Origin of the sequence: Azonexus sp., assembly GCF_030824335.1 — a bacterium.
In the GTDB taxonomy this organism is placed as follows: Bacteria; Pseudomonadota; Gammaproteobacteria; order Burkholderiales; family Rhodocyclaceae; genus Azonexus.
This window is the reverse complement of sequence record NZ_JAVBXX010000026.1, coordinates 1-46322: the sequence shown is the minus strand read 5'-3', so window position 1 is coordinate 46322 and position 46322 is coordinate 1. Positions and strand designations below refer to the sequence as shown.

Genomic DNA, 46322 nt, shown 5'->3' with positions numbered 1-46322 from the left:
GAGATGCTGGAAATGGCCAGCCTCGGCTCCAAGGTGCTGCAGATCCGCTCGGTCGAATTCGCCGGCAAGTACAAGGTCAAACTGCGCGTTCTTTCCAGCTTCCAGGACGAAGGGGAAGGCACGCTGATCACTGTTGAGGAAGACAAGAATATGGAACAACCGATCATTTCCGGTATCGCCTTCAATCGCGACGAAGCCAAGCTGACCATGCTCGGCGTTCCGGATACTCCGGGCATCGCCTACCAGATTCTCGGTGCCATTGCCGACGCCAACATCGACGTCGATATGATCATCCAGAACGTCGGCCACGACGGCACCACCGACTTCTCCTTCACCGTCAACCGTGGTGAATTTGCCAAGGCCAAGGAAATTCTCGAAGGCGTCAAGCAGAAGCTGGGCGCGCGTGAAATCACGGGTGACAACAAGATCTGCAAGGTTTCCGCCGTCGGTGTTGGCATGCGTTCGCATCCGGGCGTTGCCTCCAAGATGTTCAAGGCGTTGGCTGATGAAGGGATCAATATCCAGATGATTTCGACGTCTGAAATCAAGATTTCCGTCGTTCTTGACGAGAAATATCTGGAACTTGCCGTTCGTGTTTTGCATCGCACTTTCGATCTTGATCAGTAATATTTGACCAAACGGCGCGGAGTCGATATCATCCGCGCCTCGTTGCAGGACAGGAGACGTGGCCGAGAGGTCGAAGGCACTCCCCTGCTAAGGGAGCATCCGGGCAAAACCTGGATCGAGGGTTCGAATCCCTCCGTCTCCGCCAGACTACTGGCAGACTGCTTGCAACGGAAGAGAAGCCCTGAGAAATCAGGGTTTTTTTTCGCCTGTATTTTTGGGTTAAAAATGCCGCTTCTCCAGATTGCTCGCTCGATTTTCAAAAATCTGCTGCTTTCCTTGCAGTCATGTGGGGAATCCTCCTGTTTAGCAGGAAGGTGACATCTTGGGATTGATTTATTTTACTGATTTTTAACGATTGTTTTTTCTGGCGCTTTTATTGCTTACAGGCTTATCCGAATTGTTTTATTGGTTTTCGGGCAGGGAAGTCCCATTTTTTCGGGTTGTCAGTTTTCATTAAGTTTTCAGTCGGCTAAAATCCATGGCTTTGTACAATTCTGCAAAGATTTGGCGGCAAGGGCGGGGCGGTGTGCAGTTTGCGGAGCTTTTTTGCCGACCAGGCTCACCCTGTATTGTTGAAACTCTCTTCGGGTTAAGCGAATGATCAGAATTAAACGCGGTCTGGACTTGCCCATCACCGGGGCGCCTGAGCAGCGTATCGAGGCCGCCAGGCCGGTACGCAGCGTGGCTGTCATCGGCTTCGACTACCATGGTATGAAGCCGACGATGGCCGTTCAGGCGGGTGATCGGGTCAAGTTGGGTCAGGTGCTGTTTTCCGACAAGAAAACGCCTGGCGTACATTTCACGGCGCCGGGCGCTGGCGTTGTCAGCGCCATCCATCGCGGCGAGCAGCGGGTGCTGCAATCGGTGGTGATCGATCTGGATGGCGATGATGCCGTCGAGTTCGCTGCCTATTCCGATGGCCAGCTTGATGCGCTGACTGGCGAACAGGTGCGCGGGAATCTGCAGCAATCGGGTTTGTGGACGGCATTGCGCACGCGTCCGTTCAGCAAGGTTCCTGCGGTCGACGCGACGCCAGCGTCGATTTTCGTGACTGCCATCGATACGCATCCGCTGGCTGCCGATCCGGCCGTGGTCATCGCCGAAGCTGCCGAGGATTTCACCCGCGGCCTGCGTGTGCTGGCCCGTCTGGCCAAGGTTTTTGTCTGCGTTGGTGAAAACGCCAAGGTACCGGGCAGCGGTCTGAACAATGTGCAGGTCGAGCAGTTTGCCGGCCCGCATCCGGCCGGTCTCCCGGGTACCCACATTCATTTCCTCGATCCGGTCAATGCGCACAAGACGGTGTGGCAGGTCGGTTACCAGGACGTCATCGCCATCGGCAAGCTGTTCGTCACCGGCCGTTTGTCGGTCGAGCGCGTCGTCGCGCTGGCGGGCCCTATGGTCGACAAGCCGCGCCTTGTGCGTACGCGTCTGGGCGCCAACCTCGACGAACTGACGGCTGGCCAACTCAAGGTCGGCAAGCCGGTTCGCGTCATTTCCGGTTCGCTCTTCGGCGGCCGCTCGGCCCGTGGCGCCTGCGCCTGGCTGGGGCGTTACCACCAGCAGGTGTCCTGCCTGGAAGAGGGCACCGAGCGCGAGATGCTGCATTACCTGCGCGCTGGCGCGGAAAAGCATTCGGTGATGAATCTCTACATCTCCAAGTTGAACCCCGGCAAGTTGTTCAACTTCACCACCAGCACCAACGGCAGCCCGCGGGCGATGGTGCCGATCGGCAATTACGAAGAAATCATGCCGCTCGACATCCTGCCGACGCAGTTGCTGCGCTACCTGATCGTCGGCGATACCGACATGGCCCAGAAGCTGGGGTGTCTCGAACTTGACGAAGAGGATCTGGCGCTGTGCAGCTACGTCTGTGCCGGCAAGTACGAATACGGTCCCATTCTGCGTGACAACCTCACGCGCATCGAGAAGGAGGGTTGAGCATGGGTCTGCGCTCCTGGCTCGATAGCATCGAGCATCATTTTCATAAAGGTGGCAAGTACGAGAAGTTCTACGCTCTGTACGAAGCTGTCGATACCGGCCTGTACAAGCCGGCCAGCGTGACCAAGACGACCGCCCACGTGCGTGACGGCCTCGATCTGAAACGGATGATGATCACCGTCTGGCTGTGCACCTTCCCGGTGATGTTTGCCGGCATGTGGAACGTCGGTTTCCAGGCCAATACGGTATTTGCCGGCAACCCGGATTTGCTGGCTGCCCAGGACAACTGGCGGCTGGCCTTGATCGCGCTGTTTGCCGGCTTCGATCCGACCTGTCACTGGGACAACCTGGTGCATGGCGCGGCCTACTTCCTGCCGATCTACGCGGTGACTTTCATCGTCGGCGGTTTCTGTGAAGTGCTGTTCGCTTCGATCCGCAAGCATGAGGTCAACGAAGGTTTCTTCGTCACTTCGGTGCTGTTTGCGCTGACGCTGCCGCCCTCCATTCCCTTGTGGCAGGTGGCGCTCGGTATCAGCTTCGGTGTCGTCATCGCCAAGGAAGTCTTCGGCGGCACTGGCAAGAACTTCCTCAATCCGGCGCTGGCTGGCCGAGCCTTCCTGTTTTTCGCTTATCCGGCGCAAATTTCGGGTGATGCGGTGTGGACCGCAGTAGATGGCTTCACTGGTGCAACGCCGCTGGCGACAGCTGCCGCCGGCGGTATTCCGGCGGTGGTGGCGGGCGGTCTGACTTGGTGGAATGCTTTCCTGGGACAACTGCCCGGGTCGATCGGTGAAACCAGCACGCTGGCCATCCTGATCGGCGGTGCCGTTCTGCTGCTGATGAAGATCGCTTCATGGCGCATTGTCAGCGGTGTCATGCTCGGCATGATAGCCACCAGCCTGCTGCTCAACAGCATTGGTTCGACGACCAACCCGATGTTTGCGATGCCGTGGTATTGGCACCTGGTGGTCGGCGGCTTTGCCTTCGGCATGATGTTCATGGCGACCGACCCTGTCTCGGCGGCGATGACCAATACCGGCAAATGGATTTTCGGTGCGCTGATCGGCCTGATGGTCGTGCTGATCCGTGTCGTCAATCCGGCATTCCCCGAGGGCATGATGCTGGCGATTCTGTTCGCCAACCTCTGTGCCCCCTTGATCGACCACTTTGTGGTTACGGCCAATATCAAGCGGAGGGCAGCACGCCATGTCCAGTAAGAAAGAATCCACGGCACGCACGCTGCTGGTGGCGCTGACCGTCAGCCTGGTGGCATCGGTTTTCGTTGCCGGCTCGGCGGTTGCATTGAAGCCGGTGCAGGTTGAAAACCGCCTGCTCGACAAGCAGCGCAGCATCCTCGCCATCGCCGGCCTCGGCGACGACCTTTCGTCGGCCCAGGTCAAGGAACTGTTCAACAGCCGCATCAAGGCGCATGTGATCGATCTGAAGACCGGGGAGTACAACACCAGTCTCGATCCGGTGACTTTCGACCCGCTGAAGGCGTCAAAGGACCCGAAGCAGTCCGCCGCCCTGGCGGGGGCTGAGGATCTGGCGCTGATCAAGCGGCGTGAGCAATTCACGACGGTCTACATGGTCGAGCAGGACGGCAAGATGGAATCGCTGATCCTGCCGATCCGCGGCTACGGCCTGTGGTCCACGCTGCACGGCTTCCTTGCCATCAAGCCGGATTTCAATACCGTCGTTGGTCTCGGTTTCTATCAGCATGCTGAAACCCCGGGGCTTGGCGGCGAGGTCGACAATCCGAAATGGAAGAGCCTGTGGCCGGGCAAGACGCTGTTCGACGATGCCGGCAAGCCGATCGTCAAGATCGTCAAGGGCGGGGTCGATCCGGCCAGCCCGGATGCTGGTCACCAGGTCGATGCACTGGCCGGCGCCACGCTGACCAGTAACGGCGTCGATCGTTTGTTGCAATTCTGGCTCGGCGAGCAGGGCTTCGGTCCCTTCCTTGCCAAGCTGCGTCAGCAGGGGGCTTGAGCATGGCACAACAACCTACTGTTAAAGAAGTCCTGTTCAATCCGGTCTTCAACAACAACCCGATTGCGCTGCAGATCCTCGGTATCTGCTCGGCGCTGGCGGTCACCTCGAACCTGAAGACGGCACTGGTCATGGCTATCGCGCTGACGCTGGTGACGGCCTTCTCCAACCTGTTCATCTCGCTGATCCGGGCGCAGATTCCGGGTTCCATCCGGATGATCGTGCAGATGGTCATCATCGCCTCGCTGGTCATCGTGGTTGACCAGTTGCTGCGTGCCTTCGCCTTCAGCCTGGCCAAGCAGTTGTCGGTGTTCGTCGGTTTGATCATCACCAACTGTATCGTCATGGGCCGGGCGGAAGCCTTCGCCATGCAGAACCCGCCGATGCTGTCGTTCTGGGACGGGATCGGCAACGGTCTGGGCTACAGCGCGATGCTGGTGGCGCTGGGTATCGTTCGCGAACTGTTCGGTGCCGGCAAACTGCTGGGTATCGAAATCCTGCCGTTGATCAAGGATGGTGGCTGGTATTTGCCGAATGGCCTGTTGCTCCTGCCGCCGTCTGCTTTCTTCCTGATCGGCCTGTTCATCTGGGGCTTGCGTACCTGGAAGAAGACGCAGGTCGAGCCAGCAACTTTCCGCATGGCGCCTCAGGTCAGCAACAAGGAGGCCTACTGATATGGAACATCTACTGAGTCTATTAGTCCGCACCGTGTTCATCGAGAACATGGCGCTCTCCTTCTTTCTCGGGATGTGTTCCTTCATCGCCATCTCGAAAAAGGTTGAAACCGCCATCGGTCTCGGTATCGCTGTAGTTGTCGTCCAGGTCATCACGGTACCAGCCAACAATCTGGCCTATACCTATTTGTTGCGCGAAGGTGCGCTGGCCTGGGCTGGCATGCCGGATGTCGATCTGTCCTTCCTCGGCCTGCTCACCTACATCGGCGTCATTGCAGCAATCGTGCAGATTCTGGAAATGCTGCTCGACAAGTACGTGCCCAGTTTGTACAACGCGCTCGGTATCTTCCTGCCGCTGATTACGGTCAACTGCGTGATCATGGCCGGTTCGCTGTTCATGGTCGAGCGTGACTACAACTTCTCCGAAAGCGTGGTCTACGGCTTCGGTTCCGGTGCCTCCTGGGCGCTGGCGATTGCGCTGTTGGCAGGTATCCGCGAAAAACTGAAGTACAGCGATGTGCCGGATGGCCTGCAGGGCCTGGGCATCACCTTCATCACCATCGGCTTGATGTCGCTGGGCTTCATGTCCTTCTCGGGCATTCAACTCTAAGGGGGCGGGGATGAACATTCAGGAAATCCTGCTCGCTATCGGCATGTTCACCGGCATCGTGCTGGCGTTGGCGGTCTTCATCATTGCCGCCCGCGCCAAGCTGGTATCCAGCGGCGATGTCGATATCGAAATCAACGGCGAGCGCACCATCACCGTACCGGCTGGCGGCAAACTGCTGCAGACGCTGGCTTCCAACAACATCTTCCTGTCGTCGGCCTGCGGCGGCGGCGGTACTTGCGCCCAGTGCAAGTGTCAGGTGCATGAAGGTGGCGGCGAAATGCTGCCGACCGAAGAATCGCACTTCACCAAGCGCGAAGCAAAGGAAGGCTGGCGCCTGTCCTGCCAGACCCCGGTCAAGCAGAGCATGAAGATCGAAGTCCCGGAAGAGGTGTTCGGTGTCAAGAGGTGGGAATGCACGGTCGAGTCCAATCCGAACGTTGCCACCTTCATCAAGGAACTGACCCTGCGTCTGCCGGAGGGCGAAAGCGTCGACTTCCGTGCAGGCGGTTATGTCCAGCTTGAATGTCCGCCGCACGTTGCCAAGTATTCGGATTTCGACATCCAGGAGGAATACCGCGGCGACTGGGACAAGTTCAACATGTGGCGCTTCGTCTCCAAGGTCGACGAGCCGGTGATCCGCGCCTACTCGATGGCCAACTACCCGGATGAAAAGGGCGTCGTCAAGTTCAACATCCGTGTCGCTTCGCCACCGCCCAATCGTGACGACATCCCGCCGGGCAAGATGTCATCCTTCGTGTTCAACCTGAAACCGGGCGATAAAGTTACGGTCTACGGTCCGTTTGGCGAGTTTTTCGCCCGCGATACGGATAACGAGATGGTCTTCGTCGGTGGCGGTGCCGGCATGGCGCCGATGCGTTCGCACATCTTCGACCTGCTCAAGCGTCTGAAGTCGCAACGCAAGATCACTTTCTGGTACGGCGCGCGCTCGATGCGCGAGGCCTTCTATGTCGAGGAATTCGACAAGTTGGCCGCCGAGAACCCGAACTTCAAGTGGCACCTGGCGTTGTCCGATCCGTTGCCGGAAGACAACTGGACCGGCTACAAGGGCTTCATCCACAACGTGCTGTACGACAACTATCTGAAGGACCACCCGGCGCCCGAGGATTGCGAGTTCTACATGTGCGGACCACCGATGATGAACTCGGCCGTGATCAAGATGTTGCTGGATCTGGGTGTCGAGCGCGAGAACATCATGCTCGACGACTTCGGCGGTTAAGACAGGAAAGGTAGAAAGGGACCACCATGGAAATGTTTCTGGTCACCTTCGGGGCCATCGTCCTGCTGGTCCTGCTGATGGCGGTTGGCGTGCTCTTCGGACGCAAGCCGATCGCCGGCAGTTGCGGCGGCTACAAGGCAATCGACGTCGAGTGCGCCGCCGGCTGCAAGGACCCCTGTGAAAAGCGTCTGGCGCGCATGAAGGCGCAGGCAGAAGCTGAAGAAAAAAAGGAATAGGCATGCTGAAATCACTGCTCGTCAAGGATTACATGACGGCCGATCATCTGGCCTTCAATCCCGAGATGGACGTGCTGACCGCTGTTCACCAGTTGCTCGAACATCATCTGACCGGTGCGCCGGTGGTCGATGCGGCCGGTCATCTGGTCGGGTTTTTCTCGGAAAAGGACGGTTTGCGCGTTGCCCTCAATGCGTCGTACTACGAACAGCCGGGCGGCCCGGTTGGCCAGTACATGACGCGCGAGCTGAAGACGCTCGACGCCTCGTCGTCGATGGCCGATGCCATCGAATTGTTCGTTGCCAATCATTTTCACTGCTATCCGGTGCTCTCCGAAGGCAGGCTGGTTGGTCAGCTATCACGGCGCGACGCGCTGAAAGCGCTGGAAAAACTCTGGTAAGACGGTTTTTTGGTGGTCGCCGACGCCATTCTTCGGCGACAATTGCCGGATGAGCGGATATCACCAAAAAGCCTGCGCCGGCATGCGCATCATCGGCGCGGCCAGCGGTTTGGGCGCACAAGACCAGGCCTGTGAAGACGGGCCTGTTGCCTTTCATCATTCGCAAGCCTGGCATGAACTGGCCAAACATCCGCAACTCGATTGGGGGCGCACGTTGTACGCGCCGCCAGAGCGTAGCGGCGAAGCACCGGTACAACGGATCGCCGGGTTCTGTCGGCATCTGGCTGACGAAGTGGCACTGACGCTGGCTAACCAGCAGTTTCCTGTCGTCATCGGCGGCGATCACTCGGTCGCCATTGGTACCTGGAGCGGGGTGGCACGTTACCTCGCCGCACCGCCGGGGCTGCTCTGGATCGATGCGCATCTCGACAGCCATACCCCGGCAACAAGCTATTCAGGCGCCATTCATGGCATGCCGCTGGCTTGTCTGCTCGGTCGCGGTGACAAGCGCCTGCTCAACATCGGCTTGCCGGGGGGGCAGGTCAGTGCCGCGCATACCGTCGTGCTTGGCGCCCGCAGTCATGAGCCGGAGGAACTCGAGTTCCTGCGGCAGATGAGTGTGCGTATTATCGACAGCGAGGAAATTGCCCGGCGCGGTTTTGCCGCCTGTCTCGATGAAGCGATGGCCGTTGTTGCCGCAGCACCCGCCGGTTTCGGCGTTACCCTGGATCTCGATGCCATCGATCCACGCATGGCGCCCGGTGTAGGCAGCCCGGAGCCCGACGGGCTGCGCGCCGCCGATGTATTGACCGCCTTGCACTGGATCGCCGGCATGCCTGGCCTGAAAGCTGTCGAAATCGTCGAATACAACCCGGATCGTGACCGACACGGCAGTACGGCCGCCTTGCTTTCCGACCTGATCGGGGAAATCCTGCCGTCCGGAAAACACGCCTCATGATTCTCAAGGCCTGTACCGTTCTTGGCGTTTCGCCCGACGCCGGTCCGACCGAGTGGAAACGCGCTTACCGGCGGCTGGCCATGCGCTGGCATCCTGATCGCAACGATCACCCGGAAGCCACCGAGCGTTTCAAGGAAATTGGTGCCGCTTACGAAACCCTGCTTGCGGTCGACGCCCCGGAAAGCGAAAAAACCGCAGAAGCGCCGGAAGACACATCGGAAGAAGCACTTGTCCGTGCCCCCGATATCCGCCTCAATCTTGTCATCAGCCTTGAAGAGGCGGCCGCCGGTTGTCGCCAGACAATTACCTACGCGCGCGGCAAGGCTTGCCCGACCTGCGATGGTAGCGGCGAAGCCGGCATGTCACGGACGCGTTTCTGCGATGCTTGTCACGGTAGCGGCCGGACGCATGACGCGCAGCGCAAGCTGGTGGCATGTGGTGCCTGCGGCGGGCGTGGTTTCTTCACCGAGCGCATCTGCCCGGATTGTCAGGGAAGCGGCCGAGAAACGGCCGATGTTAACCTCGAAATCGTCGTTCCGCCCGGCATGCTGTCAGGTGATGAACTGCGCCTGGTCGGGCAGGGCGAACCCGGCCACGAACAGCTGCTTGCCGGCGATCTGTATCTGACCGTGGTGCTGGCGAGCCATCGCCTATACCGCCTGGACGGGCGTGATATCCACTATCGCATGCCGGTCGGCGCGCTGGCCTTGCTGGCCGGCGGCGACGTCGAACTGCCAACCCTGGCCGGCACCATCGGCCATACCCTGGCTGTCGGTAGCACGGAGTCCCGTGAAATCCGCATTCCCGGTAAAGGCTATCCCGGTCGTGGCAACAAGCCGGCTGGCGATCTGGTGGTCGTGCTGGACGCAGTCTTTCCGGCCAGCCTGACTTCGCGCCAGCGCAAACTGCTGCTCCAGGCGCACACTGACATGCTCGATCAGCGTGCGGACAGCCTGCCGGCAATCGAGGATTGGTGGCGCTTGAACGGGCCGGACTGATCTTGCCGCCCCGTTCACGGGGCTGATGGTTCCGGGTAGATGAAGGGCATCATCGCCGCAAGCACCTTCTCCGGGACACTGACGTGGGGCAAGTGCCCCTCGGCGTCGATTACCGCCAGATGGCTGTTCGGAATGTGTTGTTGCAGGTATTCGCCAATCGCCAAGGGAACGGCGTAGTCGCTTGCTGTCTGGACGATCAGTGTCGGAATTTCCAACTGATGCAGCGATTGCCGGTGGTCGGATTGAAGGATGGCGCAAAGGATGGTCAAGGCCCGATCTTTCGGTATTGCCTTGAGACTGTCAGAAAAGTGCCGGGTCAGTTGCGGTCTGTCGGCGTTCATCATCGCTAGCGGAGCAATGCTATCGACCCAGGCAGAATAGTCGGCCACGACGCTGTCGTAGACGTTGGCAATGTCCGCTTTGCTGAATCCTCCTTGGTAACCCGCTTCGTCGAGATAACGGGGAGATGAGCCGAGAAGGACGAGTTTGGCAAACAGCACCGGTGCTTCCAGCGCAGCCAGCAAAGCAATCATGCCGCCGACCGAATGACCGACCACAATTGCCTGCTCGATCTCCAAAGCCTGGCAAACCTCGATGAGATCCTTGGCATATTGTTGCAGATTCAGGTACCGATGCTGGACAAAGGCTTCCGGCGCCGATGCCCCTGCGCCGACGTTATCCAGCAGGACAATGCGAAAATCACAGGAGAATGCTTTTGCTACCGCTTCCCAGGCATGCTGGTCTGTACCAAAGCCATGGACGAAAACAATCGATTGACCAGCGGCCAGGTTACCGGAGACGGAAACGTTATTGCGCTTGATTGGGTCGATTGACATTTTCATATCCTCAAGAAGTTCTGGCGAGGAAACGCCAAGGCCAGAACCTTGGCGGAATATGTCATTTTTTCCGGCACTTCACAATCCATCTCAGGCACTGTAGGACGTCTGCTATGCGTCGTCTGGCTCGGCCGGGTCGGTCGTTCCGAGGACCCTTTCGCTGCGTAGCCAGGCCTTGTAGGCTTTCATCACCGGGCGTGAAATCATGGTCTCGGCGAGCAGGCGTTTCTCGTAGATGAACATCGTCATGGCCTCGTCCATGGCTTTCCGCGCTTCAGCGATCAGGCGATGGTATTCGTCGCCCATCTGCTTGCCGGGACGGTTTTTGGCGACAGCGTAAAGTGTGCCGATGACAAGCTTGTCGTGCTCGTTCATCTTGCACTTGCCGTCGAGGATCTTCAGCATGACGGTGGTTGTGCAGTCGATATGGACGGGATCGACGAGGTGGCTTGCGGCCCATTGGGCGATGGCGGATTGATTCATGGCGTGGTGCACTTTCCGACAGGAATTCGGGAGATTCCTGCTTTCAAGCAACAAGAACGCCAGGCTAGGGTGAAAACTGCCTGAATATTGCGGTCGACCGCAGAAATCAGCATTTTTTCCAAAAAATTGGGATATCTGATGTCTGTCATTGTCCTGCAAGGCTTTGCGCGGGATACTGGGCGCGTTTTCCTGACGAGCGATATGATCATGACCAATCAACAGATACGCACGGCAATCCGTTCCGGCTGGCCCTTCTTCGGTGTCACCAGCCAGGGCCAGGTGATGGCCCGCTATGTCCCATTCGGCCCGGTATTTCGCTGGAAACGTAACCAGATGATCCCAACCCCGCTGCAAGGCGAGGATTTGCTGTGGTGGCTACAGGCCAACGACGAGGATGGCAAGGAGGAGTAAGTGCTTCAAGCGCCTGGCTGTGCAATGAATTTGTAACGCGCCGGGACGTCGAGCGCAGCAATTGGCTGCAATGGCAGTTTCTGCCAGAACACCGCTACTGGCTCGCCAGCCAGTAGCGCAAGCAGCCTTGCCTCATCGGGCGCGGCGCCCTTGGCGTCGGTGCACGCCGCGAGAAAAGCCGGCAGGTCGCGGTCGTCGAGCAAGCCGATCCCCTGTGCGCTATCAAGCAGCACATTGCCGTACTCGTCGACATGAACCGCCCGCAAGTCGCTCACGGGCAGTCCGGTATGCGTCAGCAACCCCGTTGTCTCCATCCGGAATATCCAGGGCGTATAGTCGAGTTCGACGAAAACCTGCTGCGGCCCGTTCTGGACAAACCAGCGTCCCTGACTATCGGCGCTGTAGTGTTGGCTGAGAAAAGCAATCAGCCCAGGATGCGATACCCGTTCCCCCTGCAAACGCCAGTGGCCTCGCCGGTCGAGGCTCAACCAGCCGTAACAGGCGGGTACATCGGGCCATTTGCGTTGGGCCGGGGTCAATACAGGCGAGTCAGGGGGGCTGGTCAATCGAATTCTCCAGAGGTGTCGGGCAGTAATCAGGCAAGCAGATGGGGGCGATCATGGTTTTTTGCGCCCATCAAAACAGAAGCTGGCCCTTGGGGCGACTGCAAAATCGGCGGTAAGCAGCGTTGCGAGTAGTACGTGGCGTACTGTTGCTCATTCGATGTGGGTGAAAAATTTACAATTCGGCTTGCTGACTTGCCTGCTTTTCATACGGCTCTCAGCAAAGTCTCAAGGGTTCTGGCCCCGGAGGGAGATAACAACCAGCCGAGCGCGCCGCAGTTGACTGCGACAGTGAGCCAAAACATCATCAGGAACGAAGCCTTGGCCGACTTGTGCCGAATCAGCCGTTGTGCCGCCAGCGCACCGGGCCAGCCGCCGACCAGGGCGAACAAGTGCAAAGTTTTTTCCGAAATTCGCCATTGATTACGTAAAGCGGCAGATTTGTCGACCACGTAGGCGAAAAAGGCAACGAGGCTGGCAACGACATAAAGCACGAGAACGGCAATGGGCAGACGGCCAAGGACAACCGCAGCAAGCACCAGAAGCAGAAAACAAACCGCAAACAGCGGCGGCAATTTGCTGCTACCCGGCGCCTTGGCCGGAACGGGCCGTTCGCCAACAAACGCAACCGCATTTGCCTGCGCGCGCCCCTTGCCATCGACCGAGAGTTCGTACGTGACGAGTTCGTTTCCTGCGGGCCGCCGACGCCGGCTGGAAAAGGCATTGAAATGTACGAAGACTTGCTCTCCACCGCCGTTGGGCGTGATGAAGCCAAAGCCTTTGTCATCCTTCCAGGTGGTGATTCGACCTTGGTAGCGCATATTTTGATTTGAGGTGTGGGGATAGTTCAGCTTGAGGGGTGCGGAAACAAGTGGCGAAGCCGGCTGTTGACGCTAACAGTTTCCAGGCGCATTTTGTATCCACCACTAAAGCACAGCAACATACGCCAAGAGAATGTCAATGTCTAAGGTATATGGCGTGTTGCGACTGACTGGTCAGAAAAATCCAAAAATCCTGCGGTCGACCGCAGGATTTCAATAAAAAACGGCCTCATCGAGGCCGTTTTTGTTGGGCGCAGTGGTTCGCTCAGTCTTCGTAGGCTTCCATCGGCGGGCAGGCGCAGTTCAGGTTACGGTCGCCGTACACATCGTCGATGCGATTGACGCTCGGCCAGAACTTGTTGGCAGCTACCCAGGGCAGCGGGAAGACGGCTTGCTGGCGGCTGTACGGATGCTTCCATTCGTCGTCCATGACGTCCGCCTGCGAGTGCGGGGCGTTCTTCAGCGGGTTATTGTCCGCGCTCCATACGCCGTTTTCGATCTGGCGGATTTCTTCGCGGATGGCGATCATCGCGCCGATGAAGCGGTCCAGTTCGGCCTTCGATTCGGATTCCGTCGGTTCGACCATGATCGTGCCGGCGACCGGGAAGGACACCGTCGGCGCGTGGAAGCCGTAGTCCATCAGACGCTTGGCGATGTCGATTTCCGCAATCCCTGTCGCCGCCTTGATCGGGCGGATGTCGAGGATGCACTCGTGTGCCACGCGGCCGTTCTTGCCGACGTAAAGCACCGGGTAGTGCGCCTGCAACTGGGTGGCGACGTAGTTGGCGTTCAGGATGGCGACTTGGGTGGCCTTCTTGACGCCTTCGCCGCCGAGCATGGCGAGGTACATCCAGGAAATGCTGAGGATCGATGCCGAACCGAAGGGCGCGGCAGAGACGGCGCCCTGGCCCTTGTTTACCCGATCCGGCGCGCCGGTGGCGGTGACCGCGTGGTCGGCCATGAACGGTGCCAGATGGGCTTTCAGACCGATCGGGCCCATGCCCGGCCCGCCGCCGCCGTGCGGGATGGCGAAGGTCTTGTGCAGGTTCATGTGGCTGACGTCGGCACCGATGAAACCTGGCGAGGTCAGGCCAACCTGGGCGTTGAGGTTGGCACCGTCCATATACACCTGGCCGCCGTTGGCATGCACGATGGCGCAGATGTCCTTGACCGCTTCTTCGAACACGCCGTGCGTGGACGGGTAGGTGATCATCAGGCAGGCGAGGTCGTCCTTGTGTTCCTCGGCCTTGGCCTTGAGGTCGGCGACGTCCACATTGCCGTTGGCGTCACAATCGACGACGACGACCTTCATGTTGGCCATCTGGGCGGTGGCCGGGTTGGTGCCGTGGGCCGATTTGGGGATCAGGCAAACGTTACGGTGTTCCTCGCCACGGCTGGCGTGGTAACGGTCGATGGCGACCAGACCGGCGTATTCGCCCTGGGCACCGGAGTTCGGCTGCATGCAGATGGCGTCGAAACCGGTGACGGTTTTCAGCCATTCGGTCAGGCTGGCAATCATTTCCAGATAGCCGGTCGTCTGATCCTGCGGTGCAAAGGGATGGATGCCGCCGAGTTCCGGCCAGGTGACCGGGATCATTTCGCTGGTCGCATTCAGCTTCATGGTGCAGGAGCCGAGCGAGATCATCGAATGGTCGAGCGCCAAATCCTTGTTCTGCAGCGACTTCAGGTAGCGCAGCATCTCGTGTTCGGTGTGATGCGTGTTGAACACCGGGTGCGTCAGCACGGCGTCGGCGCGCAGCAAGTCCTTGAGCGGGCTATTCTCGGCAGCAGCAGCGTCGAGTGCGGCGAGGTCAAAGGACTGACCGGTGAGCGCTTGCAGCAACGTTGCTACATCGGCGGCGGTGCTCGTTTCGTCGAAGGAAATGCCCCGGGTTTGCGCGTCGACCGGGCGCAGGTTGTAGCCGGCAACGGTCTTGTCGGTCTTGATCTGCACGGTATCGAAGAATGTTGCGGTCGACATCGGAATTCCGGCTTTTTTCAGGCCTTCGACCAGCATGCCGGTCAGCCGGTGGATGCGCTGGGCGATGGTCTTCAAGCCTTGCGGGCCGTGATAGACGGCGTACATGCCGGCCATGTTGGCGAGCAGCACCTGCGAGGTGCAGATGTTGGAATTGGCTTTCTCGCGACGGATGTGCTGCTCGCGCGTCTGCAGCGTCATGCGGTAGGCGGTGTTGCCGCGCGCATCTTTCGACACGCCGATGATGCGGCCCGGCATCGAGCGGACGAAGGCTTCGCGGGTGGCGAAGAAGGCGGCGTGCGGACCGCCGAAGCCCATCGGAATGCCGAAGCGCTGGCTGGAGCCGAGGGCGATGTCGGCACCCATGGCGCCCGGCGAGTTGAGCAGCACCAGTGCCATCAGGTCGCTGGCGACGGCCACCGTGGCGCCCTTGGCCTTGAGGCCGGCGATGATGGCGCTCAGATCGCGGACTTCACCGTTGTCGTTCGGGTACTGGAGCAGGGCGCCGAAGAATTCTTCGTCTTTTACCGTGTCGACCGCAGCAATCACCAGTTCGAAGCCGAAGTAGCCGGCGCGCGTCCGGACCACGTCGATGGTCTGCGGAAAGCAGGCGGCGTCGACCAGGAAGCGGTTCGACTTCGACTTGGAGACGCGGCGGGCCATCGTCATCGCCTCGGCGGCGGCGGTGGCTTCGTCGAGCAGCGAAGCGTTGGCGATTTCCAGGCCGGTCAGGTCAACGACCATCTGCTGGAAATTCATCAGCGCTTCCAGGCGGCCTTGGGCGATTTCGGCCTGGTAGGGCGTATAGGCGGTGTACCAGCCGGGGTTTTCCATGACATTGCGCAGGATCACCTTGGGCGTCAGCGTGTCGTAATAACCCATGCCGATGCACGACTTCTGGATCACGTTCTTGCTGGCAATGGCTTTCAGGTTGGCGAGCGCTTCGTGTTCGCGACGCGGGGCCGGCAGCGGCAAATCGGCCGGCAGGCGGATGGCGGCGGGAACGGTCTGGTCGATCAGCTGATCAAGGCTGGCGGCGCCGATGGCGGCCAGCATGGCGGACATTTCGGTGGCGCAGGGGCCAATGTGGCGGCCGATGAACTCGTCGTGCTGTTCAAGGGCAGAAAGAGGGATATGGCTCATGTGGGGGTCGTCTCGTATGACGCAGTAAATCAGGCGGCGTCAGCGACGGCTTGATAGGCGGCGGCGTCGAGCAGGGCGTCAACGTCGGCCATGTTGTCCGGCGTCATCTTGAACAGCCAGGCAGCGTAGGCGTCGGCATTGACCGATTCCGGGGCGTCAGCGGCGGCCTGGTTCACTTCGGTCACGGTGCCGGCAATCGGGGCATAGACATCGGCAGCGGCCTTGACCGATTCGACGACGGCGATTTCCTTTTCCGCAGCGTAATGCGCGCCCACTTCCGGCAGTTCGACGAAAACGAGGTCGCCCAGCGCTTCCTGCGCGTGGTCGGAAATGCCGACGGTGACGCTGCCATCAGCGTTCTTCAGAACCCACTCGTGGGAGGCAGCGTATTTGAGGTTGGACGGGACGTTGGACATGGTTTTCTCCTGAATGGGCGAATTTATTGAAAAATGTTTACTGAACTGCTTTGCCGTTGCGGGCGAATACGGGTTTGGTGACCTTGGCCTTGAGCAGCTTGCCGCGAATGTCGACCTCGACTTCGTCACCGATGGCAACGCCGAGCGGCAGGCGGGCCAGCGCGATGGATTGCTGCAGCGTCGGCGAAAACGAGCCGGACGTGATTTCGCCGTTGCCCTGCTTGGTGACGACTTGCTGATGGCCGCGCAGTACGCCCTTGTCGAGCAGGATCAGGCCGAGAAACTGTTTTTGCTGGCCGTTTGCGGTCAACGCGGCTTTGCCGACGAAATCGCGTGCGTCTTTCATGGCGACCGTCCAGGCCAGCCCGGCGTCGAGCGGCGAGACGGTTTCGTCCATGTCCTGACCGTAGAGATTCATGCCGGCTTCCAGACGCAGCGTGTCGCGGGCGCCGAGGCCACAGGGGGCGACGCCGGCATCCTTCAGGGCATTCCACATGGCTTCGGCTTCATTGGCCGGCAGCATGATTTCGTAGCCGTCTTCGCCGGTGTAACCGGTGCTGGCAATGAAGTACTGGTCGACTTCGGCGGCGAAGAAGGGTTTCAGCTCGGCGATGGCCGCCTTGGCCTGTGGCAGCACCTGCCAGACCTTGGCGCGGGCATTCGGGCCTTGCACGGCGATGATGCCGAGGTTGTTGGCGCCATCGCGGCGCTGGGTGATGGTCACGTCCATCTTCCATTCGGCCGCCTTGGCCTGCATCCACGCCAGATCCTTTTCGGCGGTGCCGGCATTGACCACGATGCGGAATTTCGTGTCGGTCAGGAAATAGATGATCAGATCGTCAATGACGCCGCCAGCGTCGTTCAACATGGCGGCGTAGAGCGCCTTGCCGGCAACGGTCAGCTTGGCGACGTCGTTGGCCACCAGGCGGGACAGGAAAGGGCGGCAATCGGTGCCGGTGAGGTCGACCGGGCACATGTGCGACACGTCGAACATGCCGCAGTCCTTACGCACAGCATGGTGCTCTTCAATCTGCGAGCCGTAGTTGACCGGCATGTCCCAGCCGCCAAAGTCGACCATCCGGGCGTTCAGCGCACGATGGGCGTCGTTCAAAACCGTTTTCTTCAGCATATCAATCCTTTACAGGCGTTTATTAACGTCAGTTCTAGAAACGGAAAAGGGGTGAAACAAAAAGCACACGCTTTGTGTTTCACCCCTCTGTCCTCGATACCTGAGAGATTTGCCCCATCGGTGGATGTCGACCGCAACAGTCGCCATCGCTCTCCAGAGTTTTTTGGCTCACGCCGCAGCGTTTGCCATGTTCCGTGGTCCTTTTGCCTGAGCGTTTTCGGGTGGGTTTGCGCCTTCGGCGGCAGACTTGCATCTGCACTCTCCCACAGAACGGGTGGCACTATAACGGGATGCATCAGTCCAAGCAACATGCTGCGCTGCACAAGGTGGGCCGGTGGGCTTGCGCCTTCGTGATAATATCGCGGTCTATTTTTTCCCCGGATTTCCGTGAACCCAGCCAATTTCGATTTTCATTGTCACTCTTCCGTGTCCGACGGCTTGTTGCCGCCTGCGGAGGTGGCTCGGCGTGCGGCGGCGAATGGCGTGGATCTCTGGGCCTTGACCGATCACGACCATCTGGGCGGGCTGGACGAAGCCCGGACGGCGGCGGAAGAAGCCGGCATGCGTTTCGTCAATGGCGTGGAAATCTCCATCGAATGGCACGAAGTGCCGATTCACATTGTTGGTTTGGGGTTTGATGCTGCGCATCCCGATCTCACCGGTGGTTTGCATGCTTTGCGCAGCGGACGACTGGAGCGGGCGCGCAAGATGGGTGATGCGTTGGCAGCCATCGGCATTCCCGGTGTATTCGAAGGCGCTTTGCGCTACGTGACCAATCCCCAACTCATTTCGCGGGCTCATTTTGCCCGCTACCTGGTGTCCATCGGGATCGCCAAGGAAATGTCCGGGGTTTTTCAGTACTACTTGACGCCGGGCAAGCCGGGTTACGTCGATCATCGCTGGGCCGGTCTGCAGGAAGCGATTTCGTGGATTACCGCAGCCGGTGGCGTTGCGGTCGTTGCGCATCCCGGACGTTACAAGTTTTCCGGTGGCGAGATGCGCCGCTTTCTCGACGATTTCAAGGATCTCGGTGGTCAAGCCATCGAAGTGACGAGCGGCAGCCATTCACCCGATCACATCCTGCACTTTGCCCGATTGGCGCGGCATTACGGATTTCATGCGTCGCGCGGCTCGGACTTTCACGGGCCGGCCGAAAGCTATGTCGACCTCGGTCGTGTGCCGCAACTGCCAGAAGACCTCAAGCCGGTCTGGCGTTTGATTGATTGAAACCGAATTGACCCGAATTGACCTATGACCCGCGTCGTTAATATCCATCCTGATTCCCCGCAGCAACGGCTGCTTGTGCAGGCTGCCGAATTCATTCGTGACGGTGCCATCGTCGCCTTGCCAACCGATTCCTGCTACGCCCTGGCGTGTCATCTTGGCGATAGGGAGGCGCTGGATCGCATCCGCCTGATTCGTCAGATGGATGAGCGGCATCACCTGACGCTGATGGTGCGCGACCTCTCCGAGATCGCCAATTACGCCCGGGTCGACAATGCGCAATATCGCTTGCTCAAAGCGGCGACGCCGGGTAGTTACACCTTCATTCTCGAAGGCAGCAAGGAATTGCCGCGCCGGGTCATGCATCCGAAGCGCAAGACCATTGGTGTGCGGGTGCCCGATCATCCGGTAGCGTTGGCCTTGCTGGAAGAACTCAACGAGCCTTTGCTGACGACTACGTTGCAATTGCCGGGCGATGAAACACCGCTGACCGAAGGCTGGGAAATCCAGGATCGCCTCGATGAGCAGATCGAATTGATCCTCGACGCCGGCACCTGCGGTATAGAGCCGACGACGGTGATCGATCTGACCGGTTCCGCGCCCGAGCTGATTCGCGCCGGACGTGGGCCGCTCGCCTTGTTTGGCCTCGATTGACCATGCTCGATATCAACGCCCTGATCCAGACCATCGCAATTGCCGCCTTGCCGGTGATTTTTGCGATCACGCTGCACGAGGCTGCTCACGGTTACGCGGCGCGCCATTTCGGTGATCCGACGGCCTGGCAACTCGGACGTATCAGCATCAATCCGCTGCGTCACGTCGATCTGGTCGGCACCATCCTGATTCCGCTGGCCATTCTGTTGTTTTCGGCCGGCAATTTCCTGTTCGGCTACGCCAAACCGGTGCCGGTGGATTTCAGCCGCATGCGCAATCCAAAGAAAGACATGCTCTGGGTCGCTGCTGCCGGACCCGCAGCCAACCTCGCGATGGCCTGTTTCTGGGCGCTGATGTTCAAGCTGTCGTGGCTGGCCCCGCCGTTTTTCAGCGTGCCGCTGGCGCGCATGGCAGAGTTCGGCATCATCATCAATTGTGTGTTGATGGTGCTGAATTTGCTGCCTTTGCCGCCGCTCGATGGCGGACGTATTGCGGTCAGCCTGCTGCCGCATCGGCTGGCCTGGAAGTTTGCCCAGCTTGAGCGCTGGGGCTTTCCCATTTTGCTGGTCCTCCTGTTCACCGGTATCCTCGGCGAAATCATGAATCCGCTGGTCGCCTTCGCGGCGCGAGCCATCGAAACCCTTTTTGGTCTTTATTAAATTCCTATGTACGCAGAACGTGTCCTTTCCGGCATGCGCCCAACCGGGTCGCTGCATCTTGGTCATTACCATGGTGTGCTGAAAAACTGGGTCAAGCTTCAGCATGAATATCCCTGCCTGTTTTTCGTGGCCGACTGGCACGCCCTGACCACGCAGTACGACAGTCCGCAAGGGATCGAACAGTCGGCGATGGACATGGTCATCGACTGGCTGGCGGCCGGGGTCGACCCGAATCAGGCGACGCTGTTCATCCAGTCCAAGGTGCCGGAGCATGCCGAGTTGCATCTCTTGATGTCGATGATGACGCCGCTGAGCTGGCTGGAGCGCGTGCCGACCTACAAGGATCAGCAGGAAAAGCTGGCCGGCAAGGATCTGGCGACTTACGGGTTCCTCGGTTATCCCTTGCTGATGAGCGCCGACATTCTGATTTATCGCGCCGACAAGGTGCCGGTCGGCGAGGACCAGATCCCGCACGTCGAATTCACCCGCGAACTGGCCCGTCGCTTCAACCACATGTACGGTCGCGAGCCGGGTTTCGAGGACAAGGCGCGCGAAGCCGTCAAGAAACTGGGCAGCAAGAAGGCACGCCTGTACGACGAGTTGCGCACCCGTTTCCAGCAGGAGGGCGACAAGGAAGCGGTAGAGCAGGCGAAAGCCATGCTCAACGATATTCAGCATATGTCGGCCGTTGACCGCGAAAGACTGTTTGGTTTCCTCGAAGGCACCGGCAAGATGATCCTGGTCGAGCCGGGTTATCTGCTGACCGAAGCGTCGAAAATGCCGGGGCTGGACGGGCAGAAGATGTCCAAGTCGTACAACAATACGATCACCATGCGAGAGTCCGAGGAATCGGTGGCCAAGAAGGTGAAGAGCATGCCGACCGATACCAATCGGGTACGCCGCACCGATCCGGGCGATCCGGCGCGTTGCCCGGTCTGGCAGTTGCACGAGGTTTACTCGGGTGACGAGGTCAAGGCCTGGGTGCAGGAGGGCTGTCGCACGGCCGGTATCGGCTGTATCGAATGCAAGCAACCGGTGATCGAGAGCATTCTGAAAGAGCAGGCGCCGATGCGTGAGCGGGCACAGATGTATCTGGATGACCCATCGCTGGTCAAGAGCATCGTGGCCGATGGCTGCGAGAAGGCGCGCGAACTGGCCCGCGAAACAATGCGCGACGTGCGCGAATCGATGGGGCTGGAATACAACTGATGTCGCTGGCGCCGTTCCGTTTCCGCTGTCTGGCGGTCGGCGCATGAATATTGCGTCCATGGAAGCAGAGCCTGGCCGCACGGGCGACGTGGCGCAGGCCACACTTTTCGCGCCGGTGGCCCGCATCTATGGCGAGCCGATGGCGGCTTTGCCGCAGGATTTGTATATCCCGCCGGATGCGCTGGCGATCATGCTCGATGCCTTCGAAGGGCCGCTCGATCTGTTGCTCTACCTGATCCGCAAGGCCAACGTCGATATCCTGGATATCCCGATGGCGCCGTTGACCCGCCAGTACCTTGATTACATCGACAAGATGGAAGTCAGCAATCTTGAACTGGCTGCCGAATACCTCGTCATGGCAGCGATGCTGATCGAGATCAAGTCGCGCATGCTGCTGCCGCGGCCGAAGCTGGGTGATAGCGACGAGGCGGAAGATCCGCGGGCCGAGTTGGTGCGCCGGCTGATGGAATATGAGCAGATGAAGATTGCCGGCCAGAATCTGAACGCGTTGCCGCAGGCCGAGCGGGAGTTTTTCTGGGTCGAGACGCTGGTTGAGAAGTCGTTGTTCGTGCGTTTGCCGGAAGTTTCGGTGGAGGATCTGAAGGACGCCTGGATGGCGGTGGTGCGCCAGGCGGTGTTGAAGCGCAATCACAAGATCAGCCGTGAAGAGTTGTCGGTGCGCGAACACATGGGCATCATTCTGCGCATCCTGCAGGAGCGGGGCGGTTTTGTGCACTTTGAAACGTTGTTTGATGGCGCGATGGGCGTGCCTGGGCTGGTCGTGCATTTTCTCGCCATGCTTGAACTGGGGCGCGAGAAGTTGATCCGCATTACGCAGACCGAGGCCTTTGCGCCGATTTATGTAAATCTGCGCGGGGTGGATGACCTTGAGTTGGAAGCGGTGTCGGGCGTAGAACAGGAAGCGGTCATGGACGGGAGCGATGGAACCGACTCAGGTCAAGAAAATTCTTGAAGCTGCCTTGCTCGCGGCGCGCGAGCCGATGACGACGCATGAGCTGAAAAAGATGTTTGACGAAGATTTTTCGTCGGATACCTTGCGCAAGTTGCTCGATCAGTTGCGCGAAGACTGGGTTGAGCGGCCGGTGGAGTTGATCCAGCTGGCTTCCGGCTGGCGTTTTCGGACGCGGGCCGAGTATTTGCCGTATCTTGACCGGCTGAATCCGGAACGACCGCCGAAATATTCGCGGGCCGTACTTGAAACACTGGCCATCATCGCCTATCGTCAGCCGATAACGCGTGGCGGTATTGAGGAAATCCGTGGTGTTGCGGTCAACACCAATGTAATTAAAACTTTGGAAGAGCGCGGTTGGATCGATGTCGTCGGTCACCGCGATACGCCGGGACGCCCGGCATTGTTTGCCACGACGAAAAAATTTCTTGATGATCTGGGCCTGCGCAGCGTCAGCGAACTGCCGCCGCTTGAACAAATCAGCCAGACACTGGAGCTGAATGATGAAAACCAATAAAAGAACACCTTTCCGCGCAGCGGATAAACCCGGGACTTCCCGCGCAGCGGGAAAGCCAGGCGGTTTTGCTAGCGATTTTGCCAAGGATTCCCCCGTTGAAAAACGGTCTCGGCGCGGTGTTGACCGCAATATTTCGCCGCAACAGGCCCGTGGCCCCGCAGGGTCGCCCGATGAAGCACCGCTGGATGAAGTTGACGCCAAGCCGGCACCGCGTCGGCGTCAGGGCGTGCCGCAGACCGGCCGGGCCAATCGCGGCAATATCGGGCGCAACGGCAAGCCGCTGATCGAAGCCAAACCGGAACGTCTGCAGAAAGCGCTGGCGCAGGCTGGTGTGGGTTCGCGCCGCGAGATGGAAGAGTGGATTGCGGCCGGCAAGGTCAGCGTCAATGGGGTGGTTGCGACGATCGGCCAATCGGTCGTGCCGACCGACAAGGTCAAGATCGGCGGTCGCTTGATCAACATCCGTTTCACCGGCAGTAGTTCGCGTCCGCCGCGCGTGCTGATGTATCACAAGCCGGAAGGCGAAATCGTGTCGCGCGACGACCCGGATGGTCGTCCCTCGGTTTTTGCTGCGTTGCCGCGCATTCGTGGTGGGCGCTGGATCAATGTCGGGCGTCTGGATTTCAATACCTCGGGATTGCTGCTGTTTACGACTTCCGGTGAGCTGGCCAACAAGCTGATGCACCCAAGTTCCGAAATGGTTCGCGAGTACGCCGTACGGGTGCTTGGCGAACTGACGCTTGAGGCGCACCAGCAACTGCTCAGCGGTGTGCAGCTGGAGGATGGCCCGGCGAGTTTTTCCAGTCTGGTCGATGCGGGCGGCGAGGGGGCTAATCGCTGGTATCGCGTCAGCCTGTTCGAAGGGCGCAATCGGGAAGTGCGTCGGATGTTCGAGGCCGTTGGCTGCACAGTCAGTCGACTGATTCGTGTGCGTTACGGTCCGTTCAGTTTGCCGCCGCAGTTGAAGCGGGGTCGTTGCCGGGAACTGGACGAAACCGAAATGAAGTTGTTGATGCGTGAGATGGCCAGGGCGGAGAAGCTGCAGGAAGCTTGATTCAGGGCAGCAAAAAGCACGCTGTAGCACCGGTAGCGATTGTTAGGGAGGAATAAACTCGTTATAATTCACGGGTTTGTTTCTCCCGTGGTTTTTGCGGGCATCTTATTTTTCTGAGGTGGGCGTTTCGCCCATTTTTTATTTGTGGCTATGGATTTAAATTCGCTGCTTGAAACGACGGTCACTGGCTTGGGCTATGAACTGGTCGATGTCGAAATGTCGCCGCGTGGACGGACTATCCGCGTATTCATCGATGCGCCCGGCAGAGAAACCGGCATCGATGTGGAAGACTGCGCCAAGGTTTCCAATCAATTGACCCGTGTTTTCGAGGTGGAAAACTTCGATTTTGACCGGCTGGAAATTTCTTCGCCCGGCTTGGATCGCGTGGTGAAAAAGGAAGCTGACTTCGAACGTTTTGCTGGTCAGGAAATCCAGATCAAGCTGCGCATCCCGCACAATAATCGCCGGAACTTCCAGGGGCAACTGCTCGGCTGCAAGGACGGCAAGGTTGGTCTTCGCCTTGAAAAGGAAGACACGGAACTCGAATTCAACAATATCGAAAAGGCACGTCTGGTGCCGAAATTCGACTGAAGTACCTGGAGGTTTTAGCCCATGAGCCGTGAACTGTTGCTGTTGGTCGATGCACTGGCCCGCGAAAAGAATGTCGCCAAGGAAATCGTTTTTGGCGCGCTTGAGCTGGCGCTCGCATCTGCGACCAAGAAGCGTATCCACGACGAAGCCGAAGTGCGTGTGTCGATTGATCGCGCGACCGGTAATTTCGAGTCCTTCCGCCGCTGGCTGATCGTTCCGGAAAACGAATACGTTAACGAATACCTGGAGCGTCCGTTGCCCGAAGCGCAAAAGGATGATCCCGAGATCGAGGCTGGTGATTATCTGGAAGAGCCGCTGGAGCCGATTGATTTTGGGCGTATTGGCGCCCAGGCTGCCAAGCAGGTCATTCTGCAAAAAATTCGCGATGCCGAGCGTGAGCAAATTCTGGCCGACTTCCTTGAGCGCAAGGAACATATCGTTTTCGGCACGATCAAGCGTATGGAGCGCGGCAACGCCATCATCGAAGCGGGCAAGATCGAAGCCCTGCTGCCGCGTGACCAGATGATTCCCAAGGAAAATCTGCGTGTTGGCGACCGAGTCCGTGCCTATCTGCTGCGTATCGATCGCGGTGCACGTGGTCCGCAAATCATCCTGTCGCGTACGGCGCCGGAATTCGTTATCAAACTGTTCAATCTGGAAGTGCCGGAAATTGAAGATGGTTTGATGGAGTTGAAGGCCTGTGCCCGTGATCCGGGGATGCGTGCCAAGATTGCCGTCAAGTCGAACGATCCGCGTATCGATCCGATCGGTACCTGTGTCGGTTTGCGCGGTTCCCGCGTCACGGCAGTACGTAATGAAATCGGTGGCGAGAATATCGACATCGTGCTGTGGTCGGCTGATCCGGCCCAGTTCGTGATCGGCGCGTTGTCGCCGGCCGAAGTGTCGTCGATTGTGGTCGATGAAGAAAAGCACGCGATGGATGTTGTGGTTGACGAAGATAATCTGGCCATTGCGATTGGTCGCAGCGGTCAGAATGTTCGCCTCGCATCTGAATTGACTGGCTGGACGATCAACCTGATGACTCAGGACGAGTCGGCCAAGCGGACCGAGGCAGAATACGCCGTAACCCGCACCATGTTCATTGAAAAGCTGGATATTGATGAAGAACTGGCTGATCTGCTGATCGAGGAAGGTTTCTCGACACTGGAAGAGGTGGCCTACGTTCCGCTGGCTGAAATGTTGGAAATTGATGGTCTGGACGAAGATATCGTCAACGAGTTGCGTAATCGCTCGCGCAATGCGCTGCTCACCGAGGCGATTGCGACCGAAGAAAAACTTGAAAATGTTGCCGACGACCTGATTGGTCTCGAAGGCATGACCAAGGAATTGGCCGCCAAACTGGCCGAACATGATGTCAAGACGCGCGACGATCTCGCCGAACTGGCGGTTGATGAACTGACGGAAATGACCGGCATTGACGATGAGCGTGCCAAGGAAATCATTCTCAAGGCACGAGCTCACTGGTTCGAGTGAGCAGGAGGTAGTAACTATGTCCGCAACAACTGTTTCACAATTTGCCGTTGAACTGAAAATGCCCGTTGAGGCACTGCTTGAGCAATTGGGCCGTGCTGGTGTGGGAAAAAACGGGGGGCAAGATACCCTGAATGATCAGGACAAAACCAGTCTGCTGGATTATTTGCGCCGTTCGCATGGCGAAGATAATCCCCAGAACAAGATTACGCTGACGCGCAAGCAGACTTCTGAAATCAAGGCGACCGATTCGCATGGCCGAGCCCGTACTGTTCAGGTTGAAGTGCGCAAAAAGCGTGTGCTGGTCAAGCGCGATGTCGCAGAGCACCTGCCGGAGGCCGGGACGGATGAAGATGCTGAGTCCGAAGTGCTCGATCAGCCAATTGATACGTCCGGGCCGATTGAGGCGTTTGCCGCCGAACCGGTAATCGAGCCGGTGGTGGAAGTGATTCCTGAGCCGGTGCTCGAGCCGGAACCAGAGCCGGAACCCGAGCCTGAGCCTGAGCCAGTCGTTGAAGTCGTGGTACCTGAGCCTGTTGTTGAGGTGGTTGAAGCGGTTGTCCCACCCGCGCCGACGGTTACTTTGCGCCCCTTGGATCGCGCCGCCATTATTGGCGAAAAGGAACTGAAATCCCGCGAGGAAGAGGCGCGTCGTTCCAATCGCTTACGCGAAATTCAGGAGCGCGAGCTCAAGGAAAAGCAGGCGCGTGAAGCCAGGGCATCGGAAATGCGTCAGCAAGCCGAGGCTGCTGCAGTCGCCGCCAAGTTGGCGGAAGAGGCGAAACAGCAAGCTGCAGTGCAGACGCGTGCCAGCGAAGGTGAAAAGGGTACTTTGCATAAGAAACCCGATGCACCGGGTGCCGCCAAGAAGGGCGATAAGGGTGGCCGTGCTGCCGATGATGGCAAGAAGAAAGCCGGCATCAAGACCCGTGGTGCCGACAGCGGCAGTGGCTGGAAGGATAATCGCCACGGTCACAAAAAATCGCATAACAAGTCTGACGACGGTCAAGGCAGCTTCCAGGCGCCGACCGAGCCGATCAGTCGTGAAGTGCACATTCCGGAAACCATTTCCGTTTCCGATCTGGCGCACAAGATGGCCGTCAAGGCCATCGAGATCATCAAGGTCATGATGAAAATGGGTTCCATGGTCACCATCAATCAGGTGCTCGACCAGGAAACCGCAATGATTGTCGTCGAGGAAATGGGCCACAAGGCGCTGGCTGCCAAGCTGGATGACCCGGATGCCTTCCTCGAAGAGCACACGGAGCACAAGGATGTGCCGCTTGAGCATCGTGCGCCGGTGGTGACCGTCATGGGTCACGTCGACCACGGCAAGACCTCGCTGCTCGATTACATCCGTCGTGCCAAGGTGGCATCAGGCGAAGCCGGCGGCATTACCCAGCATATTGGTGCCTACCACGTCGAAACCGAACGCGGCATGATCACCTTCCTCGACACCCCGGGTCACGAAGCCTTTACGGCAATGCGGGCGCGCGGTGCCAAGGCTACCGACATCGTCATTCTGGTTGTTGCAGCCGACGACGGCGTGATGCCGCAGACCAAGGAAGCGATCCACCACGCCAAGGCGGCCGGTGTGCCGCTGGTGGTTGCGGTCAACAAGATCGACAAGCCGGATGCCAACCTGGACCGCGTCAAGCAGGAACTGGTTGCCGAAGGCGTCATTCCGGAAGAGTACGGCGGCGATTCCCCGTTCGTTGGTGTTTCGGCCAAGAAGGGTACCGGTATCGACGAGTTGCTTGAGCAGGTGCTGTTGCAGGCTGAAGTGCTGGAACTGACGGCACAGAAGGATGCGCCGGCCAAGGGTCTGATCATCGAAGCCCGTCTCGACAAGGGACGCGGTGCCGTGGCAACCATGCTGGTTCAGTCCGGCACCTTGAAGCGTGGCGACATTGTGCTGGCTGGTCAGGTATTTGGCCGGGTACGTGCCATGCTCGACGAAAACGGCAAGCCGATCAACGAAGCAGGGCCATCGATTCCGGTGGAAATTCTCGGTCTGTCGGATGTGCCGGCTGCCGGTGAAGAAGCGATTGTGTTGGCTGACGAAAAGAAAGCCCGCGAAATCGCCTTGTTCCGTCAGGGCAAGTTCCGCGACGTCAAGCTGGCCAAGCAGCAGGCCGCCAAGCTGGAAAACATGTTCCAGCAGATGGAAGAAGGCGCCGTCAAGACCCTGCCGCTGATCGTCAAGGCCGACGTGCAAGGTTCGCAGGAAGCACTGGTGCAGACCCTGTCCAAGCTGTCGAACGAAGAAGTCCGCGTGCAGATCATTCACGGCGCGGTCGGTGCGATCAGCGAATCCGACGTCAATCTGGCGCAGGCTTCCGGCGCCGTCATTATCGGCTTCAACATTCGTGCCGATGCCGGCTCGCGCAAGCTGGCCGAGAACTTCGGGGTCGATATCCGTTACTACAACGTGATTTACGATGCGGTAGACGAGGTCAAGGCCGCCCTGACCGGCATGCTGGCGCCGGAGAAGCGCGAGCAGATTACCGGCATGGTCGAGATTCGCCAGGTCATCACTGTTTCCAAGGTGGGCAATATTGCCGGCTGTTACGTCTTGGAAGGCTTCATCAAGCGCAATTCGCGTGTCCGTCTGCTGCGTAACCACGTTGTACAGTGGGATGGTGAGCTCGATTCGCTGAAGCGCTTCAAGGACGACGTCAAGGAAGTCCGTTCCAACTTCGAGTGCGGTCTGTCGTTGCGTGGTACGAATGACATTCAGGTGGGCGATCAGCTCGAAGTGTACGAAATCCAGGAAGTGGCACGCTCGCTGTAATGAAAAAAAAGCAAGTACGAGGTTTTCAGCGCGGTGATCGGGTTGCGGAGCAGGTGCGCCGCGACCTCGCCGACTTGATCCGCACTGAATTGAAAGATCCGCGGGTGGGCATGATCAGTTTGACGGCGGTCGAATTGACGCCGGATTATGCCCATGCCAAGGTGTTTTTCACGACGTTGAACTCGGAGCATTTGCCCGAAATAGAACAAGGTCTGAAACGCGCCTCAGGATTTCTGCGGCGCGAGTTGGGCCGGCGTATCCATATCCATACGCTGCCGGAATTGCATTTCATCTATGACAATTCCCTGGAGCATGGCGCCAACATGTCCCTGCTGATCGATCAGGCCAATGCGGTCAGCGATCTGACGCCGGAAGACTAAGCTTTTCCATGGAGCCTCGCGTCAAGAAGACCTGGAAACAGGTCGATGGTGTTCTGCTGCTGGACAAGTCCTTCGGCATGACGTCGAACGATGCGCTGCAGAAGGCGCGGCGGCTCTTTTCAGCGGCCAAGGGCGGCCATACCGGGACGCTCGATCCCATGGCAACCGGCTTGCTGCCACTTTGTTTTGGTGAAGCGACCAAGTTTTCCGCCGATCTGCTCGATGCCGATAAAACCTACGAAGCCGAACTGCTGCTCGGGGTAACGACCGACTCCGGCGATGCTGATGGCGTGGTGACCGCCACTGCTGCGGTCAACGTCGTGGAAAGCGACATTTTGCGTGTGCTGCCGCATTTCACTGGGCCGATCATGCAGGTTCCACCGATGCATTCGGCCTTGAAGCGCGATGGTCGTCCGCTTTACGAACTGGCACGTCAAGGCATCGTGGTCGAGCGGGAAGCGCGTGCCGTAACCATCCATGAAATTCGTCTGCTCGAGTTTTCCGGCGAAAAAATTCGTCTTTCGGTCAGTTGCAGCAAGGGCACCTATATTCGCGTGCTGGCCGAGGATATCGGCGCAATGCTCGGTTGTGGCGCGCATCTGACTGCCTTGCGGCGTACGCGGGTCGGGGATTTGACCCTGGACGGTGCCATGACGCTGGCGCAAATCGACGCCGTTGAAGAAAGCGCCCGCATTTCTTGTCTGCAGCCGGTCGATGCCTTGCTGCAGAGTTTGCCGCGTTTCACGGTATCCGGCGAGGCAGAACAACGTTTCCGGCATGGTAATCCCGTTGAATTGCCGGCCGGTTTGTCCGGCAAGATTCGCGTGTATGCGGGTGATTTGCTGATCGGTGTTGGCGAGCCGGGGCAGGGCGGGCGTTTATGGCCGAAAAGACTGGTGCAGTTGGCAGTCTGAACTGTTATAATCCGCCGCTTCCGTTTTTGACGGAAAATATTCAATCAACAGGCGTTCGCTCTATCAAACCGGGGCTGCGTCGTTTTAATGAAAGAGGGTTTTGAAATGGCCGTTACTACCGAACAAAAGGCAGCGCTTGTTGCCGAATACGCACAATCCAAGGGCGATACCGGTTCTCCGGAAGTCCAGGTTGCACTGCTGACCGCACGCATTGTCGATCTGATGCCCCACTTCAAGGAACACAGCAAGGATCACCACTCCCGTCGTGGTCTGCTGCACCTCGTTTCGCAGCGTCGCAAGCTGCTGGACTACCTGAAGGGTAAGAATGTTGAGCGTTACCGCACCCTGATTACCAAGCTTGGTCTGCGTAAGTAAGCGCAGCTGAAGCCACGAAAGAGCGGCCCGGAAAACTCCCGGCCGCTTTTTTGTTTTTGTCGTACTGTTGTTTTGTTCTTTGCTGTTGATGTTGTTAAGTTGTTGTTATTGTTGATTAATGTGATGAGAGTGAAAGGAAGTCAATGTTTAATTTCGTGAAAAAAACCTTCGCCTACGGTGCCCATCAGGTCACTATCGAAACCGGCGAAATCGCTCGCCAGGCCGGCGGTGCCGTCCTCGTCTCCATGGAAGAAACCGTGGTTCTGGTCACCGTTGTGGCCGCCAAGAATGCCAAGCCCGGTCAGGATTTCTTTCCGCTGACCGTCGATTACCAGGAAAAAGTTTACGCTGCCGGCCGTATCCCCGGTGGTTTCTTCAAGCGCGAAGGCCGTCCTTCCGAAAAGGAAACGCTGACCTGCCGCCTGATCGATCGCCCGATCCGCCCGCTGTTCCCGGATGGTTTCTACAATGAAGTCCAGGTCATCGCCACGGTGATGTCGCTGAATCCGGAAGTCGATTCCGACATTCCGGCCCTGATTGGCGCTTCGGCCGCCCTGGCCATCTCCGGCGTGCCGTTCAACGGCCCGATCGGCGCGGCCCGTGTCGGCTACATCGACGGCCAGTATGTCCTGTGCCCGACCCTGAGCCAGCTCAAGACCAGCCAGCTCGACCTCGTCGTTGCCGGTACCGAAGCTGCCGTGCTGATGGTTGAATCCGAAGCCGACCAGTTGCCGGAAGACGTCATGCTCGGCGCCGTCGTGTTCGGTCACACCGAAATGCAGAAGGCGATCAACGCCATCAACGAACTAGTTGAAGAAGCCGGCAAGCCGGAATGGGACTGGCAGGCGCCAGCCCAGGACGAAGCTCTGGTTGCCCGCATCAAGGAAGTTGCCGGCGCCAAGCTGGAAGAAGCCTACAACATCACCGTCAAGCAGACGCGCAGCCAGGCCGTCAAGGAAATCCGCGCCGAAGTCGTTGCCGCGCTGTGTGCCGGCGAAGGTGCGCCGGATGAGAATACCGTCGGCAACTTGTTCCACGAACTCGAAGCCAGTATTGTGCGTGGTCGCATCCTGAGCGGTGCACCGCGTATCGACGGACGCAATACCCGTACCGTACGTCCGATCACCATGCGTTCCGGCGTCCTGCCGCGCACCCACGGTTCGGCCCTGTTCACCCGTGGCGAAACCCAGGCGCTGGCTGTTGCCACGCTCGGTACCAACCGCGACGAGCAGATCATCGATGCACTGGCCGGTGAATACCGTGACCGCTTCATGCTGCACTACAACATGCCCCCGTACGCCACCGGCGAATGCGGTCGCGTCGGTACGCCGAAGCGTCGCGAAGTCGGTCACGGTCGTCTGGCCAAGCGCGCGCTGCTGGCGGTGCTGCCGAAGCCGGAAGACTTCTCGTACTCGATGCGCCTGGTTTCGGAAATCACCGAATCCAACGGTTCCTCGTCGATGGCTTCCGTTTGCGGCGGCTGTCTGGCGCTGCTCGACGCCGGCGTGCCGCTGAAGGCGCACGTTGCCGGCATCGCCATGGGCCTGATCAAGGACGGCAACCGCTTCGCCGTGCTCACCGATATCCTCGGCGACGAAGATCACCTCGGTGACATGGACTTCAAGGTAGCGGGCACCACCGCTGGTATCACTGCACTGCAGATGGATATCAAGATCCAGGGCATCACCAAGGAAATCATGCAGGTGGCACTGGCGCAAGCCCAGGAAGCCCGTCTGCACATCCTGAACCTGATGCAGGAAGCCGCTGCCGGCCCGCGTGAAGAAATGTCGGCCTACGCCCCGCGTCTGTACACCTTCAAGATCAATCCGGAAAAGATCCGTGACGTGATCGGCAAGGGCGGTGCCGTCATCCGTGCGCTGACCGAAGAAACCGGCACCACGATCGACATCCAGGACGACGGCACGATCACCATCGCCGCCACCAGCGGCGAAGCTGCTGCTGCCGCCCGTTCGCGCATCGACGCGATCACGGCGGAAGTCGAGATCGGCAAGATCTACGAAGGCACCGTGCTGAAGATTCTTGATTTCGGCGCTATCGTTTCCGTGTTGCCGGGCAAGGATGGTCTGCTGCACATCTCGCAGATCGCCCAGGAACGTGTCAACAAGGTCGAGGACTACGTCAAGGAAGGCCAGGTTGTGCGCGTCAAGGTTCTCGAAACCGACGACCGCGGCCGCGTCAAGCTGTCGATGAAGGCCGTTGCTGCAGAAGAGGGCGCAGCCCCGGCAGAAGCTGCGGCACAAGCCGAGTAATTCATCGGCCTGATCCTGTAAGCGCAAAGGGCACCGTGAGGTGCCCTTTGTTTTTGCGCTCAACGCGTTGTTGACCGCAATATTTGCCAAGGCTTGCCTTATTTGGCCATCTGCTTTTCTTTCAGTTCATCAAGTGTCTTGCAGTCGATACACAGCGTGGCGGTTGGGCGGGCTTCCAGACGCTTGATGCCGATTTCAACCCCGCACTTGTCACAGAAGCCGTAGTCACCTTCGTCGATCCGCGTCAGCGTTTCTTCTATTTTTTTGATCAGCTTGCGTTCCCGGTCACGGTTGCGCAATTCAATGGCGATATCGGTTTCCTGGCTGGCTCGATCATTCGGGTCGGCGAAGACAGTGGCTTCATCCTGCATGGTGTGAACTGTGCGGTCGATATCTTCACTCAGATCCTTCTTGACCGTTTCCAGGATTTTTCGGAAATGGGCGAGCTGTTTGTTGCTCATGTACTCCTCACCAGCCTTCGGCTCGTAAGGTGTGAAATGTTGTTTGTGGAGCAGTGCTTCTGCCATTTTGTGAGCGCGTCCTGTAACCAAAAGTCGATTAAATATCAGAAAGCGGGAGCGCAGGCAAGGAATAGGCATGTTGCAGCGCAATGTAAAAAATCGCTTTTACATGGAAGAATTCTGCAATGGTGCTGGTATTTTGCCGAAGGTCCTGCTATAGTGCGCGTCTTCGTCGGGGCGTAGCGCAGTCTGGTAGCGCATCTGCTTTGGGAGCAGAGGGTCGTGAGTTCGAATCCCACCGCCCCGACCATTTCCCTCTCGTGTCACGTCTTGTGCCAAATCTCGTGCCCGTAGCTCAACTGGATAGAGCAATTGCCTTCTAAGCAATAGGTCGGGGGTTCGAGTCCCTCCGGGCACGCCATCCAGTCTATAAAATCCATGATTTTCGCAACGATTTCCTTCGTTGTGACTATGTATTGTTTAGCGTCGGCTGGCCGATATCCTTTGTTTGATCGCCCCGTCACAACTTGATGCAACGCGTGCGTATTCTTCCGGGCTGTCGATCAGGCGCTGTTCAATATTGACCCTGTCCAGCATTCGCTTCAGGTAGGGAATCCATCGTTCATCGATTTCGGCCTGCAGTTTTTGGGTAGACGTGCCGGCCGCGCCGCGCCAAGGAGTCGATCTCTCAAAGCGCTGGCGCAGGCTTTCGGTGATTTCCGGCTCGATTTTTTTCGCATGCTCGGTATAAGCCCTGACATGCAGCATTTCGTGCTGCATGATTTCGTTGTGGGCACAGCTGCCTTTCGGGAATTCCTTGCCGACATAGACGGTCATCGGACTAAATCCATATGTCACGCTGAGGCTAATGCTGGCGCACTCCCATTGTTTGTCCGGGGATGTCAGAATTGTGCTTTTCATGTCGAACCGGGTAATGGCCATGCCGCGCGCCAGTCCCAGTACTTCAATATCCTGGCGGGTGTAGCTTGCTCCAAGTCCCTTGAGCACCTTGTAGCTGTATTGCAAGTTCTCCGTTACCGGTGCTTCTTGGCGCTTGATGCTGACGCTGGATGGGGGAAGTTCCGCACAATCCGATGAGATTGCGAGTGCGGGTAGCAGGGCCAGCAGGAACAAGAGAAGGTGGCTTGCTGTTTGGCAAAGCTGGACAAATGCTTGGATTTTCTGCCTGTTTTTTGGGCGGTTGACGAAAATCATAGTCGTATCATGTGCTTACATTGCAGACTCAGGGTGGATTCACAAGTTTATCCACAGATCTCGGGGATAAGCCAAGTAAAATGCCATTGGATAACAGTTTTCAGGGATAAGTAATGATTCTGGTAACAGGTGGTGCAGGTTATATCGGTTCGCATACCATTGTTGAATTGTTGGGCAGGGGTGAGTCACTGTTGGTTCTCGACAATTTGTGCAACAGCAGCCTTAAGGTGCTGGACCGGATCGAGACAATTTCCGGTCAACGGCCGCTTTTCGTTCAGGCGGATATCCGGGACAAGGCAGCATTGCGTTCGGTATTTCGCGATCACCCGATTGATTCGGTCATCCATTTTGCCGGCTTGAAAGCGGTTGGTGAGTCAGTCGAACAGCCGCTGGCTTATTACGACAACAATGTCACGGGCAGTATCAACCTGTTCCAGGTGATGGCCGAGTTCGCCGTCAAGCGGCTGGTTTTCAGTTCGTCAGCCACGGTTTACGGCGATCCGCATACCGTGCCGATTGCGGAGGATTTTCCGCTTAGTGCGACCAATCCTTATGGGCGTTCCAAGCTGATGGTTGAAGACATCCTGCGTGACCTGGGCCGGTCGGCCCCCGATTGGCGGATTGCCATCCTGCGTTATTTCAACCCGGTAGGTGCACACGCAAGTGGGCTGATCGGCGAGAGTCCGAATGGCGTGCCCAACAACCTGATGCCTTTCGTTTCCCAGGTAGCCGTGGGCCAGCGGGCTGAACTCTCGGTCTTTGGTAACGACTACCCGACGCCCGATGGGACCGGGGTGCGCGATTACATTCATGTGGTCGATCTGGCCCAGGGGCATCTGGCAGCGCTTGATGCGCTGGCGCGGTCGACCGGTGTTTTGACCGTTAATCTGGGCACAGGCCAGGGTTATAGCGTGCTCGACATGGTGCGTGCCTTCGAGCGGGCCAGCGGCAAAAAAGTCCCATATCGGATCGTCGGGCGCCGGCCGGGTGATATCGCTGCCTGTTACGCCAATCCGGCGCAGGCTGAAGCCTTGCTGGACTGGCGGGCAAAACTGGGTATCGACGACATGTGTGTGGACACCTGGCGCTGGCAGGAAGCCAATCCGGACGGTTTGAACTGAAGCGTCCGGTCGAAAGATCAGGCGAAAAAATCAGTCGAAAAGGAGCGCCGCAGCAACCTTGCGGCCTTCCGAGGCCAGGATGTTGTAGGTTCGGCAGGCGGCCTGCAGGTCCATGATTTCCAGACCGATACCGGCCGGCGCGAATGGGCGCATCAGCGCACCGGCCGGAAAGCGCAGGCGTTTGCCGGTGCCGAGCAGAATGACTTCGACACCCAGCCCGAGCAGTTTCTGCATGTCGGATTCGGTCAAGGTTTCGATATTTTCGGTCGACCACTCTGGAATCAGGTTTTCCGGCAACACGATGAGGTTTTTTTCGTGTTTTAGCTGGTTGACCGCAACATAGTCATCGCCATAAGCGGTGAACAGATTGAGACCGGCGGTGTTGGAAGTATGGAGTTTCACTTTGCGGTGCACCAAACGATAAAGTAGGATTATACCTTTGGCCGAATTCTGGGCCAAAGCGTCCGGACCAAAACGCGCCACACTGGATAATTGCGATGAAGCATGTAAAGAAGTCAGCCAAGCTTGCCAACGTTTGCTACGACATCCGCGGACCCGTACTGCAGATGGCCAAGCAGATGGAAGAAGAGGGCCACAAGATCATCAAGCTGAACATAGGCAATCTTGCCGCGTTCGGCTTCGACTCGCCGGAAGAAATCCAGCAGGACATCATCCGCAACCTGCCGAACGCGGCGGGCTACACGGATTCGAAAGGCATCTTCGCGGCGCGCAAGGCGATCATGCATTACACCCAGCAGAAGCACATCAAGGGTGTCACGCTGGAGGACATCTACGTCGGCAACGGTGTTTCCGAGCTGATCGTCATGGCGATGAATGCGCTGCTCGACGCCGGCGATGAAGTGCTGGTGCCGGCGCCGGATTATCCGCTGTGGACTGCCGCGATCAGCCTGTCCGGCGGCAAGCCGGTGCATTACCTGTGTGACGAGGAAAAAGGCTGGTTGCCGGATCTGAACGATATCCGCAGCAAGATCAACAAGAACACTCGCGCCATCGTCATCATCAACCCGAACAATCCGACCGGCGCGCTGTATCCGGACGACCTGCTGCACGAGATCATCGACATCGCCCGCCAGCATCACCTGATCATTTACGCCGACGAGGTGTACGACAAGGTGTTGTACGAAGGGGCAACGCATACCTCGATTGCCTCGCTGTCGGAAGACGTGCTGACCATCAGTTTCAACGGCCTGTCGAAGAACTACCGTTCCTGCGGCTATCGCGCCGGCTGGATGGTGGTCTCCGGCGACAAGCGCCATGCCAAGGATTACATCGAAGGTCTCGACATGCTGGCCTCGATGCGCCTGTGCGCCAACGCGCCGGGCCAGCATGGCATCCAGACGGCACTGGGTGGCTATCAGAGCATCGACGATCTGGTCGCCGAAGGCGGTCGCCTGCGCCGCCAGCGCGATATCGCCCATGAGCTGATCAATGCCATTCCCGGAGTCACCTGTGTCAAGCCCAAGGCTGCGCTGTACATGTTCCCGAAGCTTGACCCGGTGATTTACCCGATCAAGAACGACCAGGCCTTCATCGCCGAGTTGCTGCAGGAAGAAAAAGTATTGCTGGTCCAGGGCTCCGGCTTCAACTGGCCGCATCCGGATCACTTCCGGCTGGTTTTCCTGCCGCACGAAGACGACCTCAAGGAAGCCGTCGGTCGTCTGGCCCGCTTCCTCGAAAACTATCGCAAACGTCACAACACCAACCATCTCATCAATAAAGACTGAACATGAAACCTATCAATGTTGGCCTTATCGGCATCGGCACCGTCGGCGGTGGCACCTGGACCGTTCTCAAGCGCAACGCGGAAGAAATTACCCGCCGCGCCGGTCGTCCGATTCGCATTACTGCGGTGGCCGACAAGAACGTCGAACTGGCCAGGCAGGTTACCGGTGGCGAAGCCCGCGTGACTGACGATGCCTTCTCGCTGGTCAATGACCCGGAAATCGACATCATCATCGAACTGATCGGTGGTTACGGCGTGGCCAAGGAAGTGGTGATGCAGTCCATCGCCAACGGCAAGCATGTCGTGACGGCCAACAAGGCGCTGCTCGCCGTGCATGGCACCGAAATTTTCACCGCCGCCCAGGACAAGGGCGTCATGGTCGCTTTCGAAGCCGCTGTCGCCGGTGGCATTCCGATCATCAAGTCGCTGCGCGAAGGCCTGACCGCCAACCGTATCGAATGGGCCGCCGGCATCATCAACGGCACGACCAATTTCATCCTGTCCGAAATGCGCGACAAGGGTCTGTCCTTTGACGATGTGCTGAAGGAAGCCCAGCGCCTGGGTTATGCCGAAGCCGATCCGACCTTCGACATCGAAGGCGTTGATGCCGCGCACAAGGCCACGCTGATCGCCTCCATCGCCTACGGCATCCCGGTCCAGTTCGACAAAGCCTATGTTGAGGGCATCACCAAGCTCGAAGCATCCGATATTACGTACGCCGAACAACTCGGCTACCGCATCAAGCTGCTCGGCATCGCCAAGCGCCGCGACAACGGTATCGAACTGCGCGTGCACCCGACGCTGATCCCGGCCAAGCGTCTGCTGGCCAACGTCGAAGGTGCGATGAACGCCGTCATGGTCAAGGGCGATGCCGTCGGTATCACGCTGTATTACGGCAAGGGCGCCGGTGCAGAACCGACTGCTTCCGCCGTGATCGCCGATCTGGTCGACGTGACCCGCCTGGCCACTGCCGATGCCGCACACCGCGTGCCGCACCTGGCCTTCCAGCCGGATGCCATGTCCAACCTGCCGATCCTGCCGATGAGCGAGATCGAAACCGGCTACTACCTGCGTCTGCGCGTTGAAGACAAGCCGGGCGTGCTGGCCGACATCACCCGCATCCTGGCCGACCAGGGCATCTCCATCGATGCCATGCTGCAACGCGAGCCGGAAGAGGGCGAAGGCGAGACCGACATCATCATCCTGACGCACGTCTGCAAGGAAAGCTTTGCCGACGCCGCCATCGCCAAGATCGAAGGCCTGTCGGCACAGAAGGGCAAGGTCAAGCGGATTCGTCTGGAAGAACTGCAGTAAGCCTCACCAAGGCAATTGCATTTTTGGGCCAATTTTGCGTTGACCGCAAAATTGGCCCAAGTTTTATCTGGACTGGTCAGCGATGCTCAGCGACCCGCTTTTACTTGCCGGCGCTGCCTTTCTTCTTTCCCGTATGCGGCAAAGCCCGGGCGTCGCGGACCAGTTGCTGGCAATCGCTGTCGCCGCCAGGGCCGAGATCGATCAGCGGAATCAGTGCCAGTAGCGGATTGACCATGCCGAGGGCTACCGCGCCGATGGTGCGTGCGGCGACGACACCCCGGTCGACACTGACATCGGGTTGAGCAAACGTTCCGCGCACGCGAATCGGGCTACGCACGGCTAGCAGGCTGGTTTTCTTGGTTTTTTGATTGAGCGTCAGATCGAGCTTTTCCTGCGCCAGATCGACGGTGCCGGTGCCGAGTATGGTCGTGACCTCCGTGTCAAAGACCAGTGCCTGGGTATCCATGGTGCCATTCTTGACGTCGAAATCGGCGACGGCACAACGCAGTTTGATCAGTCGGTCACCGGTGACATTGAGTTCGAGTATTTCCCAAAGGTGCAGGCCGGCCTTTTCCATCATCAAGCGGCTGATTTCGCCACGGGCGATGATCAAACCTAGCTTGCCGTTCGACGTGGCCAGCATCCGGCCGACCGAGTTGCCTTTGCCGCTCAGGTCGAACTCACCATTGATCTGGCCGATGCTGCTGTCGCTTAAATCGGCGTTCGGAAACAGCCTGGCGATGAGGATTTTTCTCGCCCGTAGCTTGGCGTGGGCTTCAATCGGGTTTTTGCGTCCATCCAGCGAGATCACTGCCCCCAGCTTGCCACCGGCAATGCCGAAATCAAGTGGATCAAGGGTTAGCACCGAGTCTTTCAGGCTGAGATGGCCTTCGAAATTTTCCAGCGGCAGGGTGTCGACACGCATGTGTGCGGCTTTCAAGCCCACTTCAGCGTCGACGCTGTCCCAGCGATCCGTTTTGAATGGCAAGTCGGGCAGGGCGCGCGCCCGCGTCGGGGTTGGGGCGTCCTTGTCGGCGGGTAGCGCTGCCTGTTTGGCCACTTCCAGGCGTCCGGGTCGGGCGCCGATCAGGGGGCCAAGGTCGGCCAAATCGAGCCGCCGCGCGTTGAGGTTGGCTTTCAGTGCTGGTCGTTTCCCCCCGGTGGTGACTTCTGCTGTGCCGGCAATATCGCTCTTGCCGATGTGGCCGGAGAATTTCTCGTAACGCCAGGTTTGGCCACTGTGCACCATACGTCCTTGCGTCGCATAGGCGCCGGTTTCAGGAAAGGCGATGCCGAGCAGCGGGAAGAGTTGCGCCAGGCTCGCGCCGCGCACCGCGAGATTGAGGTCAAGTGCAGAAAGCTTGAGCAGGCTGGTGATGCTGCCATTGGCCTTGACGAAAGTATGGCCGATGCTGAGTTCGCCTTGCAGCGGGTAGGGCGTGCTTTCGTCGCGCAAGGCCAGAACCGGCCCGCCTTTGCCGTGCAACTTGATCGGCTGCCCTTTGTATTTGCCCTCAGCGGCAATGTTCAGCCCTGAGCCAGTCGGGCCGCCATCCGTGGTGGAGAGTTCGGCACGGATGCTGGTCTTCCGTTCAGCATCGTCATAGCCCAGGGTGCCCTGGTCGAGCATCAGTCGGCCAATCGTGATCCGGGCGTCTTCATCTTTCTGCTCTTGATCGAGCAGCCAGTTCTTGCGCCCGCCAGAGCCTTGCTCAAGAAATATGACCGGACGCCGGAGCCGTAATTCGGGGAAAACGATGTTCTGCCGCAGCAGTGCCGGCAGATCCAGCGCGACTTCAAGCGCCTCGGCAGTAACCATGTACTTTTCGCCAGCCCAGGCCGGATTGGCGAAGCTGACCATGCCGGCGTGCAGGCGTGGTTGCGGCCAGCTGAAATCGACCGTCAGATTGCCGCCAATAAGTAGTTCGCGCCCCGTTTTTTCCTGGGTCATGTGCTCGATTGGCCCGCGCAGCCAGTTCCAGCCAAAGACTGCAATAAAAAGCACTGCCAGTAATATTGACGCCAGCAGCACGCCTGCGATCCATTTGAACTGGCGAGGCAATGTCATGGAAGTCATCAATCCGGCGCAGGCGCCCTTGGCAATTCAGTATTCAGCTCTGTTGAGGTCACGAACTGTTGGCTTGTCGTGTCCACCTGGCTGTTCTGGCGCCCAGCAACAACTCAGCGTTGCTGCAATTCTCGTCTCTTGCCTCGGGGGCTTCTGTTCGCAGGCGCACGGAGCCGGCGTTATTCAAGCGGTATTGTCGACGAGTTGCGTATCGTGGCGCTTACCGCATGCGCGAACAACAATTGAACAGAAAAGGTATCGCAATGAATATCACCCTCAGCCTTGCTCCCCTCGTTTCGTTGGTTGCCGGCATTCTCATTCTGGCCGTGCCGCGCCTGTTGAATTTTATTGTGGCGATCTATCTGATCGTCATTGGTCTGATCGGTATCTTTGGCGGCAACCTCCGCCTTTGAGCCGTCTGGCTGGATACCGGTGTTCAAAGCAAAGAGCGCACGCGTGCTGACTTTTTATTGCCGGTGCCCGGCCTGAAATTACCCCCAATCGGGTGTCGACCGCTGGATTTTCCGTATCAGCCCACGCCAAGCTGAAGTTGAGTTCAGGAGAGGCTCATGGCCCGTTGTGATTGCTGCAGCTCTGCGTCAAATTCATCACCTTCCTCGGTACGCGCTATAGGATAAAATCGCCAATTTTTTGCGGTGTATTGGTCGTCAGCCTTTCTGGTAAAGGTTAACTTTCATCGCCATAGAGAGAGCAGTGAATCCTAAGGACAAGGTAACGCCCCCCCCGGAAGCAAGCGAAGATAGCAACAAGTCTACCGACGATTTGGCAAGCAATCTGAGCAACGTCCTGACTCAGGTTGGGGCGAGCTTTAAACAATTTTTCAAGTCCGGATGCCCGACCAATGAGTTCCTGCCTGCACAAAAGGATCGCATGGCCGCCTGTGAGAATGCAAAAGCGACAGCCGATGCGACATCGCCCAGCACAACGTCTTCTGCACCGGCAGGACCATCCAAGCAAAACACGCCACTGACAGCGGCCAAGTTACGCGAACACCTTGCGGCAGATCACGTCTGGATTCGTCAGAATCTGGAGCAGCACTATCGCGGACGCCTGCTATCGCCGCCACCTGCCTCACCCCCAGAAGCTGAACAGATAGACGAGGGAGAGATTCGGGCTCGCCTGCTCAAGATTCATGGCGGTCGCCTCCCCGGCAGGGCGGGTCGGAATGCTCAGGATGTTACGCGCCTCGGGCAAGACATGGTGTCAGGGCCAGCCATTCCAACTCAGGCCCCTCGGCCAATACGATCAGCAATCGCTGGCCCAGCCAGCGTGATTCCGAAGTCTTTACCCGAGTCCGACGCTGTGCGCTCAGCCACAACCCTCACACGACTTCCACCGGTCACGTCCTCGAAGCCTCGTGCGAGCGTTGTAAAACCTGTTCCTGCTAATTTGCGCAAACCCACGTCTCCTAACGTAACGGTGCCAGACACAGCAGAGGTGAGAGCCAAAACGTTTTCCGAAGCAGAGATAACCATTGCTTCCTCCTCGTGCGTTTCCTCTCCCTCTGCCGCGACCGTCGAAGTGATTGTGTCTCCATCCCTTCCGCTAAAGGTTTCGCCAGCGCCACGTGCTGTCGCTGCGGCGCCTAACAGCGCGGCACTCGTCCCACCAGAGGACCAAGCGTTACGGGAGATAACTTCCACTCCGCCACGCAATGACATCCCGACTGCCAGAATCCAACGCAGCGTGATGGCGCCAAGGAAGCCGATCTCAGCCAGCCTCAGCGCCACTCGTCCGCCCAAGTCGCCGATGCCAGGAATTACGACACCACAGGAAGTCGAAACGGCTTCCTCGACCCAGGCAATATCCTTTTCACCCACGTCGTCAATCCCGGCAAGCATTCAGGTTGAAGCGAAACCCGGCAGCACGGTATCGCAGGCCGAACAGCGATTCGATATTTTCGACGAACCGCTGCAACCCGCGCCGGCAATGGCCCCATCCGCCAAACCGCGAATTGTCATACGGCCAACGATCTCAGTCGCTGCGCCTGCCGATGTCGCCGAGCGCGAAACACCGACTGATGTTGCGCCGCAAGAGCCCGTCGATCTGGTGGCCCATACATCTCCCAAATCCACGGCCTTTGGGTCGCGCAAATGGGAAAGCTATGCGCCACCACTGAATCTGCTGCAAGCGTCGCCGGAATTGCACACCCCGGCCGACCTCGATGCACTGAACCGAAATGGTCGACTGATCGAAGAAAGACTGGCCGATTTTCGCGTCAAGGTGGTGGTCCGTGATGCCTTTGCCGGGCCGGTCATCACGCGCTATGAGGTAGAACCCGCCGTCGGCGTGCGCGGCGCGCAGGTGGTCAATCTGATGAAGGATCTGGCGCGCGCCCTGAGTGTCACGTCGATTCGTGTGGTTGAGACCATTCCCGGGAAAACCTATATGGGCCTGGAGCTGCCCAATGTGCAGCGCCAGACGATTCGACTCTCGGAAGTGCTCAGCACCGATCTCTTCCAGCGGCACCCCTCCAAGCTGGCGATGGCACTGGGCAAAGACATCACGGGCGAACCGGTAGTCGCCGATCTGGCCAAGGCGCCGCATCTGCTGGTTGCTGGGACCACCGGCTCCGGCAAGTCGGTTGGGGTCAATGCGATGATCGCTTCACTGCTCTACCGTGCGACACCTGAAGAAGTGCGTTTCGTCATGATCGACCCGAAGATGCTGGAGCTTTCCGTTTACAACGGTATCCCGCACTTGCTGGCGCCGGTCGTCACCGACATGAAACTCGCAGCCAATGCCTTGCACTGGTGCGTAACCGAAATGGAGCGCCGCTACCGGCTGATGAGCCTGCTCGGCGTGCGCAACTTGGCGGGCTTCAACCAGAAAATCCGTGACGCGGAAGATGCCGGCCGGACGATCTATGATCCCGACCCCTTGCTCCTGGAAAGTCCGCCGCCTCTGTCGACCTTGCCCTTCATTGTGGTCGTAGTCGATGAATTTGCTGACCTCATGATGGTCGCCGGCAAGAAAATCGAGGAGTTGATCGCCCGCCTGGCGCAAAAAGCACGCGCGGCCGGCATCCACTTGATTCTCGCCACGCAGCGCCCCTCCGTGGATGTCATCACCGGTCTGATCAAAGCCAATATCCCGACACGAATCGCCTTCCAGGTCTCCTCCAAGGTCGACAGCCGGACCATCCTCGACCAGATGGGCGCCGAGAGCCTGCTTGGCCAAGGCGACATGCTCTATCTGCCACCGGGGACTGGCTATCCACAACGCGTACACGGTGCCTTCGTTACGGATGACGAGGTGCATGCGCTGGCCGAACATCTGAAACAGTATGGCAGCCCGGATTATCTCGATGCGGTACTCGGCACCCCGGAGGGTAGCGAAGCGGAGACTGCCAGCAACAGTAATGCCGAGGAAAACGATCCGCTTTACGATCAGGCTGTCGCCATCGTCATCGAGTCACGCCGTGCCTCGATCTCGCTTGTCCAGCGACAGTTGCGGATTGGCTACAACCGTGCAGCCCGCTTGGTCGAACGGATGGAAATCGCGGGCATTGTCAGCCCGATGGAATCCAACGGCAGCCGAACCGTGCTCGTACCAAGTCATTGAGGATAGGCAAAAGAGAGGGAATCCCCTCGTCAGGCGGTTACCAGCATCCCGGAAAGCAGAATGCAGCGGTTGATCAGTTCAGAAGCATGAAAAAGCAAAATGGCGCAGATCAAAACTGCGCCATTTCTTTGTCGAAAATCGGGCTGGAAAAGGGTTTTTCTACAGCGTCCGGTGGACCGCTGGTTTATGCCTCGTGTGTTGCATAGACGACTAAGGCAGTCCCTTAATCCACTCACGGACGTCGTTGACAGCCACGTCGGGCGTTCCAGAATGGTCTGCTTCTATGACCAAGTACTTGCTTGCCGGATGGGGTGGGGCAGAATTAAACGCGAAATCTGCGCCGCGCGGGTACAGGGGATCTCTAGTGCCGACTACCCACAATAGCGGAACCGCCTTCTTGAAGCGTGCAGTCGTCGCGGGCATGTTTCCAAGGCTTGTGGGATCGAAGTAACTCAGCAACACCTTCGCGCTCATTCGTACACTTTGCCGTTTTCCCTGATTCAGATCATCCATGCTAAGGGTTTCATCCCCTTTGCCTGTTGCAATCAGTTCTCGCGCACGGTCAACTGCATCCCTACCAATCCCTCTTTCGTACATGAATTCTGGAACATGGCCTGGCGCAAGGGCAATGACGCCATCCACATCTCCGATCTCCGCCATATATGCCAGAGCCGCATTCGCCCCAAAGCTATGACCTGCGAGTAATACGCGCTTGTAACCTTGCGCACGAAACGCACCAACCTGCGCTTTGATCTCAGTCAGTGCGACTGAATATGGCTCGTCATAATTGCGACGCTGTGCCCAAGGCATTTCAATAGATTTGTAGTCACACGTAGGTTCAAGCCTGCTACCAAATGAGCTTATATATTGTGGGTTACCCCATTTGCCATGCATTACTACCACCGCACAGTTCTTCTCTTGGGCGATTGCTTGGCCACAAAGGAGGCTGAGGAAGGCGGAACATATAAGTATCGAAACCCGTGGTCTAGCCATATATAAGCTCCTCAAGAAGATGGTGAATACAATCAAGTTTGAATTTGCACGCCTTCGGTCTGGCTGACGGCAATTGGGTCCGCGCTGCATAACGGAGCTGCAGAAAAATAGTGTTCATGCCTGCATCGTGCCTTGAAGCATATGGAATAACAAGGCTCAAATCTCAAGATGAGCTTGGGAAACGGCGATGGCACGCTACAAAGCAATCGACAGCAGCCCGGCGCCACGCGAGATTGCCCGCTCTGAGAACAACGCGCCAAATGCCTGCGCACGCCCGAGAAGACCGGTCAGGCTTTAACCCCTTTATACGTCCAGCCAGAAGCTTCTAGGTAATCCTCTGACTGAGAGTTTGTGAAATCGATCATCTTGCCCAAAATACTTAATGGATCGGTTCCCCTGGCTTTTTCTGATTCGTACAGAGATCTACGCTGGGTATCTATCAGAGATGCCTGCTTGAAGAAATTGTCTTCATATGCTTTGTTCACAATTTCCCCAGTGCTAGAGAGTTTTCTGACAAAGTCACCCGTACCATCACCAACCCCACGTTGCCCTCTGATGTCATAAAAAATAGTGCTCGATGCGTTAGCCATGTCGTAGGCAATTTTTTCAGCACTGGCTTTGTCTGAACTTGCTGCCCTCAACAAATTCTCTTGTGCTGGTGTTCTCTGCTGTGTAAAAACAGTGTTGCCTTCGATTGCCGCAAGATTTTTTGCAGCATTCGATATGGTTACCTTTTTGGCATAATTTGCCGTGGGCGCTGAGGCTGTTTGCCGTTCAGTTGCCGCTTTGTAGGTTGCTTCGTATGCGGAAGTAATATTTCCAAGGCCCTGGATGATCATTTTCTCTATCTCCTTTAGTACGCCAAAGAGAATAAGCAAAATTCATGCCAAACAATAGCTGGTAACCTAGCTGCTCCAGCTAGGAAAGTGACCCATGTGAGTCAATTTTAAGTTGATGGAAACTGTGTTAGTGGGTCTCTTCTAGACTGTGGTTGACACGGTGAAGTATCTCGACCAGTAAGCCATTCTCTGCGCCTACGCCTAGGGCGTCGTCAGTAGTCGGGGCATCGAGCGGCTGTGCCGCGAACACGTCACCTTCATTGCCCTCAGCGGCGACAGTGCGCCGCACTTCACCACGCTGGCTGCCTTCGTCTCCAGCCTCGACGAGGAAGTCGCCCAGCTCTTCGCTCAGGTGCTTTACCTCTGCGACCGGCAAGGCCTGATCGGCCGCGAGATGTTCGCCATCGACGGCGTCAAACTGCCGAGCAACGC

The 46322-nt window shown here is 58.2% G+C and carries 45 protein-coding genes, 3 tRNA genes and 2 riboswitches; of the genes, 35 read left to right on the top strand and 13 right to left on the bottom strand.

Annotated features, from left to right (window positions below; all coding sequences use genetic code 11):
* The 12 genes from RCI20_RS14425 to RCI20_RS14370 form a co-directional block, all read left to right on the top strand.
* Positions 1-627, top strand: a 627-nt coding sequence (locus RCI20_RS14425) for an aspartate kinase (protein WP_306606641.1), incomplete at its 5' end; no start/stop codon positions are given.
* A 52-nt stretch (positions 628-679) separates the two neighbouring features.
* Positions 680-772 (top strand) — tRNA-Ser (locus RCI20_RS14420).
* A gap of 452 nt (positions 773-1224) precedes the next feature.
* Positions 1225-2565, top strand: a complete 1341-nt coding sequence (locus RCI20_RS14415; protein WP_306606639.1) for a Na(+)-translocating NADH-quinone reductase subunit A — start codon at positions 1225-1227, stop codon at positions 2563-2565.
* A gap of 2 nt (positions 2566-2567) precedes the next feature.
* On the top strand, positions 2568-3782 hold the full coding sequence (locus RCI20_RS14410; RefSeq protein ID WP_306606637.1) for an NADH:ubiquinone reductase (Na(+)-transporting) subunit B: 1215 nt from the start codon (positions 2568-2570) through the stop codon (positions 3780-3782).
* Positions 3772-4557, top strand: coding sequence for a Na(+)-translocating NADH-quinone reductase subunit C (locus RCI20_RS14405; RefSeq protein ID WP_306606635.1), 786 nt, complete (start codon positions 3772-3774; stop codon positions 4555-4557). The genes RCI20_RS14410 and RCI20_RS14405 overlap by 11 nt, the downstream gene beginning before the upstream one ends.
* A 2-nt stretch (positions 4558-4559) precedes the next feature.
* Positions 4560-5231, top strand: a complete 672-nt coding sequence (locus tag RCI20_RS14400; protein ID WP_306606633.1) for an NADH:ubiquinone reductase (Na(+)-transporting) subunit D — start codon at positions 4560-4562, stop codon at positions 5229-5231.
* Between the two features lies 1 nt (position 5232).
* Complete coding sequence (gene nqrE, locus RCI20_RS14395; protein WP_076093274.1) at positions 5233-5841, top strand: NADH:ubiquinone reductase (Na(+)-transporting) subunit E; 609 nt, start codon at positions 5233-5235, stop codon at positions 5839-5841.
* Between the two features lie 10 nt (positions 5842-5851).
* Positions 5852-7078 carry an NADH:ubiquinone reductase (Na(+)-transporting) subunit F gene (gene nqrF, locus RCI20_RS14390; protein ID WP_306606630.1) on the top strand — a complete coding sequence of 409 codons (1227 nt, stop codon included), beginning with the start codon at positions 5852-5854 and terminating at the stop codon, positions 7076-7078.
* 26 nt (positions 7079-7104) lie between these two features.
* Positions 7105-7314, top strand: a complete 210-nt coding sequence (gene nqrM, locus RCI20_RS14385; protein ID WP_076093279.1) for a (Na+)-NQR maturation NqrM — start codon at positions 7105-7107, stop codon at positions 7312-7314.
* A 2-nt stretch (positions 7315-7316) separates the two neighbouring features.
* Positions 7317-7712 carry a CBS domain-containing protein gene (locus RCI20_RS14380; RefSeq protein WP_306606626.1) on the top strand — a complete coding sequence of 132 codons (396 nt, stop codon included), beginning with the start codon at positions 7317-7319 and terminating at the stop codon, positions 7710-7712.
* Between the two features lie 49 nt (positions 7713-7761).
* Positions 7762-8670 (top strand): arginase, encoded by a 909-nt coding sequence (locus tag RCI20_RS14375; RefSeq protein WP_306606624.1) that lies wholly within the window; start codon positions 7762-7764, stop codon positions 8668-8670.
* Complete coding sequence (locus tag RCI20_RS14370; RefSeq protein ID WP_306606622.1) at positions 8667-9668, top strand: J domain-containing protein; 1002 nt, start codon at positions 8667-8669, stop codon at positions 9666-9668. Before RCI20_RS14375 ends, RCI20_RS14370 begins: the two co-directional genes overlap by 4 nt.
* 14 nt (positions 9669-9682) lie before the next feature.
* Here the strand turns inward: RCI20_RS14370 and RCI20_RS14365 are convergent, their stop codons facing one another.
* Positions 9683-10504 carry an alpha/beta fold hydrolase gene (locus tag RCI20_RS14365; protein ID WP_306606620.1) on the bottom strand — a complete coding sequence of 274 codons (822 nt, stop codon included), beginning with the start codon at positions 10502-10504 and terminating at the stop codon, positions 9683-9685.
* A gap of 111 nt (positions 10505-10615) precedes the next feature.
* Positions 10616-10987: a hypothetical protein gene (locus RCI20_RS14360; RefSeq protein WP_306606618.1), complete on the bottom strand. Its 372-nt coding sequence runs from the start codon at positions 10985-10987 to the stop codon at positions 10616-10618.
* A 138-nt stretch (positions 10988-11125) separates the two neighbouring features.
* Between RCI20_RS14360 and RCI20_RS14355 the strand changes: the two genes are divergently transcribed.
* Positions 11126-11398, top strand: a complete 273-nt coding sequence (locus tag RCI20_RS14355; protein ID WP_306606617.1) for a hypothetical protein — start codon at positions 11126-11128, stop codon at positions 11396-11398.
* 5 nt (positions 11399-11403) lie between these two features.
* On the opposite strand, the gene RCI20_RS14350 is transcribed toward RCI20_RS14355, so the two are convergent.
* The 5 genes from RCI20_RS14350 to gcvT form a co-directional block, all read right to left on the bottom strand.
* The gene (locus tag RCI20_RS14350) at positions 11404-11964 is read right to left on the bottom strand and encodes a DUF2946 family protein (protein WP_306606615.1); all 561 of its coding nucleotides are present in this window, start codon (positions 11962-11964) and stop codon (positions 11404-11406) included.
* A 203-nt stretch (positions 11965-12167) separates the two neighbouring features.
* On the bottom strand, positions 12168-12782 hold the full coding sequence (locus RCI20_RS14345) for a cold shock and DUF1294 domain-containing protein (protein WP_306606614.1): 615 nt from the start codon (positions 12780-12782) through the stop codon (positions 12168-12170).
* Positions 12783-13047: 265 nt separating this feature from the next.
* A complete protein-coding gene (gene gcvP, locus RCI20_RS14340; protein ID WP_306606612.1) occupies positions 13048-15903 on the bottom strand; it encodes an aminomethyl-transferring glycine dehydrogenase in 2856 nt (951 codons plus the stop codon).
* Between the two features lie 29 nt (positions 15904-15932).
* Positions 15933-16319 carry a glycine cleavage system protein GcvH gene (gene gcvH, locus RCI20_RS14335; protein WP_306606610.1) on the bottom strand — a complete coding sequence of 129 codons (387 nt, stop codon included), beginning with the start codon at positions 16317-16319 and terminating at the stop codon, positions 15933-15935.
* A 37-nt stretch (positions 16320-16356) separates the two neighbouring features.
* A complete protein-coding gene (gene gcvT / locus RCI20_RS14330; protein WP_306606608.1) occupies positions 16357-17448 on the bottom strand; it encodes a glycine cleavage system aminomethyltransferase GcvT in 1092 nt (363 codons plus the stop codon).
* 77 nt (positions 17449-17525) lie between these two features.
* Positions 17526-17615, bottom strand: a riboswitch (glycine riboswitch).
* An 18-nt stretch (positions 17616-17633) separates the two neighbouring features.
* A riboswitch (glycine riboswitch) is annotated at positions 17634-17724 on the bottom strand.
* 111 nt (positions 17725-17835) lie between these two features.
* On the opposite strand from gcvT, the gene RCI20_RS14325 reads away from it, so the two are divergent.
* From RCI20_RS14325 to pnp, 14 genes are all read left to right on the top strand, one after another.
* A complete protein-coding gene (locus RCI20_RS14325) occupies positions 17836-18675 on the top strand; it encodes a 3',5'-nucleoside bisphosphate phosphatase (RefSeq protein ID WP_306606606.1) in 840 nt (279 codons plus the stop codon).
* A 24-nt stretch (positions 18676-18699) separates the two neighbouring features.
* The gene (locus RCI20_RS14320) at positions 18700-19326 is read left to right on the top strand and encodes an L-threonylcarbamoyladenylate synthase (RefSeq protein WP_306606603.1); all 627 of its coding nucleotides are present in this window, start codon (positions 18700-18702) and stop codon (positions 19324-19326) included.
* Positions 19327-19337: 11 nt separating this feature from the next.
* A complete protein-coding gene (locus RCI20_RS14315) occupies positions 19338-19985 on the top strand; it encodes a site-2 protease family protein (protein ID WP_306606645.1) in 648 nt (215 codons plus the stop codon).
* Between the two features lie 6 nt (positions 19986-19991).
* Positions 19992-21194, top strand: coding sequence for a tryptophan--tRNA ligase (locus RCI20_RS14310; protein ID WP_306606601.1), 1203 nt, complete (start codon positions 19992-19994; stop codon positions 21192-21194).
* A gap of 58 nt (positions 21195-21252) precedes the next feature.
* Positions 21253-22167 carry a ScpA family protein gene (locus tag RCI20_RS14305; protein ID WP_306606643.1) on the top strand — a complete coding sequence of 305 codons (915 nt, stop codon included), beginning with the start codon at positions 21253-21255 and terminating at the stop codon, positions 22165-22167.
* Positions 22136-22681, top strand: a complete 546-nt coding sequence (gene scpB / locus RCI20_RS14300) for an SMC-Scp complex subunit ScpB (RefSeq protein WP_306606599.1) — start codon at positions 22136-22138, stop codon at positions 22679-22681. The genes RCI20_RS14305 and scpB overlap by 32 nt, the downstream gene beginning before the upstream one ends.
* Positions 22665-23735 carry a 23S rRNA pseudouridine(2605) synthase RluB gene (gene rluB / locus RCI20_RS14295; RefSeq protein WP_306606598.1) on the top strand — a complete coding sequence of 357 codons (1071 nt, stop codon included), beginning with the start codon at positions 22665-22667 and terminating at the stop codon, positions 23733-23735. Before scpB ends, rluB begins: the two co-directional genes overlap by 17 nt.
* A 150-nt stretch (positions 23736-23885) precedes the next feature.
* A complete protein-coding gene (gene rimP, locus RCI20_RS14290) occupies positions 23886-24326 on the top strand; it encodes a ribosome maturation factor RimP (RefSeq protein WP_306606597.1) in 441 nt (146 codons plus the stop codon).
* 21 nt (positions 24327-24347) lie between these two features.
* Positions 24348-25820, top strand: coding sequence for a transcription termination factor NusA (gene nusA / locus RCI20_RS14285; protein WP_306606596.1), 1473 nt, complete (start codon positions 24348-24350; stop codon positions 25818-25820).
* A gap of 16 nt (positions 25821-25836) precedes the next feature.
* A complete protein-coding gene (gene infB, locus RCI20_RS14280) occupies positions 25837-28611 on the top strand; it encodes a translation initiation factor IF-2 (RefSeq protein ID WP_306606595.1) in 2775 nt (924 codons plus the stop codon).
* Positions 28611-28991, top strand: coding sequence for a 30S ribosome-binding factor RbfA (gene rbfA / locus RCI20_RS14275; RefSeq protein WP_306606594.1), 381 nt, complete (start codon positions 28611-28613; stop codon positions 28989-28991). The genes infB and rbfA overlap by 1 nt, the downstream gene beginning before the upstream one ends.
* Before the next feature lie 8 nt (positions 28992-28999).
* A complete protein-coding gene (gene truB / locus RCI20_RS14270) occupies positions 29000-29905 on the top strand; it encodes a tRNA pseudouridine(55) synthase TruB (RefSeq protein ID WP_306606593.1) in 906 nt (301 codons plus the stop codon).
* 105 nt (positions 29906-30010) lie between these two features.
* The gene (gene rpsO / locus RCI20_RS14265) at positions 30011-30280 is read left to right on the top strand and encodes a 30S ribosomal protein S15 (RefSeq protein WP_306606592.1); all 270 of its coding nucleotides are present in this window, start codon (positions 30011-30013) and stop codon (positions 30278-30280) included.
* A gap of 143 nt (positions 30281-30423) precedes the next feature.
* Positions 30424-32550 (top strand): polyribonucleotide nucleotidyltransferase, encoded by a 2127-nt coding sequence (gene pnp, locus RCI20_RS14260; protein WP_306606591.1) that lies wholly within the window; start codon positions 30424-30426, stop codon positions 32548-32550.
* A 98-nt stretch (positions 32551-32648) separates the two neighbouring features.
* On the opposite strand, the gene dksA is transcribed toward pnp, so the two are convergent.
* Positions 32649-33077, bottom strand: coding sequence for an RNA polymerase-binding protein DksA (dksA, locus tag RCI20_RS14255; protein ID WP_306606590.1), 429 nt, complete (start codon positions 33075-33077; stop codon positions 32649-32651).
* 167 nt (positions 33078-33244) lie between these two features.
* Between dksA and RCI20_RS14250 the strand changes: the two genes are divergently transcribed.
* Together RCI20_RS14250 and RCI20_RS14245 are read left to right on the top strand one after the other, a co-directional pair.
* A tRNA-Pro gene (locus tag RCI20_RS14250) sits at positions 33245-33321 on the top strand.
* A 34-nt stretch (positions 33322-33355) separates the two neighbouring features.
* A tRNA-Arg gene (locus tag RCI20_RS14245) sits at positions 33356-33432 on the top strand.
* Between the two features lie 59 nt (positions 33433-33491).
* On the opposite strand, the gene RCI20_RS14240 is transcribed toward RCI20_RS14245, so the two are convergent.
* Positions 33492-34226, bottom strand: coding sequence for a hypothetical protein (locus RCI20_RS14240; RefSeq protein WP_306606589.1), 735 nt, complete (start codon positions 34224-34226; stop codon positions 33492-33494).
* Between the two features lie 113 nt (positions 34227-34339).
* Here RCI20_RS14240 and galE point away from each other — a divergent pair, with 113 nt between their 5' ends.
* Positions 34340-35347: a UDP-glucose 4-epimerase GalE gene (gene galE / locus RCI20_RS14235; protein WP_306606587.1), complete on the top strand. Its 1008-nt coding sequence runs from the start codon at positions 34340-34342 to the stop codon at positions 35345-35347.
* Positions 35348-35377: 30 nt separating this feature from the next.
* On the opposite strand, the gene RCI20_RS14230 is transcribed toward galE, so the two are convergent.
* Positions 35378-35749 (bottom strand): Mth938-like domain-containing protein, encoded by a 372-nt coding sequence (locus RCI20_RS14230; protein WP_306606585.1) that lies wholly within the window; start codon positions 35747-35749, stop codon positions 35378-35380.
* Positions 35750-35844: 95 nt separating this feature from the next.
* Between RCI20_RS14230 and RCI20_RS14225 the strand changes: the two genes are divergently transcribed.
* Entirely contained in the window at positions 35845-37092 is a 1248-nt protein-coding gene (locus RCI20_RS14225; RefSeq protein ID WP_306606583.1) for a pyridoxal phosphate-dependent aminotransferase, read from the top strand.
* Between the two features lie 2 nt (positions 37093-37094).
* Positions 37095-38405, top strand: coding sequence for a homoserine dehydrogenase (locus RCI20_RS14220; protein WP_306606581.1), 1311 nt, complete (start codon positions 37095-37097; stop codon positions 38403-38405).
* A 100-nt stretch (positions 38406-38505) separates the two neighbouring features.
* On the opposite strand, the gene RCI20_RS14215 is transcribed toward RCI20_RS14220, so the two are convergent.
* Positions 38506-40473 (bottom strand): AsmA family protein, encoded by a 1968-nt coding sequence (locus RCI20_RS14215; RefSeq protein WP_306606579.1) that lies wholly within the window; start codon positions 40471-40473, stop codon positions 38506-38508.
* Between the two features lie 227 nt (positions 40474-40700).
* Between RCI20_RS14215 and RCI20_RS14210 the strand changes: the two genes are divergently transcribed.
* Both RCI20_RS14210 and RCI20_RS14205 read left to right on the top strand, forming a co-directional pair.
* Positions 40701-40886, top strand: a complete 186-nt coding sequence (locus RCI20_RS14210; protein WP_306606577.1) for a DUF3096 domain-containing protein — start codon at positions 40701-40703, stop codon at positions 40884-40886.
* A 1357-nt stretch (positions 40887-42243) separates the two neighbouring features.
* Complete coding sequence (locus RCI20_RS14205; protein ID WP_306606575.1) at positions 42244-44058, top strand: DNA translocase FtsK; 1815 nt, start codon at positions 42244-42246, stop codon at positions 44056-44058.
* A 210-nt stretch (positions 44059-44268) separates the two neighbouring features.
* On the opposite strand, the gene RCI20_RS14200 is transcribed toward RCI20_RS14205, so the two are convergent.
* The gene (locus tag RCI20_RS14200) at positions 44269-44952 is read right to left on the bottom strand and encodes an alpha/beta fold hydrolase (RefSeq protein ID WP_306606573.1); all 684 of its coding nucleotides are present in this window, start codon (positions 44950-44952) and stop codon (positions 44269-44271) included.
* Between the two features lie 386 nt (positions 44953-45338).
* On the bottom strand, positions 45339-45890 hold the full coding sequence (locus RCI20_RS14195) for a hypothetical protein (RefSeq protein WP_306606571.1): 552 nt from the start codon (positions 45888-45890) through the stop codon (positions 45339-45341).
* Between the two features lie 226 nt (positions 45891-46116).
* Between RCI20_RS14195 and RCI20_RS17755 the strand changes: the two genes are divergently transcribed.
* Positions 46117-46322, top strand: a 206-nt coding sequence (locus tag RCI20_RS17755; protein WP_373691528.1) for a transposase, incomplete at its 3' end; no start/stop codon positions are given.

Excerpts from the sequence above, each read along its gene's own strand:
- RCI20_RS14405 (WP_306606635.1), top strand. The coding sequence starts at position 3,772 with ATGTCCAGTAAGAAAGAATCCACGGCACGCACGCTGCTGGTGGCGCTG.
- pnp (WP_306606591.1), top strand. The coding sequence starts at position 30,424 with ATGTTTAATTTCGTGAAAAAAACCTTCGCCTACGGTGCCCATCAGGTC.
- RCI20_RS14400 (WP_306606633.1), top strand. The coding sequence starts at position 4,560 with ATGGCACAACAACCTACTGTTAAAGAAGTCCTGTTCAATCCGGTCTTC.
- RCI20_RS14355 (WP_306606617.1), top strand. The coding sequence starts at position 11,126 with ATGTCTGTCATTGTCCTGCAAGGCTTTGCGCGGGATACTGGGCGCGTT.
- RCI20_RS14195 (WP_306606571.1), bottom strand. The coding sequence starts at position 45,890 with ATGATCATCCAGGGCCTTGGAAATATTACTTCCGCATACGAAGCAACC.
- RCI20_RS14310 (WP_306606601.1), top strand. The coding sequence starts at position 19,992 with ATGTACGCAGAACGTGTCCTTTCCGGCATGCGCCCAACCGGGTCGCTG.
- RCI20_RS14345 (WP_306606614.1), bottom strand. The coding sequence starts at position 12,782 with ATGCGCTACCAAGGTCGAATCACCACCTGGAAGGATGACAAAGGCTTT.
- RCI20_RS14375 (WP_306606624.1), top strand. The coding sequence starts at position 7,762 with ATGAGCGGATATCACCAAAAAGCCTGCGCCGGCATGCGCATCATCGGC.
- dksA (WP_306606590.1), bottom strand. The coding sequence starts at position 33,077 with ATGGCAGAAGCACTGCTCCACAAACAACATTTCACACCTTACGAGCCG.
- gcvH (WP_306606610.1), bottom strand. The coding sequence starts at position 16,319 with ATGTCCAACGTCCCGTCCAACCTCAAATACGCTGCCTCCCACGAGTGG.
- nqrM (WP_076093279.1), top strand. The coding sequence starts at position 7,105 with ATGGAAATGTTTCTGGTCACCTTCGGGGCCATCGTCCTGCTGGTCCTG.
- nusA (WP_306606596.1), top strand. The coding sequence starts at position 24,348 with ATGAGCCGTGAACTGTTGCTGTTGGTCGATGCACTGGCCCGCGAAAAG.
- scpB (WP_306606599.1), top strand. The coding sequence starts at position 22,136 with ATGGAACCGACTCAGGTCAAGAAAATTCTTGAAGCTGCCTTGCTCGCG.
- nqrE (WP_076093274.1), top strand. The coding sequence starts at position 5,233 with ATGGAACATCTACTGAGTCTATTAGTCCGCACCGTGTTCATCGAGAAC.
- RCI20_RS14305 (WP_306606643.1), top strand. The coding sequence starts at position 21,253 with ATGGAAGCAGAGCCTGGCCGCACGGGCGACGTGGCGCAGGCCACACTT.
- RCI20_RS14240 (WP_306606589.1), bottom strand. The coding sequence starts at position 34,226 with ATGATTTTCGTCAACCGCCCAAAAAACAGGCAGAAAATCCAAGCATTT.
- RCI20_RS14365 (WP_306606620.1), bottom strand. The coding sequence starts at position 10,504 with ATGTCAATCGACCCAATCAAGCGCAATAACGTTTCCGTCTCCGGTAAC.
- RCI20_RS14205 (WP_306606575.1), top strand. The coding sequence starts at position 42,244 with ATGCCAGGAATTACGACACCACAGGAAGTCGAAACGGCTTCCTCGACC.
- RCI20_RS14220 (WP_306606581.1), top strand. The coding sequence starts at position 37,095 with ATGAAACCTATCAATGTTGGCCTTATCGGCATCGGCACCGTCGGCGGT.
- RCI20_RS14320 (WP_306606603.1), top strand. The coding sequence starts at position 18,700 with ATGACCCGCGTCGTTAATATCCATCCTGATTCCCCGCAGCAACGGCTG.
- RCI20_RS14370 (WP_306606622.1), top strand. The coding sequence starts at position 8,667 with ATGATTCTCAAGGCCTGTACCGTTCTTGGCGTTTCGCCCGACGCCGGT.
- truB (WP_306606593.1), top strand. The coding sequence starts at position 29,000 with ATGGAGCCTCGCGTCAAGAAGACCTGGAAACAGGTCGATGGTGTTCTG.
- gcvP (WP_306606612.1), bottom strand. The coding sequence starts at position 15,903 with ATGAGCCATATCCCTCTTTCTGCCCTTGAACAGCACGACGAGTTCATC.
- infB (WP_306606595.1), top strand. The coding sequence starts at position 25,837 with ATGTCCGCAACAACTGTTTCACAATTTGCCGTTGAACTGAAAATGCCC.
- RCI20_RS14415 (WP_306606639.1), top strand. The coding sequence starts at position 1,225 with ATGATCAGAATTAAACGCGGTCTGGACTTGCCCATCACCGGGGCGCCT.
- RCI20_RS14215 (WP_306606579.1), bottom strand. The coding sequence starts at position 40,473 with ATGACATTGCCTCGCCAGTTCAAATGGATCGCAGGCGTGCTGCTGGCG.
- rbfA (WP_306606594.1), top strand. The coding sequence starts at position 28,611 with ATGAAAAAAAAGCAAGTACGAGGTTTTCAGCGCGGTGATCGGGTTGCG.
- rimP (WP_306606597.1), top strand. The coding sequence starts at position 23,886 with ATGGATTTAAATTCGCTGCTTGAAACGACGGTCACTGGCTTGGGCTAT.
- RCI20_RS14200 (WP_306606573.1), bottom strand. The coding sequence starts at position 44,952 with ATGCATGGCAAATGGGGTAACCCACAATATATAAGCTCATTTGGTAGC.
- gcvT (WP_306606608.1), bottom strand. The coding sequence starts at position 17,448 with ATGCTGAAGAAAACGGTTTTGAACGACGCCCATCGTGCGCTGAACGCC.
- rpsO (WP_306606592.1), top strand. The coding sequence starts at position 30,011 with ATGGCCGTTACTACCGAACAAAAGGCAGCGCTTGTTGCCGAATACGCA.
- RCI20_RS14225 (WP_306606583.1), top strand. The coding sequence starts at position 35,845 with ATGAAGCATGTAAAGAAGTCAGCCAAGCTTGCCAACGTTTGCTACGAC.
- RCI20_RS14210 (WP_306606577.1), top strand. The coding sequence starts at position 40,701 with ATGCGCGAACAACAATTGAACAGAAAAGGTATCGCAATGAATATCACC.
- rluB (WP_306606598.1), top strand. The coding sequence starts at position 22,665 with ATGATGAAAACCAATAAAAGAACACCTTTCCGCGCAGCGGATAAACCC.
- RCI20_RS14410 (WP_306606637.1), top strand. The coding sequence starts at position 2,568 with ATGGGTCTGCGCTCCTGGCTCGATAGCATCGAGCATCATTTTCATAAA.
- RCI20_RS14360 (WP_306606618.1), bottom strand. The coding sequence starts at position 10,987 with ATGAATCAATCCGCCATCGCCCAATGGGCCGCAAGCCACCTCGTCGAT.
- RCI20_RS14380 (WP_306606626.1), top strand. The coding sequence starts at position 7,317 with ATGCTGAAATCACTGCTCGTCAAGGATTACATGACGGCCGATCATCTG.
- galE (WP_306606587.1), top strand. The coding sequence starts at position 34,340 with ATGATTCTGGTAACAGGTGGTGCAGGTTATATCGGTTCGCATACCATT.
- nqrF (WP_306606630.1), top strand. The coding sequence starts at position 5,852 with ATGAACATTCAGGAAATCCTGCTCGCTATCGGCATGTTCACCGGCATC.